Below are 54876 nucleotides of genomic sequence, written 5' to 3'. Positions count from 1 at the left end.
TCCAGAGCATCGTGCCCGTGGGCTATGGCTGCCCGCCGGACGGCCCCACGCAGGCACTGCTGAACCAGCTGGGCCGCCACGGCAACCGCCCGGCCCACATCCACTTCTTCGTGAGTGCCGAAGGCCACCGCAAGCTGACCACGCAGATCAACATCGACGGCGACCCTCTGGTGTTCGATGACTTCGCCTACGCCACGCGCGAAGGCCTGGTGCCGCCGCTGGTCGAGCGCACGGACGCGGCCAGCATCCAGGCCGAAGGCTTGAACGGGCCGTTCGCAGAGATCGTGTTCGACATCCGGCTCAGCGCACTGGTCCAGGGCGTCGACAACCAGATCGTCGACCGCCCCCGCCTGGCCGCCTGAGCGCGGATGTGCTGCGGCGCAGGCCGCCGCAGCGCACGCCAGCCCGCCAACCCCACCTAGGTTCCGAACCGCGACGTGTGTCGTGGGGGAGGACCTCGCCCTCAAGAGACCTCACCATGAACACGACCGCATCACCCGACACCTACGGCGCCGTTGAAAAGCTGCTGGACAGCGCCCTGCAGGACGACAAGGACGCCGGCATCTACCGCTGCCGCCGCGACATCTTCACCGACCCCGCGCTGTTCGAACTGGAGATGAAGCACATCTTCGAAAGCAACTGGGTCTACCTGGCGCACGAGAGCCAGATCCCCGCGATCAACGACTACTTCACCACCACCATCGGCCGCCAGCCCATCGTCATCACACGCGGCAGGGACGGCAAGCTCAACGCCGTCATCAACGCCTGCGCCCACCGCGGCGCCATGCTGTGCCGCAAGAAGCACGGCAACAAGGGCAGCTTCACCTGCCCGTTCCACGGCTGGACTTTCAACAACACCGGCAAGCTGCTCAAGGTCAAGGACGAGAAGACCACCGAGTACCCGGTGCAGTTCAACAAGGAAGGCTCGCACGACCTGAAGAAGGTGGCGCGCTTCGAGAGCTACAAAGGCTTTCTGTTCGGCAGCCTGAACGCCGACGTGCCCTCGCTGGACGAGTACCTGGGCGAGACCCGCGTCATCATCGACCAGATCGTCGACCAGGCGCCCGATGGGCTGGAAGTGCTGCGTGGCAACTCCACCTACACCTACGACGGCAACTGGAAGCTGCAGATGGAAAACGGCAGCGACGGCTACCACGTCAGCTCCGTGCACTGGAACTACGCCGCCACCATGGGCCGCCGCGCTGAGGGCGGGACCAAGGCCGTGGACGCGGCCGGCTGGAGCAAGAGCGTGGGCGGCGTCTATGGTTTCGAGAACGGCCACATCCTGTTGTGGACCAAGACCATGAACCCCGAAGTGCGCCCGGTCTACAGCCGCCGCGACGAACTGAAGCAGCGCCTGGGCGAGAGCAAGGCCGAGTTCATCGTCAGCCAGACGCGCAACCTGTGCCTGTACCCCAACGTGTACCTGATGGACCAGTTCTCCACGCAGATCCGCGTGACGCGCCCCATCAGCGTGGACAAGACCGAGATCACCATCTACTGCTTTGCGCCCAAGGGCGAGAGCGCGGAAGACCGTGCCCTGCGCATCCGCCAGTACGAGGATTTCTTCAACGTGTCCGGCATGGGCACAGCCGATGACCTGGAAGAGTTCCGCTCGTGCCAGACCGGCTACGCCGGCAAGGCAGCACCGTGGAACGACCTCAGCCGCGGCGCGCCGCTGTGGGTCGAGGGCGCAGATGAGAACGCCACCAGGATGGGCATGAAGCCCCTGATCAGCGGGGCGCGCAGCGAAGACGAAGGCCTGTTCGTCTGCCAGCACGACTACTGGGCCAAGGCCATGCGCAGGGCGTTGCAGCAGGAACGCGAAGGAGCGCTGCAAGTGAGCGCGAGGACGAGGGGCCCCGCTTGCGGGGATCGGCCCAGCGAATGCAGCACGGGCGCCGACAGCGCGACGTTCAGTCAGGCACAGCGGATCGGAGGCGCCGCATGAGCGCCGATCTCGCAACCATCAGCGCCTTCCTGTACCGCGAGGCACGCCACCTGGACGACCGCGAGTTCGAGCAATGGCTCCAGCTCTACGCGCCGGATGTCGAGTACTGGATGCCCGCCTGGGACGATGACGACCAGCTCACCGAAGACCCGCACAGCCAGATCTCGCTGATCTTCTACCCCAACCGCAATGGGCTGGAAGACCGGGTGTTCCGCATCAAGACAGAGCGCTCCAGCGCGTCCATGCCCGAGCCGCGCACCAACCACATGCTGACCAATGTGGAGGTGCTGGCCGAGCGGGGCGACCAGGTCGATGTTCGCTACAACTTCCACACGCTCAGCCACCGGTACAAGAAGACCGACCACTACTTCGGCACGATCTTCGCCACGCTGCGCAAGGGCGGCGACGCGGGCTACCTGATTGCGCGCAAGAAGATCGTGCTGAAGGACGACTACATCAGCCAGGTCGTCGACATCTATCACATCTGAAATGCGGGGAGACACACCATGAACAACCACTACCGCATCGCGCTCAATTTCGAGGACGGGGTGACCCGTTTCGTCGAGTGCGGCGCCGACGAGAAGGTGCTGGACGCGGCCTTCCGCAACCGCATCAACCTGCCGATGGATTGCTCCGACGGCGTGTGCGGCACCTGCAAGTGCCGCGCCGAGGCCGGCAGCTACGACATGGGCGACGACTACATCGACGAGGCGCTGACGGCCGACGAGGCAGCCGAAGGGCTGGTGCTGACGTGCCAGATGGTTCCCAAGTCGGACTGCGTCATCTCGGTGCCCGTGCCGTCGACGGCCTGCAAGACCGGCACCGCGCACTTTGGTGCGGCCGTCTGCGAGGTGACGCCGTTCGGCGACGCCGCCTACGAACTGGTGCTGGACATCCCGGCCGAAGCGCCGGTGTTCCTGCCCGGCCAGTACGTGAACATCGACGTGCCGGGCAGTGGGCAGCACCGCTCCTACTCGTTCAGCTCGGCGCCTGGCAACAAGCGCATGACGTTCATGATCAAGCAGGTGCCCGGTGGCCTCATGAGCGGCTGGCTGGGCAGTGCGCAAGCGGGGCAGCCGCTGCAGATCACCGGCCCGCTGGGCAGCTTCTACCTGCGGGCCGTCACGCGGCCGCTGCTGTTCCTGGCGGGCGGCACTGGCTTGGCGCCGTTCCTGTCCATGCTCGAAGTGCTCGCGCAGCAGGACACGAAGCAAGCCGTGCACCTGATCTATGGCGTCACGCGCGACCAGGATCTGGTGATGGTGGACCGGTTGGTCGAGTACGCGCGCCGCATCCCGGGCTTCACGTTCGGCACCTGTGTGGCGGACCCGCAAACGGTGCACGAGCGCCAGGGCTACGTGACGCAGCACATGCCTGCGCAGGCACTGCACGGCGGCAACGTCGACGTGTACCTGTGCGGCCCGCCGCCGATGGTGGACGCCGTACAGAAGTACTTCAAGGCCGAGGGCATTGCGCCCGCCAGCTTCCACTACGAGAAGTTCACGCCCAACCAGACGGCGGTGGCCGTATGAGCGCGCAATCTCGTTTTCAAGGCAAGGTCGTGCTGGTCACAGGCGCGGCCCAGGGCATCGGGCGCGGCGTGGCGCTGCGCATCGCGGCCGAAGGCGGCCAGGTGCTGGCTGTCGACCGCTCGGACATCGTCGACGAGGTGGTGGCGCAGATCCGCGAGGCCTGCGGATCGGCCGCCGCGGCGCAGGCCGACCTCGAAACCTATGCGGGCGCGCAGCATGTGGTCGCGCAATGCCTGGCGCACTTCGGCCGCGTCGACGTGCTGGTCAACAACGTGGGCGGCACGATCTGGGCCAAGCCCTACGAGCACTACGAAGAGCAGCAGATCGAGGCGGAGATCCGCCGCTCGCTGTTCCCCACGCTGTGGTGCTGCCGTGCGGTGCTGCCGCACATGGTGGAGCGCCAGCAGGGCGTGATCGTCAACGTGTCGTCGGTGGCCACGCGGGGCGTGCACCGGGTGCCGTACTCGGCGGCCAAGGGGGGCGTGAACGCGCTGACCGCGTCGCTGGCGATGGAGCACACACGCAATGGCATCCGGATCAACGCCACGGCACCCGGCGGCACCGACGCACCACCGCGCCGCGTGCCGCGCAACCAGGCACCGGCCAGCGCGCTGTCCGCCATCGAGACGCAGTGGTACCAGGGCGTGATCGACCAGACCAAGGAGTCCAGCCTGATGCACCGCTACGGAACGATCGACGAGCAGGTGGCCCCGATCCTGTTCCTCGCGTCCGACGAATCCTCGTACATCACCGGCTCGATCCTCGCCGTCGCTGGCGGCGATCTCGGCTGAGCCGAACGACAACATCAAAGAGACAAATCATGAAACACATCGATCTGCACAAGCTGGCTGACAACGCCAGGTTCAACGGCTTTCACCGGGGCGTGCTGCTCTGGTGCGCCCTCATCATCATCTTCGACGGCTACGACCTGGCCGTCGCGGGCATCGCACTGCCGTCCATCATGAAGGAGATGGGCGTGAGCCCGACCAACGCGGGCTTCATGGTCAGCTCGGCGCTGTTCGGCATGATGTTCGGCGCGATCTTCCTCGGCACCATTGCCGACCGCATCGGCCGCCGCCGCGCCATCGCCATCTGCATCGCGCTGTTCAGCGTGTTCACCGCAGCGGCGGGCTTCACCAGCGACCCGGTCACCTTCAGCGTGATGCGCTTTCTGGCCGGCCTGGGCATCGGCGGCGTGATGCCGAACGTGGTGGCGCAAATGACGGAGTATTCGCCGCGCAAGATCCGCAGCACCATGGTCACGCTGATGTTCAGCGGCTACGCGGTGGGCGGCATGCTGGCCGCCGTGGTGGGCAAGGGGCTGATTGAAAGCTACGGCTGGCAGTCCGTGTTTCTCGCGGCGGGCCTGCCGGTGTTGCTGATCCCGGTGATCCTGAAGTCCATGCCCGAGTCCATGCCCTTTCTCATCAAGACGCGGCAGACCGCGCGCCTGCAGGAGATCGCCGCGCAGCTGGACCCGAGCTACCGGCCGCAGCCAGGCGATTCGTTCGACCTGCCGCAGCAGGACCGCGATGCGAGCGCACCCATCGGCAAGCTGTTCCAGGACGGCCGGGGCTTCAGCACCGCGATGTTCTGGGTCGCGTTCTTCATGTGCCTGTTCATGGTCTATGCGCTCAGCTCGTGGCTGACCAAGCTGATGGCGGGCGCTGGCTACACGCTGGGTTCGGCATTGACCTTCGTGCTGGTGCTGAACTTCGGCGGCATGGTGGGTGCCATTGGCGGCGGGTGGCTGGCGGATCGGTTCCACATCAAGTACGTGCTGGTCGGCATGTATGCGTTGGCGGCGGTGTCCATCAGTTTGCTGGGTTACCCGGTGCCCACGTCGGTTTTGTTCCTGCTCGTCGGCCTGGCGGGTGCCTCCACCATCGGCACGCAGATCGTGACCTACGCCTATGTCGGCCAGTTCTACCCCATGGCGGTGCGCGCAACGGGCATCGGCTGGGCCTCGGGCGTCGGGCGCAGCGGTGCCATCCTGGCGCCCATCGTGATCGGCAGCCTTGTCGCCATGGCACTGCCGCTGGAGCAGAACTTTCTGGCCATCGGCTTGCCAGCGGTGATCGCGGCGGTGGCGGTGTTCTGCATCCAGCACGGCCGGGCCGCGCAGGCGCACAGCGCCGTGGCTCCGGGCAACCCCGCAGTCGCCGCCAAGTGACCCAGCCGCAACGACACCATTTCCTGAAGGACACGTTTCCATGATCAACAAGATCGCCCGCTCGGTCGCCGAGGCCATGGCCGATATCCAGGACGGCGCGACCGTCCTGATCGGCGGCTTCGGCACCGCCGGCATTCCCAACGAACTCATCGACGGCCTGATCGCGCAGGGCGCGAAGGACCTTACCGTCGTCAACAACAACGCCGGCAATGCCGAGGTCGGCCTGGCCGCGCTGCTGCAGGCGGGCCGCGTGCGCAAGATCATCTGCAGCTTCCCGCGCCAGGCGGACAGCCAGGTGTTCGACAGCCTGTACCGGGCAGGAAAGCTGGAGCTCGAACTCGTGCCGCAGGGCAACCTGGCCGAGCGCATCCGGGCGGCGGGTGCCGGCATCGGCGCGTTTTTCTGCCCCACGGGTTTCGGCACCCAGCTCGCGGGCGACCGTGAGACGCGCGAGATCGATGGCAAGCATTACGTGCTGGAGTACCCCATCCACGGCGACGTGGCCCTGATCAAGGCCGAGGCGGGCGACCGCTGGGGCAACCTGGTCTACCGCAAGGCCGCACGCAATTTCGGGCCCGTGATGGCCATGGCCGCGCGGCGCACCATCGCCACGGTGCACGACATCGTGGACCTGGGCGCGCTGGACCCGGAGACCATCGTCACGCCCGGCATCTTCGTCCACAAGATCGTCCAGATCGACCGCGTCGCCACCCAGGCCGGCGGTTTCAAGAAGGCAGCATGAGCATGGCATCCCCCACGTACCAACGTCGCACCAAGGACCAGCTCGCAGCGCGGGTGGCCCGGGACATCTTCGACGGCGCCGTCGTCAACCTGGGCATCGGCCAGCCTACGCTGGTGGCCAACCACTTGCCCGCCGGGGTGGAGGTGGTGCTGCACAGCGAGAACGGCGTGCTGGGCATGGGCCCGGCGCCCGCCGAGGGGCAGGAGGATTACGACCTCATCAACGCCGGCAAGCAGCCGGTGACGCTGCTGGCCGGTGGCGCCTTCTTCCACCATGCCGACAGCTTCGCCATGATGCGCGGCGGCCACCTGGACATCTGTGTGCTGGGCGCCTTTCAGGTCTCGGCCGATGGCGACCTGGCCAACTGGAGCACCGGCGCGCCGGGCGCCATCCCGGCCGTGGGCGGCGCCATGGACCTGGCCATCGGTGCCAAGCAGACCTGGGTGATGATGGACCTGCTCACCAAGCAGAACGAGAGCAAGCTGGTCGAGAAGTGCACCTACCCCTTGACCGGCCTGGGCTGCGTCAAGCGCGTCTACACGGATCTGGCGACGTTCGCGTGCACAGCCCAAGGACTGCAGCTGATCGATGCCGTCGAAGGGCTCAGCCGCGAAGCGCTGGAAGGCATCGTCGGCCTGCCAATCGCTGCGGCCAGCACCGCGCCATGAAACCGCGCCACACGCCAACGAAAGAAAACCCATGACCGAACCCGTGTTCATCTGCGACGCCATTCGCACCCCCTTCGGCAAGTACGGCGGCGCGTTGTCCTCCGTCCGTCCCGACGACCTGGGCGCCGCCGTGCTCAGGGCCCTGACCGAGCGCAATGCCGAGGTGGACTGGAGTGCTGTCGACGACGTGATCTTCGGCTGCGCCAACCAGGCCGGTGAAGACAACCGCAACGTGGCCCGCATGTCGCTGTTGCTGGCCGGCCTGCCCTTGCAGGTGCCCGGCACCACCGTCAACCGCCTGTGCGGCTCCGGCATGGATGCCATTGGCATCGCGGCGCGGGCCATCAAGTCGGGCGAAACCGGCCTGATGATCGCCGGCGGCGTGGAGAGCATGAGCCGCGCGCCGTTTGTCGTACCCAAGGCGGAATCGGCCTTCTCGCGTGTCAACTCCATCCAGGACACGACCATCGGCTGGCGCTTAGTCAATCCGAAAATGAAGGCGCTGCATGGGGTGGACGCCATGCCCGAGACGGCCGAGAACGTGGCCGATGATTTCAAGGTCTCGCGCGCAGACCAGGACCTGTTCGCGTGGCGCAGCCAGGCCAAAGCCGCTGCGGCGCAGAAGGCCGGTCTGTTCGCCGCCGAGATCGTGCCGGTGGCGGTACCCCAGCGCAAGGGTGAGCCGCTGCTTGTCAGCGTGGACGAGCATCCGCGCGAGACCACGCTCGAAGCGCTGGCCAAGCTCAAGCCCGTGGTGCGGCCGGGCGGCACGGTGACGGCTGGCAATGCCAGCGGTGTCAACGACGGTGCCTGCGCCGTGCTGCTGGCCAGCGAGGCAGCAGCCAGGCGGCACGGCCTCACGCCGCGCGCCCGTGTCGTCGGCATGGCCACGGCCGGTGTCGCGCCGCGCGTCATGGGCATCGGCCCCGCGCCCGCCACGCAGAAGCTGCTGGCGCAGACCGGCCTTGCCCTCGCGCAGATGGATGTGATCGAGCTCAACGAGGCTTTTGCCTCGCAGGGCCTGGCCGTGCTTCGCCAACTGGGCCTGGCCGATGACGACGCCCGTGTGAACCCCTATGGCGGCGCCATCGCGCTGGGCCATCCTCTGGGCGCGAGTGGCGCACGCCTGGTCACCACCGCTGTTCAGCAGCTGCACCGCACGGGCGGCCGCTATGCGCTGTGCACCATGTGCATCGGCGTGGGGCAGGGCATCGCGCTGATCATCGAACGCGTTTGAAGGAGATCCACCATGGCGCAACCAATGCATTCACCACCCTTTTCGCTGGAAACCGCGCGCGGCGCGTTCCGCATCACCGTCGACGGCGATGCCGCCGCACCGGCGCTGATCCTGTCCAACTCGCTGGGCACGCTGCTTGAGATGTGGGACCCGCAGGTGGCCGCGTTTTCCGAGCACTACCGCGTGATCCGCTACGACGCACGCGGCCACGGTGGCAGCCCGGTCACGCCCGGCCCCTACAGTTTCGCGGACCTGGGGCAGGACGTGCTGGCCGTGCTGGACGCTCTGGGCATCGAGCGCGCCGCGTTCTGCGGCATCTCGATGGGCGGTCATACCGGCCTGTGGCTGGGCATCCACGCGGGCGCCCGGTTCAACGCCATCGCGGTCTGCAACAGTGCCGCCAAGATCGGCACGTCGCAGGGCTGGAACGAGCGGGCGGCGATGGTCCGCGACGGCGGTCAGGCCGCCATGCAGGCCTTGGCCGAGTCGTCACCGGGCCGGTGGTTCAGCGCCGACTTTGTCAATGCGCATCCGGCCGAAGTGCAACGCGCGCAGGCCTGGATCGCCGGCATCGCGCCGCAAGGCTACGCGGCTTGCTGCGAGGCCCTGGCGACATCGGATCTGCGCGAAGACCTCAGCCGCATCCGCACGCCCACGCTGTTGCTGGCGGGCGCGTCCGACCCGGTCACCACCGTGGCCGACGCCCAGGCCATGCAGGCAGGAATTGGCGGCGCGCAGCTGGCGGTGGTGCCTGCGTCCCATCTTTCCAACCTGGAGGCGCCGCGCGCGTTCGACCAGGCGGTGCTTCACTTTCTCGCAACCCAACAACTCGCTTCCTGACCGACAAGGATTTCCCATGCTGTATCTGGTTCACATGATCGTCAACATTCCGTCCACGCTCGCGCCCGAAGAGGCCGCGCGCATCAAGGCCGAGGAGAAGGCCTATTCGCAGCAGCTGCAGAGCGCAGGCAAGTGGCCCCACCTGTGGCGCGTGGTGGGTGAGTACGCCAACTACAGCGTGTTCGACGTGTCTAGCAACGACGAGCTGCACGACACGCTGAGCAAGTTGCCGCTGTTCCCATTCATGCAGATCACGGTCACGCCGCTGGCCAAGCATCCCTCGTCCATCGTCTAGTCCAAGAACGGCCACACGATCATGAGATGGTGGGCACATCGGGCAGACACCGATCTTGTGGGCGCTGAGGGTGTCAGCGCCGATCGCGCCGCTTGCCGACTTCATTGCCGACCACTGCACCGGCCGCCGCGCCGCCCACGGTGCCCAGCGTGCTGCCAAACACCGCGTTGCCCAGCACGCCACCGGCGACTGCACCCACGCCCGTGCCCACCTGGGCGCTGGAAGGGTTGCTCGCGCACCCCGTCAGGCCGATCACGGCGGCAGTGGTGAGGGTCAGGAGAGTCTTGATCATGTCGTTCACCTTGCATGTTGTGGGAAGCGGGCCAACGCCACCCCCTGTTTTCAATGTAGGGAACGCGAGGGTTGTGGGGTGTAGGCCCGGGCGCCTGCGACCTGTCGGGCGTGGGCGTCCTGTGCCTGTTCATTGGCGGCGCTCCAGCGCGCTCGCGGCCCCCCAACCAAGCTCACACGGTGCGGTTGCGCGCCAGCGGCGGGTTCTTGGCGAAGTAGCTGCGGATGCCGCGCATGATGGCGTCGGCGAGGTCGTCCTGGTAGTCCTCGCTGCGCAGCTTGGCTTCTTCGTCCGGGTTGCTGATGAACGCCGTCTCGATCAGCACACTGGGAATGTCCGGCGCCTTCAACACGGCAAAGCCGGCCTGCTCGACGCGCGGCTTGTGCAGCCGCGCCATGCCGCCAATCTCGCCCAGCACCGCGCTGCCGAGCTTCAGGCTGTCGTTGATCTGCGCCGTGGTGCTCATGTCCAGCAGCATGCGCTGCACGTGCGCGTCCTTGGCCTGGACGTTGACGCCGCCGATCAGGTCGGCCCGGTTTTCCTTGTTGGCCAGCCAGCGTGCGGCGGTGCTGGTGGCGCCGCGCTCGCTCAACGCGAACACGCTGGCGCCGCGCGCCGATGGCGTCGTGAACGCATCGGCGTGGATGCTGATGAACAGGTCGGCCTGCACGCGCTGGGCCTTTTGCACGCGCACCTGCAGCGGCACGAAAAAGTCGGCATCGCGCGTGAGAAAGGCGCGCATCGGGTTGCCGTTGATGCTGGTGCCGTTGATGCGCTCGCGCAGCTTGTGCGCCACGCGCAGCACGATGTCTTTCTCGCGCGTGCCGCGCGGGCCGATGGCGCCGGGGTCTTCGCCGCCGTGGCCTGGATCCAGCGCCACGATGATCAGCCGGTCGGTGCGCTGCGGCGGCTCGGCCGGGCGCCTGGCGGGCGTGCTGGCCTCGGGCGCTGCGCCGGCCAGCGTGCCGTGTGGCAGTGTGGGCGAGGGCGGGCGCACGGTGCTGGTGCTTGGGTCGGGCAGCGGCTTGATCTGGCCGGGCGGTGGCGAGACGCTCAGCCCGGGGCCGCTGTGCCGGGCGATCAGCTCGTCCAGCGGGTCGGCGCCAGCGCCGGATGCGGGCGCGCGCGGCTTTTCGCTCATGCGTTCGGCGATCAAGGCCTCCAGCGGGTCTTCGGCGACCGCCGGGTACAGGTCGAACACCAGCCGGTGCTGGTAGGCGGCCACCGGCGCCAGCGTGAACACCTGGGGCGAGGCCGCGCGCTTCAGGTCGATCACCAGGCGCACCACGCCCGGCGCGTTCTGGCCAACGCGGATGCGCTCGATGTTGGGGTCGCCCGGCTGTACGCGGCCGACCAGTTCGCGCAGGGCCGTGTTGAGCTCGATGCCCTCGATGTCTACCGCCAGCCGTGGCGGGTCGGCCACGAAGGTCTGGTGCGTGACCAGCGGCACATCCGATTCGATGGTGACGCGGGAATAGTCTGGCGCCGGCCACACGCGCACGGCCACGATGCCAGCGCCGCGTGCCACGTGCTGCACGCCCAGCAGCAGCACCAGGGTGCTGTGCTGCAACAGCGCACGGCGCTTCATGTCGGCGCCGGCTGCAGCGCGAGCGCCTGCAGCAGCGTGGTGCCGGCGGCGGTGCCGGCCGTGACGGTGACGTGGCGCGCGCCATCGGTCTGGGTGTCGATCATGATCGTGAGGTCAGCCGCCGGCAGCAGCGCGCCGGCCTTGTCGGGCCACTCGGCCAGCTTCAGGCCGGAGCTGGCGAAGATGTCGCGAAAGCCGGCGTCTTCCCATTCGCGCGGGTCGTTGAAGCGGTAGAAGTCGAAATGCCAGACTGCCAGAGGCGGCTGGCGCGTGTCGATCTGGTGCGGCTCGACCACGGCGTAGGTCGGGCTCTTGATGCGGCCGGTCGCGCCCAGCGCACGCAACAGATGGCGCACCAGTGTGGTCTTGCCGGCACCCAGGTCGCCTTGCAGGGCGATGAAGGCGTTGGCGATGCCGCTGTGGCGCGCGAGCCCTTCGGCAAAGGTCTGCGTGGCGGCCTCGTCGGGCCACACCAGCCGCAGGGGGTTGGGGCTGGTTTCTACAATCGGCGGGTGACGGCTGCTGTGGTTCAGATCGATGCTCTCGAGTTGGTGGCCCGTATCAGGGAGTGGGCCGGCGCGCTCGGATTCTCCCAAATCGGCGTGGCGCCGGTCGATTTGACGTCTGCCGAGCCGGGTCTTGCCGCATGGCTGGCCCAGGGATTTCATGGCGAGATGGGTTACATGGCCGCCCACGGCATGAAGCGCGCACGCCCGGCCGAGCTGGTGCCGGGCACCGTCAGCGTGCTCACAGCGCGCATGGACTACCTGCCGCAGGACACACCGGCCGAGTGGCAGGCCGTTGAGTTTGCCCGCCTGCAGCGGCCGGCCGAAGGCATCGTCTCGCTGTATGCGCGAGGCCGTGACTACCACAAGGTGTTGCGCGCGCGGCTGCACAAGCTGGCCGAGCAGATCGCCGGCGCGGTGGGGCCGCTGGGCTTTCGCGTGTTCACCGATTCGGCGCCGGTGCTGGAGGCCGAGCTGGCCGTGCGCAGCGGCCAGGGCTGGCGTGGCAAGCACACGCTGGTGCTGCACCGCGAGGGCGGCTCGATGTTCTTTCTCGGCGAGATCTACCTCGATCTGGCGCTGCCCGAGAGCGCGCCCGTCTCGCCGCATTGCGGCCAATGCCAGGCCTGCATCGACGTGTGCCCCACCGGCGCCATCGTCGCGCCACACCGTGTGGACGCACGCCGTTGCATCTCTTACCTGACGATCGAGCACGCGGGCGCGATCCCTGTGGAGTTGCGCCCGCTGATGGCCAACCGCATCTACGGCTGCGACGACTGCCAACTGGCCTGCCCCTGGAACAAGTTCGCAGCGCGCGCGCCGCTGGCCGATTTCGATGCGCGTGAGGGCCTGGCCGGCGCGCAGCTGGTCACGCTGTTCGGTTGGAGCGAGGCAGAGTTTCTGCGCCGCACCGAGGGCAGCGCGATTCGCCGCATCGGCCACGCGCGCTGGCTGCGCAATATCGCCGTGGCGCTGGGCAATGCCTTGCGCAGTGCCGATGCGCACACGCGCCCCGCGCTGCAGCAGGCCCTTCAATCGCGCGCTGAAGACGGCAGTGCGCTGGTGCGCGAGCACGTGGCCTGGGCGTTGGCGCAAGCCGCCTAAAGCAGCGCCTGCAGCACGCCCAGCGCAAACGGCAAACTGGCCATGCCCAGCAGCGTGGACAGCGTCACCAACCCCGCCACATACGGCCCGTTGTAGCCCATGCGCGCGGCCAGCACATAGCAGCTAGAGGCAGTCGGCAGGCCCGAGAAGATCAGCAGCACCGTGCTCTGCATGCGCGTCAGGCCCAGTGCCCACGACAGGCCCAGCGCCACCAGCGGCAGCGCGAAATGGCGAATTCCCAGCAGGCCGATGCCCAGCACCTTGGCCCGCGCCAAGGGCCCGAACTGCATGCCGGCGCCCGCTGCCATCAGGCCCAGCGCCAGCGAAGCGGCGCCGATGCGCGAGGTGGTCGGCTCCAGCCACAGGGGGATGGCCAGGCCCGCCAGGTTTGCGGCCAGGCCCGAGACGGTGGCGATGATCAGCGGGTTGCGCACCAGTTCGCGCAGCAGGCCGCTTTGCGCATGCCGCGCCATGGGCCAGACGGCGGCCACATTCAACAGCGGCACGCACACGCCGATCAGCACGGCGATCATCTGCAGCGCCTGCGCGCCGCCCAGGCGCTCGGCCAGTGCCAGCGCAATGAACGAGTTGAAGCGGAACGCCACCTGCGCAGCGCCTGCATGTTCGCGCCGGTCGATATGGCGGCCCAGCCCCGGCCAGTGCGGCAGGCTGTAGGCCAGCGCAATGCCCACCAGGCTCATGCCAACGCCGGCCAGCATCAGTCCCGAGGTGGCGGCCAGGTCGATGCGCGTCTTCAGCACCGACTGGAACAGCAGCACCGGGAACAAGAAGAAGTAGACCAACCGCTCCACCGGCACCCACACGTCGCGGCCCAGCGGTGAGTAGCGGCACAGCAGAAAGCCGATCAGGATCAGCGAGAAATCGGGCAGCAGCAGTTGCGCGTAGTTCACGGTGGGCAAGGGCGGGGGCAGGGCGCGGCGGGCCGGGGGGCGCCGGCTGAGAATACCAGTGCAAACCCTGTGCAATCAGGGCTGGCGGCGGCGGGTGGATTTTTATAATCGCGCCGCCTCAGCCCCGCAGCCACACCTGTCGCGCAAGGCTTTTCGATCCACCTTTTCCCCGGAGATTTCCACGATGCAACGTCGGACCGTTTTCACCCTCGCGCTGCTGGCCGCTGCAGGCCCCGCCCTGGCGCAGTCTTACCCGACCAAGCCGATCCGGTTGGTGGTGCCCTTTGCCCCTGGCGGCACCACCGACATCGTGGCCCGCGTGATCGCTGACCCGCTGGGCAAGGTGCTGGGCCAGCCGGTCGTGGTGGAAAACAAGGGAGGTGGCGGCGGCATCATCGGCGCTGCGGAAACAGCGCGCTCGCAGCCCGACGGCTATTCGCTGGGCATGGCCACCGTGTCCACCACGGCGGCCAACCCGGCCATCAACCCCAAGGTGCCCTACAACCCGCTGACCGACTTCACGCCCATCGTGAACGTGGCGGCCACGCCGAACATCATCGCCGTGCACCCTTCGTTCCCCGCCAAGGACTACAAAACCTTCGTGGCCGAAGTGAAGAAGGCGCCAGGCAAGTACGCGTTCGCCTCGTCTGGCACGGGTGGCATCGGCCATCTGCAGATGGAGCTGTACAAGAGCATGGCAGGCCTGTTCGTCACGCACATCGCCTACCGCGGCGCCGGCCCGGCGCTCAACGACACGGTGGCCGGCCAGGTCAACATGATTTTTGACAACCTGCCCTCGGCCCTGCCGTTCGTGCAGTCCAACCGCCTGGTGCCCATCATCGTCGCCGCCCCGCAGCGCCTGGCCGTGCTGCCCAACGTGCCGACCTTCAAGGAAGTGGGCCTGGAGCCGGTGAACCGCATGGCCTACTACGGCATCCTCGGCCCCAAGGGCATGCCCAAGGATGTCGTGGACAAGATCAACGCCGGCGTACGCAAGGTGCTGGAAGACCCGGCCGTGCGCAAGCGCATCGAAGAGACCGGCTCGCTGGTGATCGGCAATTCGCCCGATGAGTTCTCGGCCCAGATCAAGGCCGAGTTCGAGGTCTACAAGAAGGTTGTCGAGACTGCCAAGCTGAAGCTCGATTGATGCGCGCCGCCGCCACCGGGTGCGCGGCATGACGGAGGCGCTGCTGGCCGCCAGCCAGGCCGGCATCGACGCATTTGTCGATGCGCTGTGGCTGGAGCAGGGCCTGTCGCGCAACACACTGGCGGCGTATCGGCGTGATCTGTCCTTGTACGCGCAATGGCTGGCCACCGAGGGCCGCATACTGGATGCCACGCGCGAGGCCGATCTGCACGGCTACTTCGCGGCCCGCCACGCCGTCACCAAGGCCAGCACGGCCAACCGCCGGCTGACAGTGTTCAAGCGTTACTTCCGATGGGCGCTGCGGGAAAGCCTCGTCACCACCGACCCCAGCCTGCGCCTGCAGCCCGCGCGCCAGGCCCTGCGCGTGCCCAAGACGCTGAGCGAGGCGCAGGTGGAGGCACTGCTGGCCGCGCCCGACGTCAACACGCCGCTGGGCCTGCGCGACCGCACCATGCTGGAGCTGATCTACGCCAGCGGCCTGCGCGTGAGCGAACTCGTCACGCTCAAGACGTTTCAGCTGAGCCTGAACGATGGCGTGGTGCGCGTGACGGGCAAGGGCGGCAAGGAGCGGCTGGTGCCCTTTGGCGACGAGGCTGCCGGCTGGCTGGATCAATACCTGAACGGCACGCGCTTCACGCTGTTGGATGGGCGGCAGAGTGAAGACCTGTTCGTCAGCTCACGCGGGCTGACGCCCGGCCAGGCGATGACGCGCATGATGTTCTGGACGCTGGTGCGCAAGTACGCGGTGGCCGCTGGCATTCAGGTCGCGCTGTCGCCGCACACGCTGCGCCATGCATTTGCGACGCATCTGCTGAACCACGGCGCTGATCTGCGCGCGGTGCAGATGCTGCTGGGGCATGCGGATATTTCGACGACGACGATCTACACGCATGTGGCGAGGGAGCGGTTGCATGCGCTGCATGGCAAGCACCATCCGCGGGGATAGGTGAAGGCGGTGGCGGGTGGGCCGACCCATACGCCCCGACCATCGACAGCGAATTCAACGTCAGCTGTCACGGTCAGCGTTGTGCGCTTGACCATAATGGCGCGCAACCTGAAGGCTGCTGTCCTTCTCGCGCATCTGCCAGGCTTCAGGCCAACGGCGATCGTTGGACAACAAGCCGCCGGCCGTTTGCCTCCGAACGATCACTTCACTCCAACCGTGGTGCGCTCGATATGTACTGGCAATTGCATGTGGCTCGGCTTGCCGTGCTCAAACGTTTACCTTTTCAAGATGAGCTGCGGCGCCTCAAGCGCCGTTTCATGGGGTATGAGCCAGACCCCGGAAATATCCGCGGTACGGTCTACGACTTCAACGATATGGAAGCCGAACTGCGCAAGACTGGACGCAGCTTCGCCGGCAGCACCGTTCTGGAAATTGGCACTGGGTGGTTTCCGACGATCCCGATCACGCTGTGCATGCGCGGCGCCCGCCATGTCTTCATGACAGATCTGAACCCTCATCTCGATGAAGTGACTTTCGCGTCGACCTTGGCGTTCCTCAGGCGCGAAGGCGGGGATTTTTCCAAGCTCCCCGAAAGAAGCACACTGGCCGATTTCCCACTTACCTACCTGGCGCCCTTCAACGTCGACGAAGTAGCCCCTGGCAGCATCGATGTGGTCATCTCGCGTGCAGTGCTGGAGCACATTCCCGAACATCAGATCGCGGCTCTGTTCAGATCACTGCGCCCCAAGCTGGCCGCGAACGGCGTGATGGTTCACTGTGTGGACCACAGCGACCATCTCGAGCATCGCGACAAGTCTCTGTCGAAGGTCAACTTTCTGACGTGGGGCGATCGCAGGCACGCATGGGTCAATCACCTCACCGGGGAAGGCGAAAATCGTCTTCGCCATTCGGACTATGTACGCTTGCTGGAGCGAGCCGGATACCGAGTCTTGTTGGAGAAGGGGAACGCGCATCCCGAGACAGAGCTCCGACTGAAGCACTTGACGCTGTCGGAGCGATTTCAAGGACGCCCGCACCCCGAGCTTGCCACGCTGAGGTCGGTCTACATCGCGACGCCTGCAGATGTCTGACCACTTGCCTGGCTTGGGTGAAGAACTGAAGCCCGAACCGCTTGCCCCAAGCCTTCCATTGTTCTAACCCTGTACCAGTCCCCCATGATCACCCGCTACGCCCTGTTCGAAGGCCATGTTCACGATGGCATGACCGAAGCCTTTCGCGCCGCCGTTCTGGCGGATGTCCTGCCGCACTGGACGGCGTTTCCAGGCGTGCTCGCCGTCCGGGTGTGCTTTGCCGACGAGCGCGACGAGGGGGCGCCGGAGCTACCCCTGATCCTGGCGATCAGCTACGCCGACCGGGCCGCCGTGGACACGGCCCTGGCCAGCGCTGCGCGGGCTGCGGCCAAGGCGGCGACGGAGGCGATCCTGGCGCGCTACTTCCATGGGCGCATCCACCACCACATCACGCAGGCGCACGACCATGTGGTTGACGGCCCGGGTCAGGCATTGCCCACTGATTGATTGGAAACGCGGGCGCCACCCACGGTGGCGCACTGGATACGGCACACGGGCAAACAGGGCTGCGTTGCGCAGCCCCAGCCGCCGCTGCTATGCCTCGACCGATTCCGCCCAGGCCAGCGCCTGCAGATGGGCCCAGTTGACCTGCCGGTTCGACAGCTGCAGCGAATTGGCGACACGGGCGAACACCTCGTCGTTGCCGCTCTCGCAGGCCTCCGCAAGCTCCAGAAACGGCGCGAACACGCCCGTGCGGTGCAGCAGGGCATCGACCACGGGTTGCGGCAGCGCCAGGGACTCGATGGCCTTGTCCAGCGGGACGCCCAGCATGGTGTCCAGCAGCGAGAACACGCCGACGACGAAGGCGTTGTCGCATTCTTCGGGCGCCAGCAGCTCGGCGGTCAGCAGCTCCATCAGCCGGCCGCGCACGACAGCGGTTTGGCCCACGGCCGGTGGCGCGCCGCCGCTGCGCGAGGTCGTCATCAGCAACGCGGCCCAGCGGAACAGCTTTTTCAGGCCCAGGATCATCACCGCGTGGCGGAACGAGGTGATCTCGCACGACAGCCCGAAGCCGGATGAGTTGATGAAGCGCAGCAGGTTGAAGGACAGCGTCGGGTCCTTCTTCAGCAGTTGCTCGATCTCGGCGGTGGTGGCCTGCCGGCGCACCAGGTTGATCAGCTGGATGATGGTGGCCTGCGAGGGCCGGATGGCCTGGGCCTTGACCATGGCCGGCTTGGCGAACCAGTAGCCCTGGAACAGCTTGACGCCGTAACCCAGCAGCGTCTTGTGCTGCTCGGCCGTCTCGACCTTTTCGGCGATCAGCTGGGCGGTGGTGTTGGCCTGTGCGAAGCGCACGAAGGCTTCGACCTTGCCGGGCGACAGGGCCATCAGGTCGAGCTTGATGAACGAGGCCAGCGCGCGCCACGGGGCATAGCCGCGCGTCAACACCGTGTGGTTGAAAGCGAAGCGAAAGCCGCGCTTGCGCAAGTCCTGCAGCACCGACAGACGGCTTTCGATCTCTTCGGGCGCGTTGCCCAGGATGGGTGGCACTTCCAGCACGACCTTGTCCGGGTGGATCAACTCCAGGTGGCCACCGGCCAGGCTGTCGTGCGTGCAGTTGATGAAGACCAGCTTCTTGCTGACCAGCGCTTCGGTGTCGGCAAAGGACAGGGCGTTGAAGAGCAGGGCAGCGTCGCTCTCGGCCGTATGCTGCTCGGGCGACATGGACCGGTCGAACAGCTCGTAGCCGAACACCGCCCGCGACTCATCCACGATGGCCTGGCGGGCCATGACGAGTTGGCTGTCCGCACTGCCGGCGGGCGGCCCCTTCATCGACAGCAGTTCGTCGGGGATGGTAGACATGGCGGTGGGTGCGGGTCGGGCGATTGTAGGGAGGTGGTCTGTGACGAAATGTGCTGTTCGCATGCCGGTCACTGCGCCACCTGATCGGCCCAGGCCAATGCGTCCAGGTGGGCAAGGTTGATCTGGCGGTCAGACAAACCCAGCGCCTGGGCCGCGCGCCCGTAGCCGTGATCGTCCCCCGATTCGCAGGCTTTGGCCAGCAACAGCAGGTCGGCATAGGGGCCGCTGCCATGGGCGAGTGCGTCGGCCACCGGCGCGGACAGGGAGAGCAGTTCCAACGCCCGGTCCAGCGGCACGCCGAGCATCACGTCGAGCAGCGAGAACACGCCCACGACGAAGGCGCCATCGCATTCCTCGGGCGACATGGACTCGGCTGCCAGCAGCTCCATGAGCCGCCCGCGCACCACGGCGGTGCTGCCGACCACGGGCGGTGCGCCGCCCTCGCGCGCGGCCGTCAGCAACAGGGCGGCCCAGCGGAACAGCTTCTTCAGACCGAGCAGCATGACGGCTTGGCGGAACGAAGTGATCTCGCGGTCCAGGCCGAACCCGGACGAGTTGATCAGCCGCATCAGGTTGAAGCCCAGCATCGCGTCCTTCTTCAGGACTTCCTCGATCGCGTCGGTGCTGGCCTGGGTGCGCACCAGGTTGATGAGCTGGATCACGTTGGCCTGCGACGGCGCGAGCACGCGGGTCTGGATCAGGTCAGGTTTGGCAAACCAGTAGCCCTGGAACAGGTCAACGCCGTAGCCGGCCAGCTGCTCGTACTGCGCGGCGGACTCGGTCTTTTCGGCGATCACCCGCGCACTGGTGCGCGCCCTGGCAGCCTGCAGCAGCTGCGGGATCTGCATCATGTCGACGGCCGAGAGGTTCAGCTTGATGAAGTTGGCCAGCCCCTGCCAGGTGGCATACGCGGGCCTCAGCACGGTCTGGTTGAACGCCAGCCGAAAGCCGCGCTTGCGCAGGCCCTGCAGCGCGTGCGAACGCGCTTCGATTTCTTCTTCGTCGTCGTTGTCGACCGGGGCGATCTCCAGCACCAGCCGATCAGGCTGCACCAGGTCCAGATGCCCGCCGGCCAGGCCGTTGCGCGTGGTGTTGACGAAGATGGCGAATTGGCCCATCAGCACTTCGCTGCCGGCGTGGGCCAGCGCGTGGAAAACCAAGGCCACATCGGACGCCGCCGATTGGTCCTGCGGGTTCTGCGACCTGTCGAACAATTCGTAACCAAAAACCACCCGGCGGGCATCCACGATGGGCTGTCGGCCAATCAATACAGGAGCTTCGGGTTCAAAGAGCATTGGCAACGCGGTCGTCAGGTGAAACAGGGCGATTGGATTCTAGGCCCCACCCTTTCATTCGCGCAGACTTCGCCTCTAATTGCAATTTGAATTCGATGCAAACTTCGTGCTATGAAATTTCTTCGTCCTGCCGCATTGGCGGCGCTGCGGGAGGCCACGCCGGCCACCAAGGCTGAGATGGCGCGCGCACTCGCGGACGACCTGCCCGTAGGTGCCACGCTGCAGTTGGCCACGCCGCCCGGCATTCCAGGGCGGCCAGCGCAGCCGGTGCTGGTGCCGCACCAGCAACTCAAGCCGCGGCCCGTGCACACGCTGGAGGGCCGGGCCACGCTGCTGCATGCGCTGGCCCATATCGAGCTGAACGCGATCGATCTGGCCTGCGACATCTTGTGGCGCTTTGCCGACCTGCCTGACGCGTTCTACCGCGACTGGGCGCGTGTGGCGCGCGAAGAGGCGCTGCACTTTCTGCTGCTGAGCGCGCACTTGCAGTCGCTGGGGTTCGCGTACGGCATGTTCCCCGCGCACAACGCCCTGTGGGAGATGGCCGAGAAGACGCAGGACGACCTGCTGGCGCGCCTGGCGCTGGTGCCACGCACGCTGGAGGCGCGCGGGCTGGACGCGGCGCCGCCGATCCGTGACAAGCTGGTGAAGGCGGGCGACCTGCGCGCCGGCGAGATTCTGGATGTGATCCTGGCCGACGAGATCGGCCACGTGGCCGTAGGCAACCACTGGTACGCCTGGCTGTGCGAGCGGCGTGGGCTCGATCCGGTGGCCACCTACGCGTCGCTGGCCCAGGCTTACCAGGCGCCCCGGCTGCGGGGGCCATTCAATCTGCAGGCGCGCCGCGCGGCAGGCTTCAGCGACGTGGAGCTGGCCGCGCTGCAGCACGTGGCGGCGGGCTGATCGATGGGCTGATCGATGCGGTCGCTCCCTACAATTGCCACCTCCACGAACCACGGGAACCCGCATGGCCTTGTACGCATTGGATGATCTTTTGCCCCAGGTGGCGCCCACGGCCTGGGTGGCCGACAACGCGCAGGTGGTGGGCGATGTGACGCTGGCGGCCGACGCCAGCGTGTGGTTCGGTGTGGTGGCGCGCGGCGACAGCGCGCCCATCACCGTAGGCGAGGGTTCCAACATTCAGGACAACACCGTGCTGCATGCCGATGCGGGTGTGCCGCTGGTCATCGGCCGCCATGTGACGGTAGGCCACCAGGTCATGCTGCATGGCTGCACGATCGGCGACGAGACGCTGATCGGCATCGGCGCCATCGTGCTCAACAACGCGAAGATCGGCCGCAACTGCCTGGTCGGCGCGGGCGCGCTGGTGACCGAGGGCAAGGAGTTCCCTGACGGCTCGATGATCATCGGCAGCCCGGCCAAGGCCGTGCGCCAGTTGACGGCGGAGCAGATCGACGGGCTGCGCCGCAGCGCCCAGCATTACATGGCCAACGCGCGGCGGTTCAGCGCCGGCCTGAAGAAGATCGGCTGAGCGCGCATGTCCGAACTGCGCAAGTTTCTGTTCGATGGCCTGCCGGTGCGTGGCGCCGTCGTGCGGCTGACCGATGCCTGGCAGGAGCTGCTGCAACGCCGCGCATCCAACCCCGCCGGCGCCTACCCGGCGCCGGTGCAGGCCCTGCTGGGCGAGATGACGGCGGCCGCCGTGCTGATGCAGGCAGGTATCCAGTTCGATGGCGCGCTGGTGTTGCAGATCTTCGGCGATGGCCCGGTCAAGGTGGCCGTGGTCGAGGTGCATGCGGACCTGCGCTTGCGGGCCACTTGCTCGGTGGTCGGCGCGGTGGCCGACGACGCCACGCTGGGCGAGATGGTCAACCAGACCGGCGCCGGCCGTTGCGCCATCACGCTGGACCCGGCCCATAAGCTGCCGGGCCAGCAGCCCTACCAGGGCGTGGTGGCGCTGACCAGCGACGACGAGCAGAGCTTCGGCAGCGTGGCCGAGGTGCTGCGGCACTACATGCTGCGCTCTGAGCAGCTGGACACGCTGCTGGTGCTGGCGGCCAACGATGAGGTGGCCGCCGGCCTGCTGATCCAGCGCCTGCCGGTCAAGGGCGACGCCAACCTGCAAGGGCAGGCCGCGCGTGGCGAGGCCGAGGTCGCCGTGGGCGACGACGCCGACACGCAGGGCCACAACGAGCACTTCAACCGCATCGCGCACCTGGCCTCGACGCTGACCCGCGACGAGCTGCTGGGCTTGGACATCGACACCGTGTTGCGCCGCCTGTTCTGGGAAGAGCAAGTGATGAGCTTTGCGCCGCAGAAGGGCGAGGGCGGGCCGCGCTTTGCCTGCACCTGCAGCCGCGAGCGTGTGGGCAACATGATCCGCAGCCTGGGCCAGCCGGAGGTGGAGGGCATCCTGGCCGAGCGTGGCGAGGTGGAGGTGGCCTGCGAGTTCTGCGGCCAGCACTATCGGTTCGACGCGGTCGATGCAGCGCAGATCTTCGCGCCGCCGGGTGCGGTGACGCCGGGCAGCCGTTCGGTGCAGTAGCCGCCCCGGTGCTGGTCCGGCGGGCGGCGGCCTTTCGTCGGCGCTCAGCTCGGCGTCGAGAGCTTCAAGCGTTGGAACAAGCGGTGTTCGCAGTCGGCATCGCCGCAGGCCTCGCATTGCCAGCGTACTGCGCTTGACGTTGCAGGTGATGTGGCCGACGCATCCGGTGCAGATGGCGTGAGCCTGTCGCCCAGCAAGGCGCCGAGCTGCGGATGCCCCCGCAAGGCTCGCTCGGCGTGCGCCAGCCGCTGCGGGCCGCGGCCATACACCAGCTGGTAGGGCAGCGGCACGCTGTCCAACGCGGCACGCAGCCGGGCGTCCACCGGCGCACGCACATGCGGGCCGTCGCGCTGCAGGCCGTCGGCCACCCAGGGCAAATCCAGTCCCATCACCAGCGTGACGGCATCGCCGCGCTGGTGTGCCAGCGCGAAGGCGTAGAGCGAGCGGTCGGCAAACAGCAGGTCGCTGTAGACGGCGATCATCAGCGGGGAGGTGTCGGTGACCAGGATCGATATGGCGGCAGGGTGATCGGCCGCCAGCACGGCGGCGGCCCGGTCAGCGCGCGCGGCCTGCTCGCGCGCGATGTCCATCTGCTCGTGCGCCCCTGGCGTGCGGCCCTGGTGCGCGCACCATGCGCGCAACACTTCGGGAACCACGGCCACGGCAACCCCGCGTGCGCGCCATGCATCGGCCAGCGACTGTGACAGTGCGGTTTTGCCCGTGCTCTCCGCCCCGAGCAGGGCGACGCGCAAAACTGTCATGTGGCCCCCACGCTCCCCGCTGCGCGAGGTTCGCTGCCCCCCGAGGGGGCGCGAGCTTGCTTGGGGCGACCCGGCGCTGCGAATGTAGCCCTCACGCTCCCCGCTGCGCGAGGTTCGCTGCCCCCCGAGGGGACGCGAGCTTGCTTGGGGCGGCCCGGCGCTGCGAATGCAGCCCCCACGCTCCCCGCTGCGCGAGGTTCGCTGCCCCCCGAGGGGACGCGAGCTTGCTTGGGGCGGCCCGGAGCTGCGCTCACGACACTGCTGCCACGTGGGGCAGGCGGCGCTTCCAGGCCTGCCAGCCCACCACACTGAGCGCGATGAACAAGGTGTAGAGCAGGGTGGTGAGCCACAGGCCCTTGTAGGCGAACAGGCCCACGCTCACGGTGTTGACGGCCATCCACGCGAGCCAGTTCTCGATGTACTTGCGGCCCAGCAGGTACTGGCCGACCAAGCTGACGGCGGTGGGGAAGGCGTCCCACCACGGCACGTCGGAATCTGTGTAGTAGCGCAGGAACAATGCGATGGCCGGCCACAGCACGGCGCAGGCGATCACGGCGGCCCAGGCGCCACGCGCCGTGAGCCGCGCGACGCGCAGCGCCGAGCCATCGGCGCGGTGGCCGCGCAGCCACTGCAGCCAACCCCAGAACGCCACGATGGCAAAGAAGATCTGCAACGCAGCATCGCCATACAGCCGGCTGCGCGAAAACACGCCCACATACAGCAGCGAGCTGACGATGGCCAGCGGCCAGCCCCAGTGCCGCTCACGGATGTTGAAGCCCACCATGGCGAGCGCCAGCACCACCGCAATGAGTTCGAGCCAGGAGGTAGGTGCACCCCAGGCCGAAAAAGCCGGAGACAGCAGCCACTGCCACAGCGCAATCAGGAAATCGGGCATGCCCAAGGGTCGTGCTGGCGCTAGCGCACCCACTGCACGAACACCTCGTTGGGCTTGACCATGCCCAGCTCGGTACGCGCCTTTTCTTCGACCATCTCCAGGCCTTCCTTCAGGTCGCGCACCTCAGCGGTCAGACGGTCGTTGACCAGCCGCGCCTTGTCGTTCTCGGCGTTCTGCGCCTCCAGCCGCTGCTGCAGCTGGCCGACGTTGGAGATGCTGCCGCGCCCGAACCACAGCTGCGCGTGCACGATGACGAGCAGCACCAGCAGCACGGCCGGAACGAAGCGCGAACCCATGGCAAGACCCGGTGGTGTGGCGGTGGTCAGCGCAGCGTGTTGAACGCGCGGCGGCCCGGGTAGGTGGCGACGTCGCCGAGGTCTTCTTCGATGCGCAGCAGCTGGTTGTACTTGGCCATGCGGTCCGAGCGCGAGAGCGATCCGGTCTTGATCTGGCCGGCGTTGGTGCCGACGGCGATGTCCGCAATGGTGGAGTCTTCGGTCTCGCCCGAGCGGTGGCTGATGACCGAGGTGTAGCCCGAGCGCTTGGCCAGCTCGATGGCGGCGAAGGTCTCGGTCAGCGTGCCGATCTGGTTGATCTTGATCAGGATGGAGTTGGCCACGCCACGCTCGATGCCTTGCTGCAGGATCTTGGTGTTGGTGACGAACAGGTCATCGCCGACCAGCTGCACGCGCTTGCCCAGCACGTCGGTCTGGTGTTTCCAGCCGTCCCAGTCGCCTTCGGCCATGCCGTCTTCGATGCTGATGATGGGGTACTTGTCGCACCAGCCAGACAGCATGTTGGTCCACTCCTCGCCGGTCAACGACAGGCCTTCGCCTTCGAGTACGTAGCGGCCGTCCTTGTAGAACTCGGACGCGGCGCAGTCCAGGCCCAGGGCGATCTGCTCGCCGGGCCTGTAGCCGGCGGCCTCGATGGCCTGGATGATCATCTGGATCGCAGCCTCATGGCTGGGCACGCTGGGTGCGAAGCCACCTTCGTCGCCGACGGCCGTGCTGATGCCCTTGTCATGCAGGATCTTCTTCAACGCGTGGAACACCTCGGCGCCGTAGCGCAGCGACTCGCGGAAGCTGGGTGCGCCGACCGGGATGATCATCAGCTCTTGCAGATCGAGCGAGTTGTTGGCGTGTGCGCCGCCGTTGATCACGTTCATCATCGGCACCGGCAACTGCATACCGCCCATGCCGCCGAAATAGCGGTACAGCGGCAGGCCCGACTCTTCGGCTGCGGCGCGGGCCACGGCCATCGAGACGGCCAGCATGGCATTGGCGCCCAGGCGCGACTTGTTCTCGGTGCCGTCCAGGTCGATCATGGTCTTGTCCAGGAACGCCTGCTCGGAGGCGTCCAGGCCCAGCACCGATTCGCTGATCTCTGTGTTGATGTGCTCGACGGCCTTCAGTACGCCCTTGCCCAGGTAGCGACTCTTGTCGCCGTCACGCAGTTCGATGGCTTCGCGCGAGCCGGTGGAGGCGCCGGACGGCACGGCCGCACGGCCCATGGTGCCGGATTCCAGCAACACGTCGCATTCCACGGTCGGGTTGCCGCGGCTGTCCAGGATCTCGCGACCCACGATGTCTACGATGGCACTCATTGGAGCTTCTCTTTCTTTGGGTAAAAAACGGTGCGGAAAAGTCAGACGCCTTCGACCACAACCATGCGCATGATGGCGGCGCCCTGGCGTGCGGTGCGGGCCTTGTCATATTCAGGCGAGGCGTTGAAATTCTTGGCCGCCTGGACGCTGGGGAACTTCAGCAGGACCACGCGGGTAGGGCTCCACTCGCCCTCGAGTACCTCGACCTTGCCGCCGCGCACGCAGACTTCGGCGCCGTGCGCCAGTATGGCTGCGCTGGACCACTGCTTGTAGTCCTCGTACTGCGCGGCGTTGGTCACGGTGACGTCGGCAATGATGTAGGCGCTGGGCATGGCGTCAGGCTTCGAAATCGTTTTCGAGGTAGCCGTTCTTCTTGGTCACGGCGTCGAGTTCGCGCAGCGTCTCCAGCAGCGCGGGCATGTGCTTGAGCGGCACGGCGTTGGGGCCGTCGGACATGGCCTTGGCCGGGTCCGGGTGCGTCTCCATGAACAGCCCGGCCACGCCGACGGCAACGGCCGCGCGGGCCAGCACCGGCACCATCTCGCGCTGGCCGCCCGAACTGGTGCCCTGGCCGCCCGGCAGCTGCACCGAATGGGTGGCGTCGAACACCACTGGCGCGCCGGTCTCGCGCATGATGGCCAGGCTGCGCATGTCCGAGACCAGGTTGTTGTAGCCGAAGCTGGCACCGCGTTCGCAGGCCATGAACAGGTCTTCGTCCAGGCCCTTCTCGCGCGCAGCGGCGCGGGCCTTGTCGATCACGTTCTTCATGTCGTGCGGCGCGAGGAACTGGCCCTTCTTGATGTTGACCGGCAGGCCCGACTGCGCCACAGCGCGGATGAAGTCTGTCTGGCGGCACAGGAAGGCCGGCGTCTGCAGCACGTCGACCACCTTCGCGGCGGCCGCAATGTCCTCCTCGGTGTGCACGTCGGTCAGCACCGGGATGCCCAACTCGCGCCGGACCTTGGCCAGAATCTCCAACCCCTTCTCACGGCCCGGGCCGCGGAAGGTGGTGCCCGAGGAGCGGTTGGCCTTGTCGAAGCTGCTCTTGAAGATGAAGGGAATGCCGAGCGCCGAGGTGATCTCCTTCAGGCGACCGGCCGTGTCCATCTGCAACTGCTCGGACTCGATCACGCAGGGGCCGGCGATCAAGAAGAAGGGCTGCTGCAGCCCGATGTCGAAACCGCAGAGCTTCATGCCGTGGCCACTTCTTCGATGGGGGTTTTCTGATGGTCCAGCGCGGCCTTGACGAAGGCGTTGAACAGCGGGTGGCCGTCCCAGGGCGTGGACTTGAATTCAGGGTGGAACTGCACGCCGATGAACCAGGGGTGCAGGCTCTGCGGCAGCTCAACGATCTCCGTCAGGTGCTCGCGCTGCGTCAGCGCCGAGATCACCAGCCCGGCCGCGCGCAGCTTGTCCAGGTACTTGACGTTGGCCTCGTAGCGGTGGCGGTGGCGCTCGGTCACCACCTCGCCGTAGATCTGGTGCGCCAGCGTGCCGCGCGTGACGTCAGAGCTCTGCGCGCCCAGGCGCATGGTGCCGCCCAGGTCCGAGTTGGCGTTGCGGGTCTTGATGCTGCCGTCGGCGTCTTGCCACTCGGTGATGAGCGCGATGACGGGGTGCGGCGAAGCCGGCTCGAACTCGGTGCTGTTGGCGTTGGCCAGGCCGGCGACGTGGCGCGCGAATTCGATGGTGGCCACCTGCATGCCCAGGCAGATGCCCAGGTAGGGCACGCGGTTCTCACGCGCGAAGCGGGCCGCGCAGATCTTGCCCTCGATGCCGCGCTTGCCGAAGCCGCCGGGCACCAGCACGGCGTCGAACGCGGACAGCTGCGCCACGTTCTCGGGCGAGATGTTCTCGGAATCGAGGTACGTGATCTTCACGCGTGTGTGGTTGCGCATGCCCGCGTGGCGCAGCGCCTCGTTCAGCGATTTGTAGCTGTCGGACAGGTCGACGTACTTGCCGACCATGGCGACGTTGACCTCGTGCTGAGGATGCGCGGTCTCATACACCAGGTCGTCCCAGCGCTTGAGGTTGGCCGGTGGCGTGTTCAGGCGCAGCTTGTCGCAGATCAGGCCATCGAGGCCTTGCTCGTGCAGCATGCGCGGCACCTTGTAGATCGTGTCCACGTCCCACATCGAGATCACGCCCCAGCGTGCGACGTTGGTGAAGAGCGAGATCTTCTCGGCCTCTTCCTCGGGGATGCGGCGGTCGGCACGGCACAGCAATGCATCGGCCTGGATGCCGATCTCGCGCAGCTTCTGCACGGTGTGCTGCGTGGGCTTGGTCTTGAGCTCGCCGGCGGCTGCGATCCACGGCACATAGGTCAGGTGCACGAAGGCGGCCTGGTTCGGGCCCAGGCGCAGGCTCATCTGGCGCGCCGCTTCGAGGAAGGGCAGGGACTCGATGTCGCCCACGGTGCCGCCGATCTCGACGATGGCCACTTCGACGGCCTCGGGCGTGCCGAAGCCGGCGCCTCGCTTGATGTATTCCTGGATCTCGTTGGTGACGTGCGGGATCACCTGCACCGTCTTGCCCAGGTAGTCGCCGCGGCGTTCCTTCTCGAGCACGGACTGGTAGATGCGGCCCGTGGTGAAGTTGTTGGCGCGCCGCATGCGCGTTTCGATGAAGCGTTCGTAGTGGCCCAGGTCCAGGTCGGTTTCGGCGCCATCGTCGGTCACGAACACTTCACCGTGCTGGAAAGGCGACATCGTGCCGGGGTCGACATTGATGTAGGGGTCGAGCTTGATGAGGGTGACCTTCAAGCCGCGCGATTCCAGGATCGCAGCAAGGGAGGCTGAGGCGATTCCCTTGCCGAGGGAGGACACCACACCGCCGGTGACGAAGACGAATTTGGTCATGTCAGGGGTCGGGAATGCGTTCCCGGGGAGGTGGTAAAGCGAGATTATAGGTGTCTGCTACATTGCGCCCGGACGCTCTCGAGGACTCAAATGGACACATCTGCGCAGGCAGGCAGCGGCGCGCAAGCCGATCTCGCCGGGCGCCACATCGTGCTCGGCATGACCGGTGGCATCGCCTGCTACAAGTCGGCCGAACTGTGCCGGTTGCTGGTCAAACAAGGTGCCACCGTGCAGGTGGTGATGACCGAGGCGGCCGAGCGTTTCATCACACCGGTGACCATGCAGGCGCTGTCGAATCGGCCCGTGCATGGCTCCCAGTGGGATGCGCGCGAGCCCAACAACATGCCGCACATCAACTTGTCGCGCGAGGCCGATGCGATCCTGATCGCGCCGTGCAGCGCCGACTTCATCGCGCGCCTGGTGCAGGGCCGCTCGGACGAGTTGCTGAGCCTGCTGTGCCTGGCGCGCCCGGCGCAGCGTGTGCCCTTGCTGATCGCGCCGGCCATGAACCGCGAGATGTGGCTGCACCCGGCCACCCAGCGCAACATGGCGCAGCTGGCTGCCGACGGTGCCGTGCTGCTCGGCGTCGGTACCGGCGCGCAGGCTTGCGGCGAAACCGGCGACGGCCGCATGCTGGAGCCGGCTGAACTGGTCGAAGACCTGATCGCTCACCTCGCGCCCAAGACGCTGCAGGGCCAGCATGTGCTGGTGACGGCCGGGCCGACATTCGAGGCGATCGACCCGGTGCGCGGCATCACCAACCTGTCCAGCGGCAAGATGGGCTTTGCGATTGCACGCGCCGCGCGCGAAGCCGGTGCGCAGGTCACGCTGGTGGCCGGGCCGGTGCATCTGGCGACGCCGCGTGGCGTCGTTCGCGTGGATGTGCGCTCGGCCTGCGACCTGCTGCAGGCGGTCGAGCAGCACGTGGATGCGGCGACCGTGTTCATCGCCACTGCGGCGGTGGCCGACTGGCGGCCCGCTGCTGCTGCGCTGCAGAAAATCAAGAAGGACGGCTCGGGCCAACTGCCGCAACTGGCGTTCATCGAGAACCCCGATGTGCTGGCGCGCGTCGCGCAGTCCGAACGTGCGCGCAGCGGTGCGCTGTATTGCGTCGGCTTTGCCGCCGAGAGCGAAGACCTGATCCGCCACGCCCAGGCCAAACGTGCGCGCAAGGGCGTTCCGCTGCTGGTCGGCAACATCGGGCCGGCGACCTTCGGCCATGACGACAACCAGCTGGTGCTGGTCGATGCCGAAGGCGTGCGGGAGCTGCCCAGGGCCTCCAAGCAGGCGCTGGCCCGCCAGCTGATCGACGACATCCAGTCGCGTCTGCGCACCCGCTGATGCCCCCCTCGGTCTACGACACCCCGCCCGATGGCGACTTCGCACGCTATGTGGAGGAGCTGGGCCGCGAGGCGACCCTGCGCTTGCTGCACAAGACCACGGCGGGCGGGCAGGAAGCAGCGATCCCGACATCGACATCGACCCCGACGCGGCCACGTCGTGGCGATCTGCCCCGTCCTGTCGCTGGCGCGCCCCAGGAGGCCCCGGCATTGGGCGCGCTCGTCAAGGCGCGGCTGGTGCAGCTGTTCCAGTGGGGCTTTGCAGCGTTCGTGTTGTTCTTGATGGCCTCGGCCGCGTACCCACCGTTGGCGCTGGCAGCGGTGCCGCTGATGCTGGCATTCGGCGCCCTGGCCTGGGTGCGCCTGCGGGGGTTGCCGTGGCCCGAACTCATCGCCCAAGCCCGCCAGCGAGCGGGCGTTCCCTCCACCGATCCTGGCGCCCGCGACAGCGCGCGCCACCCCAAGTGACATGCACATCGACGTCAAGATTCTCGACCCCCGCATGGCAGAGCAGCTGCCTGCCTACGCCACCCCCGGCAGCGCCGGGCTGGACCTGCGGGCCTGCCTGCACGAGCCTTTGTTGCTGGCGCCCGGCGCCTGGCAGCTGGTGCCAACGGGCATTGCCATCCACCTGGAAGATCCGTCCTATGCGGCGCTGATCCTGCCGCGCTCGGGCCTGGGCCACAAGCACGGCATCGTGCTGGGCAACCTGGTGGGGTTGATCGACAGCGATTACCAGGGCCAGCTGATGGTCAGCGCCTGGAACCGCAGCACCACTGCCTACACCGTGCAACCAATGGAGCGCATTGCGCAGCTCGTCGTGGTGCCCGTGGTGCAGGCACGCTTCAACGTGGTGAACGAGTTTCCCGCCTCGTCGCGCGGCGCGGCGGGTTACGGCTCGACCGGGACGGCCTGAGCCTCAGCGTCAGCGCTTCAGTGCAGCGACGAGCCGCCAGGCGCGGCGGACTGCACCTTGAAAAAACCGGTGCCTGCCGAGCCGCGGCCGATCTCGTCTTCGTCGGCGTCGCGCACGGCATTGACCGTGAGCGTCAGGCGCAGGGCAATGCCAGCCAACGGGTGGTTGCCGTCCAGCACGACGTGCTCGGGATAGATCTCGGTCACGGTGTACATGCGGTCCCGCGGGATCTCCGTGTTCATGCCTTCGGGCAGCGCGAGCCCGTCGAAGCTCATGCCCTCTTCCAGCACGTCGGGGAACAGGGCGCGCGGCTCCAGGAAGATCAGCTCTTCGTTGAAGTCGCCGAATGCGTCCTCCGGCTCCAGCTGCAGGCGCAGGGTGTCACCGGCCTCGTGGCCTTGCAGTGCTTCCTCGATCTTGGCCAGCAGGTCGCCGCCTCCGACGAGAAATTCCACCGGTTCACTGAGAACGTCCAGGTCTTCGCCGAGGGTGTCCTGCAGCTTCCAGGTCAGGGCCACGACGCATTGTTGGGTGATTTCCATGGAAGAATTGTCGCAGCTTCGCCGGGCGCCCCTGTCTGGCCCGTGCCAGTCGCGCACGAAGGAAATGATGGACACCACCACTCCCTTGCCGCTGTTGGGCGGCCTCAGCCCCGAGCGGTTCATGCAGCGCCACTGGCAGAAAAAGCCGTTGCTGGTGCGCGGCGCCGTGCCCGGCTTCTGCGCGCCGCTCGCGCGTGCCGAGTTGTTTCGGCTGGCCGAGCAGGAGGACGTCGAGTCGCGCCTGGTCGTGCACGGCGCGGGCGGCTGGACGATGCGCCACGGCCCGCTGGCCCGGCGTGCGCTGCCGCCCCTCGGCCAGCGGGCATGGTCGCTGCTGGTACAGGGTGTCGATCTGCACCACGACGCCGTGCACGCGCTGTTGCAGCAGTTTCGTTTCGTGCCCGAGGCGCGGCTGGACGACGTGATGGTCAGCTACGCGACAGATGGCGGCGGCGTGGGCCCGCACTTCGACAGCTACGACGTGTTTCTGCTGCAGGCCCATGGGCGGCGGCGGTGGCGCATCGGCCGCCAGCGCGATCTGCAACTGCAAGAGGGCGTGCCGTTGAAGATCCTCGCGAACTTCGAGCCCGAAGACGAATTCGTGCTGGAGCCCGGCGACATGCTGTACCTGCCGCCGCGCTATGCCCACGACGGCGAGGCAATCGGCGAATGCATGACCTGCTCGATCGGCTTTCGCGCGCCGGACCGCGCCGGCATCGCACGCGACCTGCTGCAGCGGATGGCCGAGACGGCCGACGATGCGCTTGGCCCTGCGCTGTACCGCGACCCTGGGCAAGCGGCTACGGCCGAGCCGGCGCTGATGCCCCAGGCGCTGCGCAGCTTTGCGCAGGAAGCCCTGTCCGCCTTGTTGGCCGACCCCGATGCGCTGGACTGCGCGCTGGGCGAGATCCTGAGCGAGCCCAAGCCCCAGGTGTGGTTCGCGTCGGGCGAGGCCGACGCGCCGGACCTGCAGCACGGCGTGGCGTTGGACCGGCGCAGCCGCATGCTCTATGACGGCCGTCACGTCTATCTGAACGGTGAAGGCTACCGCGCCGGCGGTCGCGATGCACGGTTGATGCGGCGTCTGGCAGACACGCGGCAGTTGAACGCGCGCGAGCTTGCGACGGCCAGCGCCGGCGCACGCGAACTGTTGGCGCGCTGGTGTGCCGACGGCTGGTTGCGGCCGTTGGCGCCGGGCTGAATGTCGTGGGGCAGCCCATGCAAGAGCCTGCCGATCAAGTGCCAAAGCCTTTGCCGGTGTCCTTGCCGCAAGGCCGCTTCGAGGGCCGCGTGCAGTTCCAGCAATGGCTGCGCGATGCGCTGCACGTCGCCGCGCGTGACGGCTGGCAGGAGATCGTCATGTGCGATGACACCTTCGAGGACTGGCCGCTGGGTGAGCGCGCGGTGTGTGAGGACCTGCAGGCCTGGGCGCGCACCGGGCGCCGTTGTGTGTTGCTGGCGCGGCACTACGACGAGGTGGTGCGGCGCCACGCGCGCTTCGTGGCGTGGCGCAGCCGCTGGTCGCACCTGATCGACAGCCACGCCTGCCGCAGCGCCGACCCGCTGGCGCTGCCCAGCCTGATGGTCAGCCCGCAATGGGCACTGCACCGTTTGGACACCGACCGCTGCACAGGCGTGGCGGGCACCGAGCCAGTGCGCCGCGTGCAGTTGCGCGAGACCTTGGCGCCGTGGTTGCGCAAGAGCACACCCGCGTTCGCGGCCTCGGTGCTCGGACTGTGACGAGTCGTTACGATTGGGGTTAACGCTAGTTCTGGGGGTGTGGCTGGCTATAATCGCCGGCTGAGTTGAAAGCGATCGGGTGCTTTCACCTCGGTTGCTGCAGCCTCAGGAGAGGGCTGCACTCCTCCAGAATTTCACTCGCACACAAGGAATACCAAATGAACAAGACTCTCGTACTGGCTGCATTGATGGCCTCCGTTGCTCTGGCTGCTTGCGGCAAGAAGGAAGAGCCGATGCCCGCGCCTGCGCCCGCACCAGCGGTCGTCGTGCCAGCACCTGAGCCCGCACCGGCTCCTGCCATGGCGCCTGCTGCCGACGCTGCTGCGTCCGCCGCTTCTGCCGTGTCCGACGCTGCCAACAGCGCGGCCGCCGCTGCGCAAGGCGCTGCTGCCACCGCAGCCGACGCTGCCGCCTCGGGTGTTGCTGCAGCGTCCGACGCTGCCAAGGCTGCTGCGGACGCCGTCAAGTCCGCTGCAGACGCTGCCAAGAAGTAAAAGCCAGGCGCGTTCGCGCGCTCAAGCCCAAGGCCACCGCAAGGTGGCCTTTTGCTTTTGGGGCCTTAAACGCTGATCCAGGGCGTGCCCAGCAGCGCGTCGGCCACGCTGCGTTCCAGCGCGTCGCAGCCGACCGCGCCTGCCAGGGCAGCCAGCGCCAGGTCGGGCCGGTTGTTCTGGCGGCTCAGATGCGCGCCGACCACACGCTGCAGGCCATGCGGCGCGAGCGCGGAAGCGATGCCCGCAGCCCGATGGTTGGCCAGGTGGCCGTGCGATCCGCCCACGCGCCGCTTCAGAAACAGCGGGTAGGGCGAGTCGGCCAGCAAATCCGGATCGTGGTTGCACTCCAGCAACATGGTGCTGCAGCCGGCCAGCTGGTCCAGCACATGCGTCGTGGCGTGGCCCAGGTCCGTCAGGATGCCCAGGCAAGTGGCGCCGTCGCTCAGGCGCAGCTGCAGGGGCTCGCGTGCGTCATGCGGCACGGTGAAGGGCCGCAGCTGCAGGGCGTCGAGGGCGATGGCTTCACTGTCACGTGCGATGCGCAGCAGGCCGTCGAGCTCTGGCGTGCCGATGGCCGCATAGGTGCCGTAGCTCATCCACAGGGGAATGCGGTGGCGCAGCGCGATCCTGCAGGCGCTGCCGATGTGGTCGCTGTGCTCGTGCGTGACGAAGATGGCGTCCAGGTCCGTCAGGGCCAGGCCAGCTTCTCCCAACCGCGTCGCCAGCGTGCGCGGCCCCAATCCGCAATCGACCAGCAGGCGGGTGGGGCGGCCGTCTTGCGTCGCCTCCACCACCGTGGCGTTGCCTGAGCTGCCGCTGCCCAGGTTCTTGAAACGCAGCACGCCCTGAGGCTAGCGCAAGTCGTCGGCGATGACCTTGACGATGCGCTGCGCGTTGGCCGAGGCTTCGGGCGCGCCCTCGGCGTTCAGCACCGAAACCGTGGTGGCGGCGCCCTGGCTGCGCACGGCAATGCGGTACTTCAGCGGCGCCACGGCAGGCGAGCTGCCGAAGTTCAGCAGCTTGCTGAAGAAGCCGGGCTCCTTCCTGTCGGCCGTTGGTTCGACGTAGCGCACGAAATACATGCCTTGGCTGCGGTCGCGGTCTTCGACCGTGAAGCCGGTGCGGTCCAGCGCCAGGCCGACGCGGCGCCAGGCCAGGTCGAACCCTTCGTCCATCTGCACCACCGGCGAGTTGTTGACGGTGGCAATGCGCGAGGTCGGACGGGCTGCGGCTTCGGCCGCGACGGCCGTGCGCACCTGCTCGGTCGTGGCGCCGAGCTTGACCATCAGGCGGCGCAGGAACTCGGCCTCGAGCTCAGGGTCGACGGCACGCGGCTGCCACACGGTGCGCTCGCGCGTCTGGTTGTCGGGGTAGACCTCGACCATGCCGCGGTGGCTGATGAAAATCTCGGTGCCGTTGGGGGTGCGCTCCAGGCGCGTGCGGAACTTGTCGCGCTCGCCGGTGGAGTAGACCGAATCGAGCACCTTGCCCAGCGTGCTGCGGATGAAGTCCTGCGGCAGCTTGGCGCGGTTCTCGGCCCAGTCGGTTTCCATGATGCCCAGGTTGGCCTGATCGAGCGTCAGCAGGAAACCGTTCTCCTGCCAGAACTCGCGCACAGGTTCCCACAGCTTGTCGGGTGCGCGGCCGACCACCAGCCAGCGCTGGTTGCCGGTGCGTTCGATGCGCACGTCGCCCAGATTGGATGCGGCGACCGGCACGCCGGCCTGCGGCTGCGCGGTCTGGTAGGCGCTGGCGGTGACGGCGCTGCCGGGCACCACGTAGCGGCTGTCCCGGCTGAGCTGCGTCAGATCGGGCGGCACCTGCAGCGAGGGGGCCTTGCCGGCGCTCTTGTAGTCGATCTTGTCGCCATCGAACACCGAGCAGGCGCCCAGCGAAAGGGCCAGCGCCAGCAGCGCGATTCTTGCGGATTGGTTCACGTACGAAATTCCTGTTGAATAACCGGCGCTGCGTTCAGAGCAGGCCACTGGCGCGCAGGGCGCCTTCCACCACGGGATGGTGGGCGACTGACAGTGGTGTCATGGGCAAGCGCATGGTCTCCCCGCACAAGCCCATGCGCGCCATCGCCCACTTCAGCGGAATCGGGTTGGCCTCGACGAACAAGTGCTTGTGCACCGGCAGCAGCCGGCGCTGGATCTCCATCGCGCTCTGTGCGTTGCCAGCGATGGCGGCCAAGCACAGTTCGTGCATCAGCCGCGGAGCGATGTTGGCGGTGACGCTGACATTGCCCTGGCCGCCGCACAACATCAGCGCCACCGCCGTCGGGTCATCACCGGAATAAACGGCAAAACCGGGGGGCACATCGCGGATCAACCACTGAGCGCGTTCGATGTTGCCGGTCGCCTCCTTGATGCCGACGATGCCGGGCACCTGGGCCAGGCGCAGCACGGTGTCATGCAGCAGATCGGCCACGGTGCGGCCGGGCACGTTGTAGAGCACCATGGGCAGATCGCCGACCGCCTCGGCAATGGCCTTGAAATGCTGGTACTGGCCCTCTTGCGTGGGCTTGTTGTAGTAGGGCACGACCTGCAACTGGCAATCGGCGCCGACCTTCTTGGCAAAGCGTGTGAGCTCGATCGCCTCGGCCGTCGAATTGGCGCCGCAGCCCGCCATGATGGGCACGCGGCCCTTGGCCTGTTCGACCGAGACGCGGATGATCTCGCAGTGTTCTTCGACGTTGACCGTGGGCGATTCGCCCGTCGTGCCGACCACGCCGATGCAATCCGTCCCCTCGGCGATGTGCCAATCGATCAGCTTGCGCAGCGTGGGGTAGTCCACGCTGCCGTCCTCGAACATCGGTGTGACGAGCGCCACGATGCTGCCGGTAATGGGTGTCATGTCCGCAGTCTGAAACGGAAAAACGAGCATTCTACCCAGCGCACTTCGCTGGGCCGAAGGGTCAGAGCCGGTGCCTCGCGGGGAGTTCCGGGCGTGTGTCGGCAAGCTCGCGGACCGCGGCGATGCGCTGCACGAAACGTGGTGGCGCGTCTTCGAAACCGTCCTCGAACGCCACCACGCGCAGGCTTGTGCATGCGCGCAGCAGTTCGGCGGGTGCCAGCAGGAAATCCGCGCGCGAAGGCTTGCCGACCGTCTCGTTCCCCTGGGCGAAGGTCTCGTACAGCAGCACACCGCCAGGCGCGACGGCCTCGATGATCTGGGGCAGCAAAGGGCGCCACAGATAGTTGGTCACCACGACCGCATCGAACCGGCGGCCCGCGAACGGCCAGTGCCCGGTCTCGATGTCGGCCTGCACGACCTCGGCGCCTGCCGCCACCAGCGGGGCCAGGCTGGCGATGGCTTCGGGGGAGCGGTCGACCGCGGTCAGCCGGCAGCCTCGGTCATGCAGCCAGTATGCATGCCGGCCCGGGCCGCAGGCCACGTCGAGCGCACTGCCGCCATTCGGCACCAGGTGGGCCCAGCGCAGCACCCAGCTGGAGGGTGGGTGCAGCGGCTGCATCGGCTGCACGGGCACCGCAACCATCAGAAGCAGGCCCAGACCTGGTTCGACAGATCGACCAGGAACTCGGGCCGCAGGTACATGGCGAACACGCCTGCCAGCGCCGCTGCGGCGGCCACGGCCAGGGTGATCTTGCCGGCGGTGCGCATGGTCTTCAAGCCGGCTTCAGCGTAGGCCGCTGAATCGCCGCTTCCTTGACCGGCAGGTTCACCAACCCCGCGAACACGCCAAGCGCGATGGTGATGCCCCACACCACGTCGTAGCTGCCGGTGCGGTCGTACAGCACACCGCCCAGCCAGACGCCCAGGAACGAGCCGATCTGGTGCGAGAAGAACACGAAGCCGCCCAGCATCGACAAATGCTGCACACCGAAGATCGACGCCACCGCTGCCGTGGTGGGCGGCACCGTCGACAGCCACAGCAGCCCCATGCTGGCCGCGAACAGGTAGACGCTCAGAGCATTCAGTGGCGCCAGCAAGAACAGGCTGATCACCACGGCGCGCGCGAAGTAGATGAACGAGAGGATGTTCTTCTTGGGCATGCGCTGGCCCAGGCTGCCGGCGATGTAGGTGCCGAACACATTGAACAGCCCGACCAGCGCCAGCGCGTAGCTGGCGACTTCAGGCGTCAGGCCTTTGTCTTTCAAGTAGCTCGGCAGGTGCACGCCGATGAACACGACCTGAAAGCCGCAGACGAAGTAGCCCGCCATCAGCAGCTGGAAGCTGGGGTACTTGAACGCCTCGACCAATGCCTGGACGATGCTTTGCTCGCGCCGTGCTGCGCTGTTGCCTGAGAAGCCTGGCTCGCGCAGCGCGAAGGCCAGCGGCATGATCAACAGCACTGCCACGCCCAGAATCACCAGGGCCTCCTGCCAGCCGAAGCGCGCGATCAAAAAGCCCTCAACCGGCACCATCAGGAACTGGCCGAACGATCCCGCCGCAGCGGCCACGCCCATGGCCCAGCTGCGCCGTTCGGGCGACACATTGCGGCCGATCACACCGAAGATCACGGCATACGTGGTGCCGGCCTGGGCCATCCCCAGCATGATGCCGGCGCTGAGCGAGAACATCAGCGGCGTGCTGGAGTGCGCCATGCCGATCAACCCCACGGCGTACAGCGCTGCCCCGATCAGCAGCACGCGGAGAGCGCCGAAGCGGTCGGCCGCCATGCCGGCGAAGATGCCTGCCACGCCCCAGGACAGGTTCTGCACCGCAATGGCCAGCGCGAAGGTCTGGCGCGTCCAATCCTGTGCCTGCGTGATGGGTTGCAACCACAGGCCGAAACCGTGGCGGATGCCCATGGACAGCGTGACGATCAGTCCACCGCAGATCAAGATGCGCGCCAATGGCAGGGTTGCCCTTGTTGTGTTTGTCATCGCGCGACTGTAGTGAATTTGGTGGACGTTTGCCTGGCGGAAGACGTTCGCATGGCGCACGAATCTGTGGTTTCATACAGTTTGTAGGTCGGCGCGCGCCTACAATCCCGCGCCATGGCAAGCAATCCCCCCGCAAAGGCGCAACCGCAGTACGGCGAGGCGTCCATCCGAGTGCTGAAGGGCCTGGAGCCGGTCAAGCAGCGACCGGGCATGTACACGCGCACCGACAACCCGCTGCACGTCATCCAGGAAGTCATCGACAACGCGGCCGACGAGGCGCTGGCCGGCCACGGCAAGAAGATCCGCGTCACGCTGTTCGCCGATGGGTCCATCGGCGTCGAAGACGAAGGCCGCGGCATCCCGTTCGGCATGCATCCTGAGGAAGGTGCCCCAGTCATCGAACTCGTCTTCACCCGCCTGCACGCGGGCGGCAAATTCGACAAGGGCAAGGGCGGCGCCTACAGCTTCTCGGGCGGCCTGCATGGCGTGGGCGTGTCGGTCACCAATGCGCTGGCCAAACGGCTGGAAGTGACTTCCTACCGCGACGGCTCGGCTGCGCACCTGGTGTTTGCCCACGGCGATGTGGTGGAGCCGCTGGTCGTGCGCAAGGCCGGCGAAGGCGACCGCCGCACCGGCACTTCGGTGCGTGTCTGGCCTGAGGCCAAGTACTTCGACAGCGAAGTGCTGCCCATGGCCGAACTGGCCCACCTGCTGCGCAGCAAGGCCGTGCTGATGCCCGGCGTGACCGTCTCGCTGACGGTGGAGAAGTCGCGCGACACGCAGACCTGGCAGTTCAAGGGTGGCCTGCGCGACTACCTGACGCAGACGCTGACGGCCGACCCGTTCATTCCGCTGTTCGAGGGCGAGGGCTACGCCGACAACCACGAGACCTTTGCCGAGGGTGAGGGCGCGCAGTGGTGCGTGGCCTTTACCGAAGAGGGCCAGGTGGTGCGCGAGAGCTATGTCAACCTGATCCCCACCAGCGCTGGCGGCACGCACGAGGCCGGTCTGCGCGAAGGCCTGTTCACGGCCGTCAAGAGCTTCATCGAACTGCATTCGCTGCTGCCCAAGGGCGTGAAGCTGCTGCCCGAGGACGTGTTCGCGCGCGCCAGCTACGTGCTGTCGGCCAAAGTGCTGGACCCGCAGTTCCAGGGCCAGATCAAGGAGCGGCTGAACTCGCGTGACGCCGTGCGGCTGGTCGCAAGCTTCGTGCGCCCGGCGCTCGAGTTGTGGCTGAACCAGCATGTGGACTACGGCAAGAAGCTGGCCGAACTCGCCATCCGGGCCGCGCAGTCGCGCCAGCGCGCCGGCCAGAAGGTCGAGAAGCGCAAGGGCTCGGGCGTGGCCGTGCTACCCGGCAAGCTGACCGACTGCGAAAGCCGCGACATCACGCACAACGAAGTCTTCCTGGTCGAAGGCGACTCGGCTGGCGGCAGTGCCAAGATGGGCCGCGACAAGGAATGCCAGGCCGTGCTGCCGTTGCGCGGCAAGGTGCTCAACACCTGGGAGGTCGAGCGCGACCGGCTGTTCGCCAACAACGAGATCCATGACATCTCGGTGGCCATCGGCGTGGACCCGCACGGCCCGAACGACACGCCCGACATGACCGGCCTGCGCTACGGCAAGGTTTGCATCCTGGCCGATGCCGATGTCGACGGCTCGCACATCCAGGTGCTGCTGCTCACGCTCTTCTTCCGGCATTTCCCCAAGCTGATCGAGGCCGGCCACGTGTTCGTGGCGCGCCCGCCGCTGTTTCGCATCGACGCGCCCGCCCGTGGAAAAAAGCCGGCGTCCAAAGCTTACGCACTTGACACTGGCGAATTGACGGCGATCCTCGATAAACTGCGCAAAGAGGGCGTGCGGGAAGGCAGTTGGGCGATCAGCCGCTTCAAGGGGCTGGGCGAAATGAGTGCCGAACAGTTGTGGGACACCACGCTGAACCCTGATACCCGCCGCCTGCTGCCGGTGCAGCTCGGCCACACGGATTTCACCGGGACCGAGCAGCTGATCACCAAACTCATGGGCAAGGGCGAAGCCGCATCCCGTCGGGAATTGATGGAATTGCATGGCGACGCAGTCGAGGTAGATATTTGATGTTTGCAGCGTTCAAGGTCAAGACAGCCGCGTGCCTGCTGACGGTGCTGGCCGCTGCCATGCCGCTGGCTGCACTGGCCGACGTGTGGGGCTACATCGACCCGCGCGGTGTGGCGCACTTCGCGCACGAGCAGGTGGACGAGCGCTACACGCTGTTCTACAAGGGCGACGACAGCTTCGACACGCGCGATGGCGAGGGCGCCATCAACCCCGCACTCACATCGGACGTGCAGCCCTTGCCGGCCAAGCTGGTCAACTTCTTCGAGGTCTCGCCGACCTACAAGCTGCTCAAGCCGCACCTGCGCGAGGCCTCTGCCAAGCACAAGGTCGACTACGAGTTGCTGCAGGCGCTGATCGTGGCCGAATCCGGCTTCGACCGCGCCGCCGTGTCGCCCAAGGGCGCGGTCGGGCTGATGCAGATCATGCCGGCCACGGCCGAGCGCTTCGGCCTGGCGGGCGATGCCAAGGCGCCGATCGAGGTCAAGCTGACCGACCCCAAGACCAACATCGGCATCGGCACACGCTACCTGCGCCTGTTGATCGACATGTTCCCGGGGCAGCTGGAGCTGGCGCTGGCCTCCTACAACGCCGGCGAAGGTGCTGTGCAGCGGGCCGGCAACCGCATTCCCAATTACAAGGAAACACAGGCCTACGTGCAGACCGTCATGCGGCTGTACCAGGGCCTGAAACCGCCGCCCGTCATCGAGCAGCGCCGCTCGCCGCTGCGCGTGCGCATGGAGCTGCGCGGCGGCGCCGCCGGTCGCGGCAACCTGCCGGACGTGCCGCCCGCTGCCACGCGGGTCGCCCAGCAGCCCTGAGCCGCTGACGCCGGCGCCGCCTCTGGCCCACGCCGTCCGCGGCACCCCTGTCCCTTCTCTGCATGGCCGCCGCCGGCGCGCCGCTTTCCGCATTTTCTGACGCACATGATTGACGACGCTTCCACCCTGGACTTTTCCGACGTGCCGCCGCAAGGCCCCGGTACCGGGGGCCCGGCCGACGGCGAGGGCGACGATTCGCTCGACCTGGGCCGCTACGCCCAGCGCGCCTACCTCGAATACGCGATGAGCGTGGTCAAGGGCCGCGCGCTGCCCGATGTCTGCGACGGCCAGAAGCCGGTGCAGCGGCGCATCCTGTACTCGATGGCGCGCATGGGCCTGTCGTTCGGTGGCGCCAATGGCACGGTCGGCGCCAAGCCCGTCAAGAGCGCGCGCGTGGTCGGCGATGTGCTGGGCCGCTTCCACCCGCACGGCGACCAGGCCGCCTACGACGCGCTGGTGCGCATGGCGCAGGATTTCAGCCAGCGCTACCCCTTGATCGACGGCCAGGGCAACTTCGGCAGCCGCGACGGCGACGGTGCCGCAGCCATGCGCTACACCGAGGCGCGGCTGGCCCGCATCACGCGCCTGCTGATGGACGAGATCGACGAAGGCACGGTGGATTTCATCCCCAACTACGACGGGTCGACGGAGGAGCCCCGCCAGCTACCAGCGCGTCTGCCGTTCACGCTGCTCAACGGCGCGAGCGGCATCGCAGTCGGCCTGGCCACCGAAATCCCCAGCCACAACCTGAGGGAAGTCGCCGACGCCTGCATCGCGCTGATCAAGACGCCCAAGCTCACCGACGAGGAACTGCTGCAGATCATCCCCGGCCCCGACTACGCAGGCGGCGGCCAGATCATCAGCAGCCCGGCCGAGATTGCCGAGGCCTATCGCACGGGCCGTGGCTCGCTCAAGGTGCGCGCCCGTTGGAAGATCGAAGAACTGGCGCGCGGGCAGTGGCAACTGGTCGTCAACGAGCTGCCGCCCGGCGTCAGCAACCAGCGTGTGCTCGAGGAGATTGAGGCGCTGACCAACCCCCAGGTCAAGGCCGGCAAGAAGACGCTGAGCCAGGACCAGATGCAACTCAAGGCCGCGATCCTGGCCGTGCTCGACGTGGTGCGCGACGAGTCCAGCAAGGACGCCGCGGTGCGCCTGGTGTTCGAGCCCAAAACCAGCCGTATTTCCCAGCAGGAACTGACGACGGCGCTCCTGGCCCACACCAGCCTGGAAACGACGTCGCCGATCAACCTCACGGGCGTGGGTCTGGATGGCCGGCCGACGCAGAAGTCGATGCGCGAGCTGCTGGCCGAATGGCTGGAGTTCCGCCAGACCACGGTGCAGCGCCGCACGCGGCACCGGCTGGACAAGGTGCTGGACCGCATCCACATCCTCGAAGGGCGGCAGATCGTGCTGCTGAACATCGACGAGGTGATCGCCATCATCCGCCAGTCGGACGAGCCCAAGTCGGCGCTGATCGCCCGCTTCAGCTTGAGCGACCGCCAGGCCGAAGACATCCTCGAAATCCGCCTGCGCCAACTGGCGCGGCTGGAAGCCATCAAGATCGAGCAGGAGCTGAGCGAGTTGCGCGCGGAGCAGGGCCGCCTCGAAGACGTGCTCAACAACCCCGCTTCGCTGCGCCGTCTGATGGTCAAGGAGATCGAGGCCGATGCCAAGACCTTTGCCGATGCGCGCCGCACGCTGATCCAGGCCGACAAGCGCGCCGTGGCCGAGGTGCGCGTCGTCGACGAGCCGGTCACCGTCGTCGTGTCCGAGAAGGGCTGGGTCCGCGCGCAGAAGGGCTGGGCCAAAGACCGCGCGGTGCCGGCCGACTACAGCTTCAAATCGGGCGACGCGCTGTACGCCGCGTTCGAGTGCCGCAGCGTGGACACGCTGCTGGTCTTCGGCACGGCCAAGGACAAGGTGGGCCGTGTCTACACCGTGCCGGTGGCCGCGCTACCCGGCGCGCGGGGCGATGGGCAGCCGGTCAGCTCGCTGATCGAGCTGGAGAGCGGCACGCAACTGGCGCACTTCTTCGCCGGCCCGGCCCACGCCACGCTGCTGCTGTGCAGCTCGGGCGGCTACGGCTTTCTGGCGACGGTGGAGAACATGCTGTCGCGCCAGCGCGGCGGCAAGGCCTTCATCAGCCTGGGCGAGGGCGAGACCATCTGCCGGCCCTCGCACGTGTCTGGCGTGGCGCAAGGCCTGACGTTGGCGGACGCCACGCACGTGGTGTGCGCGTCGACAGCCGGGCGCCGCATCCTGGGCTTTGCGATCAGCGAACTCAAGCTCATGGAGAAGGGCGGTCGGGGCCTGATGCTGATGGATTTGGAACCCAAGGACACCCTGGCCGGCGCGGCTGCCTACACCCGCAGCGTGCGCATCGAGGGCGTGGGCCGTGGCGGCAAGGCGCGCGAAGAGACGCTGGAAATCCGCTCGCTGAACAACGCGCTGGCCGGGCGCGGGCGCAAGGGCAAGGCCACCGAGCTGGGCTTCACGCCGGCGGCGGTGATCCGGGTCGAGTAGGCGCGCTTCAACCCACGCTCAACCGCAGTGCCAGGGCCGACAGCGTCACCAGCAGCACGGGCAAGGTCAGCACGATGCCGACCTTGAAGTAGTAGCCCCAGGCGATGGTCGTGCCCTTCTTCTGCAGCACATGCAGCCAAAGCAGGGTGGCCAGGCTGCCGATTGGCGTGATCTTGGGCCCCAGGTCGCAGCCGATGACGTTGGCATAGACCATCGCCTCCTTGATGACGCCGCTGGCCTGCGACGCATCGATGGACAGCGCGCCGATCAACACAGTGGGCATGTTGTTCATGACCGAGGACAGCAGCGCGGTGAGCACGCCTGTGCCCAGCGCGGCGCCCCAGATGCCGCCCTGCGCGAAGACGTCCAGCAGCGTGGCGATGCGGTCGGTCAGCCCGGCATTGCGCAGGCCGTAGACCACCAGGTACATGCCCAGCGAGAACACCACGATCTGCCACGGCGCCCCGTGCAGCACCTTGCGCGTGCTGATGACCGAGCCCTTGCCCGCCACCGCCAGCAGCACCACGGCACCCACGGCCGCAACAGCGCTGACCGGCACGCCCAGCGGTTCCAGCCCGAAAAAGCCGACCAGCAGCAGCACCAGCACCACCCAGCCGGCGCGGAACGTGGCCGCGTCGCGGATGGCCTGTGACGGTGCCTTCAGCTGCGCCATGTCGTAGGTGGCGGGAATGCTTCGGCGAAAGTACAGCATCAGCACCAGCAGGCTCGCCAGCACGGCGGCGATGTTCACCGGCACCATGACCGCCGCGTACTGGTTGAAGCCGATGTCGAAGAAATCGGCCGACACGATGTTGACCAGGTTGGAGACGATCAGCGGCAGGCTGGCGGTGTCGGCAATGAAGCCGGCCGCCATCACGAAGGCCAGCGTGGCGGCCGGTGAGAAGCCCAGTGCCACCAGCATCGCCATGACGATGGGCGTCAGGATCAGCGCCGCGCCGTCGTTGGCGAACAGCGCCGCCACGGCCGCGCCCAGCAGCACGATGAAGGCGAACAGGCGCGGCCCGCGCCCACCGCCCCAGCGCGCCACGTGCAGGGCGGCCCATTCGAAGAAGCCGGCTTCGTCCAGCAGCAAGCTGATGATGATGACGGCCACGAACGTGGCCGTGGCGTTCCAGACGATCTGCCAGACCACTGGAATGTCCGACAGCTGAACGACGCCGAACAGCAGGGCGAGCACGGCACCGAGCGAGGCGCTCCAGCCGATGCCCAGGCCGCGGGGCTGCCAGATGACGAGCACCAGCGTGAAGATGAAGATGAGGATGGCGGTCAGCATGCGTGCGTCTTGGCGTGAAGGGCGTGGAAGATCCGCCGTAGCGCTGCTGCGGCAAGACCCGGAAGAGTCGGGGAGCTCAGAGCCGCTGCAGCGCGGCGCTCAGCTGCGCATCGTCCAGCGTGTCGAACGGCACCTGGGCCAGCAGCCGCATGCGCTCCCCGATGGCCTGGCGGGTGGCCTCGAAAGCAGCGCGCTTTTCGTCCACGTTGCTGCCGGCGTTCGATGGATCGGGGTAGCCCCAGTGCAGCGTGATGGGCGAGCCGGGCCAGTAGGGGCAGGTCTCCGCTGCGGCGCTGTCGCAGACCGTGATGACGACCCGCATCTGCGGTGCGTCCGGGCCGGTGAATTCGTCCCAGCTCTTGCTGCGGTAGGCCGATGTGTCGATGCCGGCCGCCTGCAACACCTCGATGGCCAGCGGGTTGACGCGGCCACTGGGCGCACTGCCTGCGCTGTAGGCCCGCAGGTCAGCGCCTTGGGTGGCAGCCCAGTGGTTCAGCATGCCTTCGGACAGCACGCTGCGCGCTGAGTTGTGGGTGCACAGGATCAGGATGTTGGTGGGCATGTCAGTGGCCCCCGGCCGCGCGAAGCCGCTGACGCGCCCCCTCGGGGGGCAGCGGACCTCGCGAAGCGGGGTAGCGTGGGGGTTGTTTCATCTCAGCGGGTCCCGATGTCGCGCATTTCGTGCTGGATGGCCAGGCGCTCCAGCTTGGTGAGCGGCAGCGCCAGCAGGAATTCGATGCGGCGCTTGAGCGTGACGGCCGTGTCCATGAAGGCCCGCAGCTTGGTCTCTTCAGTACCCTCGACCGCGGCAGGGTCCGGCACGCCCCAGTGCGCCGTGATGGGTTGGCCCGGCCAGATCGGGCAGGCCTCGCCGGCCGCCTGGTCGCACACGGTGATCACGAAATCCATGCGCGGTGCGTCCGGCTCGGCAAAGACGCCCCAGCTCTTGCTGCTGAATCCGGTGTCGTCGAAATGCAGGTGCTTGAGCGTCTGCAGGGCCAGCGGGTGGACCTGCCCTTTAGGCTGACTGCCGGCCGAGAAGGCACCGAAGCGGCCTTGGCCGAGCTTCTTCAGCATCGCTTCGGCCAGGATGGAGCGGGCGGAGTTTCCGGTGCAGATGAACAGCACGTTGGAGGTGGGTGATGTCATGGTGATGCGGTCAGGTGGTGAACGATGGGTGTGGACGATGGGAAAGCGGCGTGGGTCATGCGGGGCGGCAAATGGAGACATCGGCGGTGATGCAGGCTTCTCCGTTGCAACAGTTCTCCGTCAGATAGCCCACCAGGTCATTCATCGCGTCAAACGAGGCGCGGTAGATCAGGTTGCGGCCGTGGCGCTCCTGCGTCACCAGGCCGGCGTGCGTCAGCTCCTTGAGGTGGAACGACAGCGTGTTGGGCGCGACCTCCAGCTGCTCGGCCAAAGCGGTGGGAATCACGCCATCCGGTCCCGCCACCACCAGCGCGCGGAACACCCGCAAGCGCATGGCATGGGCCAATGCGCCAAGTGCTTGAACAGCCGTTGTGTCGTCCATAAATCTATAATACAACAACTATTGAAGTGTTAGGCGAGAGGTTGCAAGATGCTGGCGCTGAGGCTCAGCCCACAGCCGCCGGCCGACTGAGCATGCCCGGCTCGGCTGCGTCCAGCGTGGGCACACCGGCCAGCTGCATCGCCAGCCGCAGCTCTGCCAGCAGGATGGCAATGGCCCGGTGTGCCCCGGCCTCGCCGCCAGCGCAGACGCCGAACATTGCGGCCCGGCCGATGGCCACGGCCTGCGCGCCCAGCATGCGGGCCTTCAGCGCGTCCACGCCACGGCGCACGCCCGAATCGACCAACAGCGCCACGCGGCCCTGGGTGGCGGCGGCCACCAGCGCCAGCGCATCGGCCGAGGCCAATGCGCCGTCGAGCTGGCGCCCGCCATGGTTGGAGACCCAGATGCCGTCCACGCCCAGCGCGGCCAGCCGGGCCGCATCGGCCGGGTGCTCCACCCCCTTGACCAACAGCTTGCCGCGCCAGCTGTCGCGCAGCGCGGCCAGATCGCTCCACGCGTAGGCGGCGTCCAGGTTCTGGCCGACCCGGGCCGCGATGGTCAGGCCCGCGCTCTGGTCGCCCATCAGGCCCTGCACGTTCTCGAACTGCAAGGGGCCGGCGCGCAGCGTGCGCCACGACCAGCCCGGGTGCGTGATGCCGTCCCACACCATGCGCGGCGTCACGCGCAGCGGGACCGAGACGCCGTTGCGCAGATCACGCTCGCGCTTGCCGCCGGCCGGCAGGTCGAGCGTGACCACCAGCGTGCCGTAGCCTGAAGCCTGCGCGCGCTGCACCAGCTTGTGGTTGAACGCGCGGTCGCGCAGCACATAGAGCTGGAACCACAGCGCGCCCTGCACCGCGTCGGCCATGCGCTCGATGCTGGTGGTCGACATGGTCGACAGCGTGTAGGGAATGCCATGCGCTGCCGCCGCCCGCGCAATCGCCAGATCGGCCTGCGGCCAGCCCAGCGCGCACGAGCCCATGGGCGCCACCACGAACGGCGCGGCCGAGGGCGTGCCGGCGATGTCGGTTGCCATCTGCGGGGCCGACACATCCACCAGCACGCGCGGCACGATGCGCAGGCGTTCGAAAGCGGCGCGGTTGTCGGCCAGCGTCAACTCGTCCTCGGCCCCGCCATCGATGAACTCGAACACCGCGCGCGGCAGCCGGCGCCGGGCCATGGTGCGCAGGTCGGCGATCGACAGCGCGGAATCCAGCGCCGTGGTCATGCCTGTACCGCCAGACTGCGGCCTGCGGCGTGCACGCGCATCGGGTGGACCGGCGCCGAGCGCATCGGCGTCCATCGGCTGCAGGTTTGCGTGGGGCCCTCAGCTGCCAGCCGACTGGGCACCGCCGCACAGCACCACTGCATCACCGTCGGCGCGAGGCGGCCGTCATGTAGCTGTCGAACGGGCCTTCGCAGAACTGCTGCCACAGCACCTGTTCGTCACGGAACTTGAGCCAGGGCGTGAAGATCTTCTTGAACGCCGGGCTCTTGCCGGCCAGCTCGTCGTACAGCGCTGTCGTGGCCTTGTAGCCGGCGTCCAGCACCGGCCGCGGGAAGGCGCGCAGCACAGCGCCGCCGGCCACCAGTCGCGCCAGGGCACGCGGGTTCTCGACGTCGTACTTGGCCGTGCACCACTGGTTGGCCTCGGCAGCGGCGGTGCGCAGTGCGATCTGGTAGTGCGCCGGCAGCGCAGCCCAGGCCTTGGGGTTGACGAATAGCGACAACGTGGCCGAGCCTTCTCACCAGCCCGGGTAGTAGTAGTACTTGGCGACCTTGTGCAGGCCCAGCTTCTCGTCGTCGTATGGGCCGACGAACTCGGCCGCGTCCAGCACGCCCTTTTCCAGTGCCACGTACAGATCGCCTGCGGCCAGCTGCTGGGCGACCACGCCGAGCTTGGCCAGCGCCATGCCGGCCAGTCCGCCGACGCGGAACTTCAGCCCCTTCAGGTCTTCCGGGGTCTTGATCTCCTTGCGGTACCAGCCGGCCATCTGCGCGCCGGTATTGCCCACCGGCATCACCATCACACCCTGGCTGGCATAGAACTCGTCGAGCAGCGCTTGCCCGCCGCCTTCGTACAGCCAGGCGTTCTGGCCGCGCGCGTTCAGGCCGAAGGGCAGGGCGGTGCCGAAGCCGAAGGCCGGGTCTTTGCCGATGTAGAAGTAGCTGGCCGAATGCCCGGCCTCGACCGAGCCGGACTGTGTGGCGTCCAGCACCTGCAGCGGCGGCACCAGTTCGCCGGCCGGGTGCAGGCTGATGTTGAATCGGCCCTCGGTCAGCTCGCCGACGCGCTTGACCGCCATGTCCATGGCGCCGTAGATGGTGGCCAGCGATCGCGGGTAACTGGACGCCAGGCGCCAGCGCACTTGCGGGTTGTTGCCTTGTGCCAGCGCGGGCGCGGCCAGGCCAGCGGCCAGGGTGCCGGCGGCCGTGCTGCGGGCCAGGAATCGTCTGCGTTGCATGGTGGCGTGTCTCCGTCGTTGTCGGAGCGCCATAGTACGCAGTGAACCCGGCCTTCAGGACGCACGGCGCGCGCCATCGCGTGTAGCTGTCGCAGCGGCGACTGGCGCGGTGACCGTCGCAGGGACTGGTTGAGCAACTGGTCAAGGGACCGCTTGGGTGGACTGCCTCGGTCGACCGCCCTCGGCTTTGCCCCGTACCACTCGCTTCGGCCGCCGGGCGAGGCTCAGGCGCCGATCACGCCCCCGTCCACCCGCCGGATCACCACCGTCGCCGAGCGCGGGCGGTTGGCGCCCTTGTCGGGCCAGTTGGAAAAGCGTGTGGGTGCAGCCGGGTCACTGCGCTCACTGGGGCTTTCGCCTGGGTGCTGGATGTTCACGAACATCGTGCGGCCGTCCGGCGTGCTGGTGGCGCCGGTGACCTCGCAGCCGGCCGGGCCGGTCAGGAAGCGGCGAACCTCGCCGGTGGCCGGGTCAGCCGCCAGCATCATGTTGTGCGCCAGCCCCGCGAGTTCGCCCTTGCCCATGGCCGAGGTCGACATGTCGGTCTGGATCCACATCACGCCGCGCGCGTCCACCCACAGGCCGTCCGGGCAGGCGAACGCGTCACCTTTGACATTGCCCTTGGCCTCGGCGCGCTCGTTCAACGCCTCGCCAGCCAGCACGAAGTGGTTCCACTGGAACGCCAGGCCGTCGTGGTCGCCGTCTTCTTTCCACCGGATGATGTGGCCCATGCTGTTGTTGGCGCGCGGGTTGGCAGCGTCGATGCCCGGATGGTCTTTGCCACCACGGTTGCTGTTGTTGGTCAGCGTGCAGTAGACCCAGCCTTGCCGGTCCACCGCGATCCACTCGGGCCGGTCCATCTTGGTGGCGCCCAGGCGGTCGCTGGCCTGGCGGCTCTTGATCAACACCTCGCCCTGGTCGGCGAAACCGTTGGCCGCCGTCAAAGGGCCCTCGCCATGCGCCAGCGCCAGCCAGCGGCCACGGCCGTCGGCGTCGAAGCGCGCCACGTACAGCGTGCCGTGGTCCAGCAGCGTGGCGTTGGCTGCTGCCCCGCCGCTCTGGATGCGATCGCGGCTGACGAACTTGTAGATGTATTCGAAGCGGGCGTCTTCGCCGCTGTAGACCACGGCGCGGCCGTCGCGCGTCGTGGCCACGGTGGCGCCTTCGTGCGCCGCGCGCCCCAGGGCTGTGCGTTTGACGGGCGTGCTGCTGGGGTTGTTCGGGTCGATTTCCACCACCCAGCCGAAGCGGTTCAGCTCGTTGGGGTGCTTGCTGGCGTCGAAGCGCTCGTCGTGTTCGTGCCAGCGGTAGCCCACCGGGTCGCCCTTGCGCAGGCCCCAGCGGGCCTGGTGCGCGTCGGGTTGGTCGGGGCCCTTGAAGTAGAAGGCGAAGTTCTCTTCACACGTCAGGAACGTACCCCAGGGCGTCATGCCGGTGCCGCAGTTGTTCAGCGTGCCGAGCACGCGGCGGCCGGCCGGGTCGGCCGCGGTGCGCATCAGCGCGTGGCCGGCGGCCGGGCCGCCGATGGCCATGGGTGTGCGCGCCGTGATGCGGCGCGCCCAGGGCGAGGGGCGCACCACATCCCAGCGGCCGTTCGTCAGCGCCACTTCGCAGACGCTGACGCCATGCGCGGCCTGGGCCTTGCGCACCTTCTCGGCGCTCCAGTTGGCCAGGCCGTCCCGGTGCAGCAAGCCGTCGTCCACGTACTCGTGGTTCATCACCAGCAGGCCCGACTGGGCACCCTTTGCGTAGAAGTGGATGCCGTCGTGGTGCATGCCGAACTGGGCTTCCTGCTCGGCTGCGGTGTTGCTGGCGTCGCGCTTGAAAGCCGGGGTGTCGCCCGACAGGCCGACCGGGTCGCCCCAGGGGGCGATCACCTGGGCGGTGTAGCCCTCAGGCACGGTGATGTTGTCGGCGTTGGAGATCGGCACGCTCTTGAAGCCCAGCGACGTGCCCATGGCAGACAAGCCGCCGGTCGCGCAGCCGGCCAGGCCCAGGCCCGCCAGCGGCGCGAGGAAGGCCGACGCCGCTGCGCCACGCAACAGAGTGCGGCGCGAGGGCTGGCTGATGTCGTGGATGCTGGGATTGGGACAGCGGTTGCTGTCCTCCATCGTGGAGAAGTCTTTTGGCATGGTGCTCTGGAGTCATGGGAAACCACCGAACACTGCATCGGTTCGGTGAAGCCTGTGTGACAGTCACCCCGGTCGCCACGTCGCGCCGCCGGTGCTCCCGCGCTGGCGCCGCCCCTGTTGATGCGCCCCCGGGCGGCCCGGCCCCACCCGTTACCCGATTTCGGCGATGAGCTCGATCTCCACGCAGGCGCCCATGGGGTTCTGCGCGACGCCGAAGGCGCTGCGTGCATGCGCGCCGGCTGCGCCGAACCACTCGCCGAACAGCTCGCTGGCGCCGTTGGTCACCAGGTGCTGCTCGGTGAAGTCAGGCGTGGAGTTGACCAGGCTCATCAGCTTGACGATGCGCTTGATCTTGTTCAGATCGCCCACGGCGGCGTGCAGCGTGCCCAGCAGGTCGATGGCGACAGCGCGGGCCGCGGCCTTGCCGTCTTCGGTGGCCAGGTTCTTGCCCAGCTGGCCGACCCAGACCTTGCCGTCCTTCTTGGCGATGTGGCCGGACAGGAACACCAGGTTGCCGGTCTGCACGAAGGGCACATAAGCGGCGGCGGGCGTGGCAACGGGCGGCAGCGTGATGCCTTGTTCCTTCAGCTTGTCGTAGATGTTCATGGGCGTGGCTCCTGTGTCTGGGTTGGGGTCTGGCTCTGGCTCTGGCTTTGGCTTTGGCTTTGGCTTTGGCTGTGTGCCTGGCTCTGGCCCTGGCCGACGACCCCCTGGGTTTCAGCGAGTGGCGCCACCGTCACGCCGACGCGCAAGGTGTGGCTGGCACCGCCATGGATGACGCCGCGCATCGGCGAGACGTCGGAAAAATCGCGGCCGACGGCCAGCGTCACATAGTCTTCGCCAGGCACGCGGTCGTTGGTGGGGTCGAAGTCGAACCAGCCGTCGTGGCCCGGCACCTCCGGCACGTAGACCGAGACCCAGGCGTGCGAAGCGTCGGCACCGACCAGCCGCGGCTTGCCCGGTGGCGGCTGCGTCAGCAGGTAGCCGCTGACGTAGCGCGCGGGCAGGCCCATCATGCGCCAGCAGGCCACCATGATGTGGGCGAAATCCTGGCACACGCCCTTGCGCAGCGCCAGCGCTTCGACTGCGGGGGTGTTGATCTCGGTGCTGTTGGTCGAGTATTCGAAGTCGCGGTAGATGCGCCGTGTCAGGTCGCGCGCAGCGGCCAGCAGCGCGACGCCGGTGCCGAAGCTGGGCCGGGCGTAGGCGGTGAAATCGGCGTGGCGCGGCACGTAGGGCGATGCGAACAGGAACTCGGCCGCCGCGTCATACGAGCCGCCCGCGCGGTAGCGGAAGCGGTCACGCACCTGCTCCCAGGTCGTGGCGCTGTCCGGCAGACGCTGGGGCAGCGTCTCGACCACGCTGTCGGACACCACGGCCAGCTCATCGTGCCCGACCTGCAGCGCAAAAAATGCGCGCGTGTTGCCGAACACGTCGTCCGAAAAGCGCAGTTCGCCAGGCAAGGGCTCGATGCGCAGATGGTGGTCCAGCAGGCGCTGGCCGGCCGTGTTGCGCGGGCGCAGGTGCGCCACGTGCTGGGCTGTTTCGACCGAAGGCGAGTAGCGGTAGCGGGTTTCGTGCGTGACGCGCAGCTTCATTTCAAACCTCGATTCCGCGGCGCGCCGCACGCAGCCTATGGACCCGCACGCCGAACGCATGACCTGCCAGGGCACCCGCGGAACTGGCTCTGCCAGGCCGCTGGGTGCGCCCCAATCGCGGAGCAGAGGGGGGAGCGGCGAAGCCGCCTGGGGGGTGCTTCATGTCACGCGCCAACGCTCTTCTTGGCGTCGCGCGAGTGCGTGAAATAGATGGCGCCAATGGCGTCGGACACATCGAAGGCGCATTGCGTGCAGCGCTCCAGGTGTTCCTGCAGCGTGGCGTAGCTTTGGTCGTCGCCCGGGCTGCACAGCGCTTCCAGATCCCAGGTGATCGGGCGCACCACATCGCGGGCCAGGGGCGTCGTGTCGGCGGGCGCATCACCGGCCAGCTTGGCGACCCGGCCACGCAGCGTCTGCGCCACCCAGCCCAGCGAGCGCGGGTTGTCGCGGTCCAGCACCAGCAGGTCCAGCAGCGCGGCGAGGTCGCGGCTCTGCTGGTATTGCGAGTGGAAGGTGATGGTGCTGTCGAACAACGCCAGCATGGCCTCGAACCCGCCGTTGCTGGCCACCGATCCGGTTCTGATGCCGCGGGCCAGCGCCGAGGACAGGAAGCTCAGCCGCTCGACATGGCGGCCGATGCTGAGCAGCCGCCAACCGTCGTCACGCGTCATGCGGTCGGTCTGCGCGCCGGTCATGGCGGCGGTGGCGGTGCTGGTGGATTCGAGCAGCCGCAACGCCTCTACGGCCGAGAAGTCGCCGTTGCGGGTGTGTTCGGCGCAGCGCGCCAGAAACCCTTCTTCGGCCCGCACGATCACGTTCCAGTGCTCCTGCGACAGCCGCTCGCGGATGGCCGATGCGGCAAAGCGGGTCGAGCGCAGGTTGTAGCCCACGCTGTGCACCTTGTCGGTGTCGCCCAGGCCGGCGATGAGCGAACGCTCGAACACGCGCCGCGCCTGCGCCGGCGAGGGCACGGCCGGCAGCACCAGTGCGAAGGTCACGGCCATCTCGTACAGCCAGGCCAACAGCGGTGGAGAGGATTGCTCCTCGCCGTTCAGCATGTTCAGCGTCACGCGCGCCAGGCGCAGCGTGTTCTCGGTGCGTTCGGCGTAGCGGCCCAGCCAGAACAGGTTCTCGGCGGCGCGGCTGGTGACCATGCGTTTTCTGTGGACCACGGCGGCGGGTGACAGGTGGGATTGCAGGAGCGTGGTGCGGTCGACTTCGCCCGGCGTGCGCACCCAGACGTCGGCACTGCTGCCACCACGCTGCATCGAGGCGATGCTGTGCTGCACGCTGACCATGCGGGCCAGGCCACCGGGCAGCACGCGCCAGGAGCGCGGGCCGTCGGACACCGCGAACACGCGCAGCATCACCGAGCGCGGTGCGATGCGCGGGGGGTGGCCGGCGCCGCTGTTCCAGGTGGGCATCTGCGACAGCGGCATGTAGGTCTGCACGGTGTGCTCGTCGCCCTGGCGCACGATGCGGCCGGCCCATTCGTCCAGCTCGCGGCGCGACAGGCTGCCGCCCAGACGCGCTTCGAAGGTGGCGCCACCGTGTTCGCCATAGGTCGGCTTGATGACGCAGCTGGGCAAGTCGGGCAGGGCAGCTTCCATGGCCGCGCGTTCTCCGCACCACCAGGTGGGCAGGGCCGGCAGTTTCAGCTCTTCCTGCAGCAGATGGCGGGCCAGTGCCGGCAGAAAGCCCAGCAGGGCCGGTGATTCGAGGAAGGCCGAGCCCGGCGCATTGGCGATCAGCACATTGCCGGCGCGGATGGCCTGCAGCAGACCGGGCACGC

56 protein-coding genes and 2 pseudogenes (2 of these 58 running past the window's edge) are annotated in these 54876 nt (G+C 67.6%); 28 read left to right on the top strand and 30 right to left on the bottom strand.

The window, feature by feature from the left end; genetic code table 11:
* The 11 genes and pseudogenes from catA to catC form a co-directional block, all read left to right on the top strand.
* Positions 1 to 362, top strand: partial view of a catechol 1,2-dioxygenase gene (gene catA / locus AC099J_RS25570; RefSeq protein WP_479618110.1) — the 3' end only. The gene continues 574 nt to the left of window position 1, outside the view; the window shows 362 of its 936 coding nt (coding positions 575-936); its start codon lies off the left edge, out of view; its stop codon occupies positions 360 to 362.
* 116 nt (positions 363 to 478) lie between these two features.
* Positions 479 to 1837: pseudogene (locus tag AC099J_RS25565) on the top strand (Rieske 2Fe-2S domain-containing protein); the annotation flags it as partial.
* Between the two features lie 110 nt (positions 1838 to 1947).
* Entirely contained in the window at positions 1948 to 2439 is a 492-nt protein-coding gene (gene benB / locus AC099J_RS25560; RefSeq protein ID WP_479618109.1) for a benzoate 1,2-dioxygenase small subunit, read from the top strand.
* A gap of 18 nt (positions 2440 to 2457) precedes the next feature.
* Positions 2458 to 3483 carry a benzoate 1,2-dioxygenase electron transfer component BenC gene (gene benC, locus AC099J_RS25555; RefSeq protein ID WP_479618108.1) on the top strand — a complete coding sequence of 342 codons (1026 nt, stop codon included), beginning with the start codon at positions 2458 to 2460 and terminating at the stop codon, positions 3481 to 3483.
* Positions 3480 to 4274, top strand: a complete 795-nt coding sequence (gene benD / locus AC099J_RS25550) for a benzoate diol dehydrogenase BenD (RefSeq protein WP_479618107.1) — start codon at positions 3480 to 3482, stop codon at positions 4272 to 4274. The genes benC and benD overlap by 4 nt, the downstream gene beginning before the upstream one ends.
* A 29-nt stretch (positions 4275 to 4303) precedes the next feature.
* Entirely contained in the window at positions 4304 to 5656 is a 1353-nt protein-coding gene (locus AC099J_RS25545; RefSeq protein WP_479618106.1) for an MFS transporter, read from the top strand.
* 40 nt (positions 5657 to 5696) lie between these two features.
* On the top strand, positions 5697 to 6398 hold the full coding sequence (locus AC099J_RS25540) for a 3-oxoacid CoA-transferase subunit A (RefSeq protein WP_479618105.1): 702 nt from the start codon (positions 5697 to 5699) through the stop codon (positions 6396 to 6398).
* Between the two features lie 2 nt (positions 6399 to 6400).
* The gene (locus AC099J_RS25535; RefSeq protein ID WP_479618104.1) at positions 6401 to 7066 is read left to right on the top strand and encodes a 3-oxoacid CoA-transferase subunit B; all 666 of its coding nucleotides are present in this window, start codon (positions 6401 to 6403) and stop codon (positions 7064 to 7066) included.
* A gap of 31 nt (positions 7067 to 7097) precedes the next feature.
* Positions 7098 to 8303 carry a 3-oxoadipyl-CoA thiolase gene (pcaF, locus tag AC099J_RS25530; protein ID WP_479618103.1) on the top strand — a complete coding sequence of 402 codons (1206 nt, stop codon included), beginning with the start codon at positions 7098 to 7100 and terminating at the stop codon, positions 8301 to 8303.
* Positions 8304 to 8315: 12 nt separating this feature from the next.
* Positions 8316 to 9143, top strand: coding sequence for a 3-oxoadipate enol-lactonase (gene pcaD, locus AC099J_RS25525; protein WP_479618102.1), 828 nt, complete (start codon positions 8316 to 8318; stop codon positions 9141 to 9143).
* A gap of 16 nt (positions 9144 to 9159) precedes the next feature.
* Positions 9160 to 9438, top strand: coding sequence for a muconolactone Delta-isomerase (gene catC, locus AC099J_RS25520; protein WP_479618101.1), 279 nt, complete (start codon positions 9160 to 9162; stop codon positions 9436 to 9438).
* Positions 9439 to 9511: 73 nt separating this feature from the next.
* Here the strand turns inward: catC and AC099J_RS25515 are convergent, their stop codons facing one another.
* From AC099J_RS25515 to tsaE, 3 genes are all read right to left on the bottom strand, one after another.
* Positions 9512 to 9730: a glycine zipper 2TM domain-containing protein gene (locus AC099J_RS25515; protein ID WP_479618100.1), complete on the bottom strand. Its 219-nt coding sequence runs from the start codon at positions 9728 to 9730 to the stop codon at positions 9512 to 9514.
* Between the two features lie 172 nt (positions 9731 to 9902).
* The gene (locus AC099J_RS25510; protein WP_479618099.1) at positions 9903 to 11318 is read right to left on the bottom strand and encodes an N-acetylmuramoyl-L-alanine amidase; all 1416 of its coding nucleotides are present in this window, start codon (positions 11316 to 11318) and stop codon (positions 9903 to 9905) included.
* Positions 11315 to 11851, bottom strand: coding sequence for a tRNA (adenosine(37)-N6)-threonylcarbamoyltransferase complex ATPase subunit type 1 TsaE (tsaE, locus tag AC099J_RS25505; RefSeq protein ID WP_479618204.1), 537 nt, complete (start codon positions 11849 to 11851; stop codon positions 11315 to 11317). Before tsaE ends, AC099J_RS25510 begins: the two co-directional genes overlap by 4 nt.
* Before the next feature lie 27 nt (positions 11852 to 11878).
* On the opposite strand from tsaE, the gene queG reads away from it, so the two are divergent.
* The gene (gene queG / locus AC099J_RS25500) at positions 11879 to 12928 is read left to right on the top strand and encodes a tRNA epoxyqueuosine(34) reductase QueG (RefSeq protein ID WP_479618203.1); all 1050 of its coding nucleotides are present in this window, start codon (positions 11879 to 11881) and stop codon (positions 12926 to 12928) included.
* Here the strand turns inward: queG and AC099J_RS25495 are convergent.
* Complete coding sequence (locus tag AC099J_RS25495) at positions 12925 to 13839, bottom strand: AEC family transporter (RefSeq protein WP_479618098.1); 915 nt, start codon at positions 13837 to 13839, stop codon at positions 12925 to 12927. The two genes, queG and AC099J_RS25495, sit on opposite strands and share 4 nt — an antisense overlap.
* A 184-nt stretch (positions 13840 to 14023) precedes the next feature.
* On the opposite strand from AC099J_RS25495, the gene AC099J_RS25490 reads away from it, so the two are divergent.
* The 4 genes from AC099J_RS25490 (at position 14024) to AC099J_RS25475 (ending at position 17470) form a co-directional block, all read left to right on the top strand.
* Positions 14024 to 14986 carry a tripartite tricarboxylate transporter substrate binding protein BugE gene (locus tag AC099J_RS25490; RefSeq protein WP_479618097.1) on the top strand — a complete coding sequence of 321 codons (963 nt, stop codon included), beginning with the start codon at positions 14024 to 14026 and terminating at the stop codon, positions 14984 to 14986.
* Between the two features lie 40 nt (positions 14987 to 15026).
* Complete coding sequence (gene xerD / locus AC099J_RS25485) at positions 15027 to 15932, top strand: site-specific tyrosine recombinase XerD (protein ID WP_479618202.1); 906 nt, start codon at positions 15027 to 15029, stop codon at positions 15930 to 15932.
* 230 nt (positions 15933 to 16162) lie between these two features.
* Entirely contained in the window at positions 16163 to 17023 is an 861-nt protein-coding gene (locus AC099J_RS25480; RefSeq protein WP_479618096.1) for a methyltransferase domain-containing protein, read from the top strand.
* A gap of 84 nt (positions 17024 to 17107) precedes the next feature.
* On the top strand, positions 17108 to 17470 hold the full coding sequence (locus AC099J_RS25475; protein WP_479618095.1) for a hypothetical protein: 363 nt from the start codon (positions 17108 to 17110) through the stop codon (positions 17468 to 17470).
* A gap of 87 nt (positions 17471 to 17557) precedes the next feature.
* Here AC099J_RS25475 and AC099J_RS25470 read toward each other — a convergent pair whose 3' ends face one another.
* Together AC099J_RS25470 and AC099J_RS25465 are read right to left on the bottom strand one after the other, a co-directional pair.
* Positions 17558 to 18826 (bottom strand): EAL and HDOD domain-containing protein, encoded by a 1269-nt coding sequence (locus AC099J_RS25470; protein WP_479618094.1) that lies wholly within the window; start codon positions 18824 to 18826, stop codon positions 17558 to 17560.
* A gap of 68 nt (positions 18827 to 18894) precedes the next feature.
* Positions 18895 to 20121 (bottom strand): EAL and HDOD domain-containing protein, encoded by a 1227-nt coding sequence (locus AC099J_RS25465; protein ID WP_479618093.1) that lies wholly within the window; start codon positions 20119 to 20121, stop codon positions 18895 to 18897.
* 111 nt (positions 20122 to 20232) lie between these two features.
* Here AC099J_RS25465 and AC099J_RS25460 point away from each other — a divergent pair, with 111 nt between their 5' ends.
* From AC099J_RS25460 to hslO, 3 genes are all read left to right on the top strand, one after another.
* Entirely contained in the window at positions 20233 to 21024 is a 792-nt protein-coding gene (locus AC099J_RS25460; protein WP_479618092.1) for a ferritin-like domain-containing protein, read from the top strand.
* Between the two features lie 64 nt (positions 21025 to 21088).
* Positions 21089 to 21613, top strand: a complete 525-nt coding sequence (locus AC099J_RS25455; protein ID WP_479618091.1) for a gamma carbonic anhydrase family protein — start codon at positions 21089 to 21091, stop codon at positions 21611 to 21613.
* 6 nt (positions 21614 to 21619) lie between these two features.
* A complete protein-coding gene (gene hslO / locus AC099J_RS25450; RefSeq protein WP_479618090.1) occupies positions 21620 to 22627 on the top strand; it encodes an Hsp33 family molecular chaperone HslO in 1008 nt (335 codons plus the stop codon).
* A 44-nt stretch (positions 22628 to 22671) separates the two neighbouring features.
* Here hslO and AC099J_RS25445 read toward each other — a convergent pair whose 3' ends face one another.
* The 7 genes from AC099J_RS25445 to AC099J_RS25415 all read right to left on the bottom strand — a co-directional run bounded on the left by AC099J_RS25445 (position 22672) and on the right by AC099J_RS25415 (position 28747).
* The gene (locus tag AC099J_RS25445; RefSeq protein ID WP_479618089.1) at positions 22672 to 23388 is read right to left on the bottom strand and encodes an AAA family ATPase; all 717 of its coding nucleotides are present in this window, start codon (positions 23386 to 23388) and stop codon (positions 22672 to 22674) included.
* 250 nt (positions 23389 to 23638) lie between these two features.
* Positions 23639 to 24283 (bottom strand): nicotinamide riboside transporter PnuC, encoded by a 645-nt coding sequence (pnuC, locus tag AC099J_RS25440; protein ID WP_479618088.1) that lies wholly within the window; start codon positions 24281 to 24283, stop codon positions 23639 to 23641.
* Between the two features lie 20 nt (positions 24284 to 24303).
* Positions 24304 to 24579, bottom strand: coding sequence for a septum formation initiator family protein (locus tag AC099J_RS25435; protein ID WP_479618087.1), 276 nt, complete (start codon positions 24577 to 24579; stop codon positions 24304 to 24306).
* A 26-nt stretch (positions 24580 to 24605) separates the two neighbouring features.
* A complete protein-coding gene (gene eno, locus AC099J_RS25430) occupies positions 24606 to 25889 on the bottom strand; it encodes a phosphopyruvate hydratase (RefSeq protein ID WP_479618086.1) in 1284 nt (427 codons plus the stop codon).
* 41 nt (positions 25890 to 25930) lie between these two features.
* Positions 25931 to 26221, bottom strand: a complete 291-nt coding sequence (locus AC099J_RS25425; protein WP_479618085.1) for a DUF1330 domain-containing protein — start codon at positions 26219 to 26221, stop codon at positions 25931 to 25933.
* A 4-nt stretch (positions 26222 to 26225) separates the two neighbouring features.
* Entirely contained in the window at positions 26226 to 27083 is an 858-nt protein-coding gene (kdsA, locus tag AC099J_RS25420; protein WP_479618084.1) for a 3-deoxy-8-phosphooctulonate synthase, read from the bottom strand.
* Positions 27080 to 28747: a CTP synthase gene (locus tag AC099J_RS25415; protein WP_479618083.1), complete on the bottom strand. Its 1668-nt coding sequence runs from the start codon at positions 28745 to 28747 to the stop codon at positions 27080 to 27082. Before AC099J_RS25415 ends, kdsA begins: the two co-directional genes overlap by 4 nt.
* A 90-nt stretch (positions 28748 to 28837) precedes the next feature.
* Here AC099J_RS25415 and coaBC point away from each other — a divergent pair, with 90 nt between their 5' ends.
* From coaBC to dut, 3 genes are read left to right on the top strand one after another with little or no spacing between them, the layout of a single operon-like run.
* Complete coding sequence (gene coaBC, locus AC099J_RS25410; protein ID WP_479618082.1) at positions 28838 to 30088, top strand: bifunctional phosphopantothenoylcysteine decarboxylase/phosphopantothenate--cysteine ligase CoaBC; 1251 nt, start codon at positions 28838 to 28840, stop codon at positions 30086 to 30088.
* Positions 30088 to 30555 carry a hypothetical protein gene (locus tag AC099J_RS25405; protein ID WP_479618081.1) on the top strand — a complete coding sequence of 156 codons (468 nt, stop codon included), beginning with the start codon at positions 30088 to 30090 and terminating at the stop codon, positions 30553 to 30555. The genes coaBC and AC099J_RS25405 overlap by 1 nt, the downstream gene beginning before the upstream one ends.
* Position 30556: 1 nt before the next feature.
* Entirely contained in the window at positions 30557 to 31003 is a 447-nt protein-coding gene (gene dut / locus AC099J_RS25400) for a dUTP diphosphatase (RefSeq protein WP_479618080.1), read from the top strand.
* Positions 31004 to 31020: 17 nt separating this feature from the next.
* Here dut and AC099J_RS25395 read toward each other — a convergent pair whose 3' ends face one another.
* Positions 31021 to 31545, bottom strand: a complete 525-nt coding sequence (locus AC099J_RS25395) for an FKBP-type peptidyl-prolyl cis-trans isomerase (RefSeq protein WP_479618079.1) — start codon at positions 31543 to 31545, stop codon at positions 31021 to 31023.
* Positions 31546 to 31612: 67 nt separating this feature from the next.
* On the opposite strand from AC099J_RS25395, the gene AC099J_RS25390 reads away from it, so the two are divergent.
* From AC099J_RS25390 to AC099J_RS25380, 3 genes are all read left to right on the top strand, one after another.
* Positions 31613 to 32746: a JmjC domain-containing protein gene (locus tag AC099J_RS25390; RefSeq protein WP_479618078.1), complete on the top strand. Its 1134-nt coding sequence runs from the start codon at positions 31613 to 31615 to the stop codon at positions 32744 to 32746.
* A 17-nt stretch (positions 32747 to 32763) separates the two neighbouring features.
* The gene (locus tag AC099J_RS25385) at positions 32764 to 33285 is read left to right on the top strand and encodes a hypothetical protein (RefSeq protein WP_479618077.1); all 522 of its coding nucleotides are present in this window, start codon (positions 32764 to 32766) and stop codon (positions 33283 to 33285) included.
* 158 nt (positions 33286 to 33443) lie between these two features.
* Positions 33444 to 33779 (top strand): hypothetical protein, encoded by a 336-nt coding sequence (locus AC099J_RS25380; protein WP_479618076.1) that lies wholly within the window; start codon positions 33444 to 33446, stop codon positions 33777 to 33779.
* A 65-nt stretch (positions 33780 to 33844) separates the two neighbouring features.
* Here AC099J_RS25380 and AC099J_RS25375 read toward each other — a convergent pair whose 3' ends face one another.
* The 6 genes from AC099J_RS25375 to AC099J_RS25350 form a co-directional block, all read right to left on the bottom strand.
* The gene (locus AC099J_RS25375) at positions 33845 to 34621 is read right to left on the bottom strand and encodes an MBL fold metallo-hydrolase (RefSeq protein WP_479618075.1); all 777 of its coding nucleotides are present in this window, start codon (positions 34619 to 34621) and stop codon (positions 33845 to 33847) included.
* A 9-nt stretch (positions 34622 to 34630) separates the two neighbouring features.
* On the bottom strand, positions 34631 to 35716 hold the full coding sequence (gene bamC / locus AC099J_RS25370; RefSeq protein ID WP_479618074.1) for an outer membrane protein assembly factor BamC: 1086 nt from the start codon (positions 35714 to 35716) through the stop codon (positions 34631 to 34633).
* A 34-nt stretch (positions 35717 to 35750) separates the two neighbouring features.
* Positions 35751 to 36635 carry a 4-hydroxy-tetrahydrodipicolinate synthase gene (gene dapA, locus AC099J_RS25365; protein WP_479618073.1) on the bottom strand — a complete coding sequence of 295 codons (885 nt, stop codon included), beginning with the start codon at positions 36633 to 36635 and terminating at the stop codon, positions 35751 to 35753.
* A 61-nt stretch (positions 36636 to 36696) separates the two neighbouring features.
* Positions 36697 to 37254 carry a class I SAM-dependent methyltransferase gene (locus tag AC099J_RS25360; protein WP_479618072.1) on the bottom strand — a complete coding sequence of 186 codons (558 nt, stop codon included), beginning with the start codon at positions 37252 to 37254 and terminating at the stop codon, positions 36697 to 36699.
* 23 nt (positions 37255 to 37277) lie between these two features.
* Positions 37278 to 37412, bottom strand: a complete 135-nt coding sequence (locus AC099J_RS25355) for a hypothetical protein (RefSeq protein ID WP_479618212.1) — start codon at positions 37410 to 37412, stop codon at positions 37278 to 37280.
* Positions 37409 to 38629, bottom strand: coding sequence for an MFS transporter (locus tag AC099J_RS25350; protein WP_479618071.1), 1221 nt, complete (start codon positions 38627 to 38629; stop codon positions 37409 to 37411). Before AC099J_RS25350 ends, AC099J_RS25355 begins: the two co-directional genes overlap by 4 nt.
* Positions 38630 to 38743: 114 nt before the next feature.
* On the opposite strand from AC099J_RS25350, the gene AC099J_RS25345 reads away from it, so the two are divergent.
* The 3 genes from AC099J_RS25345 to parC all read left to right on the top strand — a co-directional run bounded on the left by AC099J_RS25345 (position 38744) and on the right by parC (position 44064).
* Entirely contained in the window at positions 38744 to 40723 is a 1980-nt protein-coding gene (locus AC099J_RS25345; RefSeq protein WP_479618070.1) for a DNA topoisomerase IV subunit B, read from the top strand.
* Positions 40723 to 41541: a lytic transglycosylase domain-containing protein gene (locus AC099J_RS25340; protein ID WP_479618069.1), complete on the top strand. Its 819-nt coding sequence runs from the start codon at positions 40723 to 40725 to the stop codon at positions 41539 to 41541. The genes AC099J_RS25345 and AC099J_RS25340 overlap by 1 nt, the downstream gene beginning before the upstream one ends.
* A gap of 108 nt (positions 41542 to 41649) precedes the next feature.
* Positions 41650 to 44064, top strand: coding sequence for a DNA topoisomerase IV subunit A (gene parC, locus AC099J_RS25335; RefSeq protein ID WP_479618201.1), 2415 nt, complete (start codon positions 41650 to 41652; stop codon positions 44062 to 44064).
* A gap of 7 nt (positions 44065 to 44071) precedes the next feature.
* Here parC and AC099J_RS25330 read toward each other — a convergent pair whose 3' ends face one another.
* The 10 genes and pseudogenes from AC099J_RS25330 to AC099J_RS25285 all read right to left on the bottom strand — a co-directional run.
* Positions 44072 to 45358: an arsenic transporter gene (locus tag AC099J_RS25330; protein ID WP_479618068.1), complete on the bottom strand. Its 1287-nt coding sequence runs from the start codon at positions 45356 to 45358 to the stop codon at positions 44072 to 44074.
* A gap of 76 nt (positions 45359 to 45434) precedes the next feature.
* Positions 45435 to 45920 (bottom strand): arsenate reductase ArsC, encoded by a 486-nt coding sequence (locus tag AC099J_RS25325; RefSeq protein WP_479618067.1) that lies wholly within the window; start codon positions 45918 to 45920, stop codon positions 45435 to 45437.
* A 92-nt stretch (positions 45921 to 46012) separates the two neighbouring features.
* Positions 46013 to 46507, bottom strand: a complete 495-nt coding sequence (locus tag AC099J_RS25320) for an arsenate reductase ArsC (RefSeq protein ID WP_479618066.1) — start codon at positions 46505 to 46507, stop codon at positions 46013 to 46015.
* A 55-nt stretch (positions 46508 to 46562) separates the two neighbouring features.
* Positions 46563 to 46889, bottom strand: a complete 327-nt coding sequence (locus AC099J_RS25315; protein ID WP_479618065.1) for an ArsR/SmtB family transcription factor — start codon at positions 46887 to 46889, stop codon at positions 46563 to 46565.
* Between the two features lie 64 nt (positions 46890 to 46953).
* Positions 46954 to 48117: an alpha-hydroxy acid oxidase gene (locus AC099J_RS25310; RefSeq protein ID WP_479618064.1), complete on the bottom strand. Its 1164-nt coding sequence runs from the start codon at positions 48115 to 48117 to the stop codon at positions 46954 to 46956.
* A 142-nt stretch (positions 48118 to 48259) separates the two neighbouring features.
* Positions 48260 to 49354: pseudogene (locus AC099J_RS25305) on the bottom strand (TRAP transporter substrate-binding protein).
* Between the two features lie 224 nt (positions 49355 to 49578).
* Positions 49579 to 51486 (bottom strand): PhoX family protein, encoded by a 1908-nt coding sequence (locus AC099J_RS25300; RefSeq protein WP_479618063.1) that lies wholly within the window; start codon positions 51484 to 51486, stop codon positions 49579 to 49581.
* 150 nt (positions 51487 to 51636) lie between these two features.
* A complete protein-coding gene (locus AC099J_RS25295; RefSeq protein ID WP_479618062.1) occupies positions 51637 to 52092 on the bottom strand; it encodes a RidA family protein in 456 nt (151 codons plus the stop codon).
* Positions 52089 to 53084, bottom strand: coding sequence for a transglutaminase family protein (locus AC099J_RS25290; protein WP_479618061.1), 996 nt, complete (start codon positions 53082 to 53084; stop codon positions 52089 to 52091). Before AC099J_RS25290 ends, AC099J_RS25295 begins: the two co-directional genes overlap by 4 nt.
* A 164-nt stretch (positions 53085 to 53248) precedes the next feature.
* A protein-coding gene (locus AC099J_RS25285) for a circularly permuted type 2 ATP-grasp protein (protein WP_479618060.1) crosses the window boundary here: on the bottom strand, positions 53249 to 54876 show its 3' portion. 991 nt of this gene lie beyond the right edge of the window; only the last 1628 of its 2619 coding nucleotides appear in the window; its start codon lies beyond the right edge, outside the window — the gene reads right to left on this strand; it ends in the stop codon at positions 53249 to 53251.

It is taken from the genome of Rhodoferax sp. RT4P68 (genome assembly GCF_056521305.1).
The sequence above is the reverse complement of the archived record's forward strand: the minus strand, read 5'-3'. Positions and strand labels throughout refer to the sequence as shown.

What these genes read in the sequence shown, in the direction of transcription:
- benB (WP_479618109.1), top strand. Translation starts at nt 1,948, where the DNA reads ATGAGCGCCGATCTCGCAACCATCAGCGCCTTCCTGTACCGCGAGGCA.
- benC (WP_479618108.1), top strand. Translation starts at nt 2,458, where the DNA reads ATGAACAACCACTACCGCATCGCGCTCAATTTCGAGGACGGGGTGACC.
- benD (WP_479618107.1), top strand. Translation starts at nt 3,480, where the DNA reads ATGAGCGCGCAATCTCGTTTTCAAGGCAAGGTCGTGCTGGTCACAGGC.
- AC099J_RS25545 (WP_479618106.1), top strand. Translation starts at nt 4,304, where the DNA reads ATGAAACACATCGATCTGCACAAGCTGGCTGACAACGCCAGGTTCAAC.
- AC099J_RS25540 (WP_479618105.1), top strand. Translation starts at nt 5,697, where the DNA reads ATGATCAACAAGATCGCCCGCTCGGTCGCCGAGGCCATGGCCGATATC.
- AC099J_RS25535 (WP_479618104.1), top strand. Translation starts at nt 6,401, where the DNA reads ATGGCATCCCCCACGTACCAACGTCGCACCAAGGACCAGCTCGCAGCG.
- pcaF (WP_479618103.1), top strand. Translation starts at nt 7,098, where the DNA reads ATGACCGAACCCGTGTTCATCTGCGACGCCATTCGCACCCCCTTCGGC.
- pcaD (WP_479618102.1), top strand. Translation starts at nt 8,316, where the DNA reads ATGGCGCAACCAATGCATTCACCACCCTTTTCGCTGGAAACCGCGCGC.
- catC (WP_479618101.1), top strand. Translation starts at nt 9,160, where the DNA reads ATGCTGTATCTGGTTCACATGATCGTCAACATTCCGTCCACGCTCGCG.
- AC099J_RS25515 (WP_479618100.1), bottom strand. Translation starts at nt 9,730, where the DNA reads ATGATCAAGACTCTCCTGACCCTCACCACTGCCGCCGTGATCGGCCTG.
- AC099J_RS25510 (WP_479618099.1), bottom strand. Translation starts at nt 11,318, where the DNA reads ATGAAGCGCCGTGCGCTGTTGCAGCACAGCACCCTGGTGCTGCTGCTG.
- AC099J_RS25490 (WP_479618097.1), top strand. Translation starts at nt 14,024, where the DNA reads ATGCAACGTCGGACCGTTTTCACCCTCGCGCTGCTGGCCGCTGCAGGC.
- AC099J_RS25480 (WP_479618096.1), top strand. Translation starts at nt 16,163, where the DNA reads ATGTACTGGCAATTGCATGTGGCTCGGCTTGCCGTGCTCAAACGTTTA.
- AC099J_RS25475 (WP_479618095.1), top strand. Translation starts at nt 17,108, where the DNA reads ATGATCACCCGCTACGCCCTGTTCGAAGGCCATGTTCACGATGGCATG.
- AC099J_RS25470 (WP_479618094.1), bottom strand. Translation starts at nt 18,826, where the DNA reads ATGTCTACCATCCCCGACGAACTGCTGTCGATGAAGGGGCCGCCCGCC.
- AC099J_RS25465 (WP_479618093.1), bottom strand. Translation starts at nt 20,121, where the DNA reads ATGCTCTTTGAACCCGAAGCTCCTGTATTGATTGGCCGACAGCCCATC.
- AC099J_RS25460 (WP_479618092.1), top strand. Translation starts at nt 20,233, where the DNA reads ATGAAATTTCTTCGTCCTGCCGCATTGGCGGCGCTGCGGGAGGCCACG.
- AC099J_RS25455 (WP_479618091.1), top strand. Translation starts at nt 21,089, where the DNA reads ATGGCCTTGTACGCATTGGATGATCTTTTGCCCCAGGTGGCGCCCACG.
- hslO (WP_479618090.1), top strand. Translation starts at nt 21,620, where the DNA reads ATGTCCGAACTGCGCAAGTTTCTGTTCGATGGCCTGCCGGTGCGTGGC.
- AC099J_RS25445 (WP_479618089.1), bottom strand. Translation starts at nt 23,388, where the DNA reads ATGACAGTTTTGCGCGTCGCCCTGCTCGGGGCGGAGAGCACGGGCAAA.
- pnuC (WP_479618088.1), bottom strand. Translation starts at nt 24,283, where the DNA reads ATGCCCGATTTCCTGATTGCGCTGTGGCAGTGGCTGCTGTCTCCGGCT.
- AC099J_RS25435 (WP_479618087.1), bottom strand. Translation starts at nt 24,579, where the DNA reads ATGGGTTCGCGCTTCGTTCCGGCCGTGCTGCTGGTGCTGCTCGTCATC.
- eno (WP_479618086.1), bottom strand. Translation starts at nt 25,889, where the DNA reads ATGAGTGCCATCGTAGACATCGTGGGTCGCGAGATCCTGGACAGCCGC.
- AC099J_RS25425 (WP_479618085.1), bottom strand. Translation starts at nt 26,221, where the DNA reads ATGCCCAGCGCCTACATCATTGCCGACGTCACCGTGACCAACGCCGCG.
- kdsA (WP_479618084.1), bottom strand. Translation starts at nt 27,083, where the DNA reads ATGAAGCTCTGCGGTTTCGACATCGGGCTGCAGCAGCCCTTCTTCTTG.
- AC099J_RS25415 (WP_479618083.1), bottom strand. Translation starts at nt 28,747, where the DNA reads ATGACCAAATTCGTCTTCGTCACCGGCGGTGTGGTGTCCTCCCTCGGC.
- coaBC (WP_479618082.1), top strand. Translation starts at nt 28,838, where the DNA reads ATGGACACATCTGCGCAGGCAGGCAGCGGCGCGCAAGCCGATCTCGCC.
- AC099J_RS25405 (WP_479618081.1), top strand. Translation starts at nt 30,088, where the DNA reads ATGCCCCCCTCGGTCTACGACACCCCGCCCGATGGCGACTTCGCACGC.
- dut (WP_479618080.1), top strand. Translation starts at nt 30,557, where the DNA reads ATGCACATCGACGTCAAGATTCTCGACCCCCGCATGGCAGAGCAGCTG.
- AC099J_RS25395 (WP_479618079.1), bottom strand. Translation starts at nt 31,545, where the DNA reads ATGGAAATCACCCAACAATGCGTCGTGGCCCTGACCTGGAAGCTGCAG.
- AC099J_RS25390 (WP_479618078.1), top strand. Translation starts at nt 31,613, where the DNA reads ATGGACACCACCACTCCCTTGCCGCTGTTGGGCGGCCTCAGCCCCGAG.
- AC099J_RS25385 (WP_479618077.1), top strand. Translation starts at nt 32,764, where the DNA reads ATGCAAGAGCCTGCCGATCAAGTGCCAAAGCCTTTGCCGGTGTCCTTG.
- AC099J_RS25380 (WP_479618076.1), top strand. Translation starts at nt 33,444, where the DNA reads ATGAACAAGACTCTCGTACTGGCTGCATTGATGGCCTCCGTTGCTCTG.
- dapA (WP_479618073.1), bottom strand. Translation starts at nt 36,635, where the DNA reads ATGACACCCATTACCGGCAGCATCGTGGCGCTCGTCACACCGATGTTC.
- AC099J_RS25360 (WP_479618072.1), bottom strand. Translation starts at nt 37,254, where the DNA reads ATGCAGCCGCTGCACCCACCCTCCAGCTGGGTGCTGCGCTGGGCCCAC.
- AC099J_RS25350 (WP_479618071.1), bottom strand. Translation starts at nt 38,629, where the DNA reads ATGACAAACACAACAAGGGCAACCCTGCCATTGGCGCGCATCTTGATC.
- AC099J_RS25345 (WP_479618070.1), top strand. Translation starts at nt 38,744, where the DNA reads ATGGCAAGCAATCCCCCCGCAAAGGCGCAACCGCAGTACGGCGAGGCG.
- AC099J_RS25340 (WP_479618069.1), top strand. Translation starts at nt 40,723, where the DNA reads ATGTTTGCAGCGTTCAAGGTCAAGACAGCCGCGTGCCTGCTGACGGTG.
- AC099J_RS25330 (WP_479618068.1), bottom strand. Translation starts at nt 45,358, where the DNA reads ATGCTGACCGCCATCCTCATCTTCATCTTCACGCTGGTGCTCGTCATC.
- AC099J_RS25325 (WP_479618067.1), bottom strand. Translation starts at nt 45,920, where the DNA reads ATGCCCACCAACATCCTGATCCTGTGCACCCACAACTCAGCGCGCAGC.
- AC099J_RS25320 (WP_479618066.1), bottom strand. Translation starts at nt 46,507, where the DNA reads ATGACATCACCCACCTCCAACGTGCTGTTCATCTGCACCGGAAACTCC.
- AC099J_RS25315 (WP_479618065.1), bottom strand. Translation starts at nt 46,889, where the DNA reads ATGGACGACACAACGGCTGTTCAAGCACTTGGCGCATTGGCCCATGCC.
- AC099J_RS25310 (WP_479618064.1), bottom strand. Translation starts at nt 48,117, where the DNA reads ATGACCACGGCGCTGGATTCCGCGCTGTCGATCGCCGACCTGCGCACC.
- AC099J_RS25300 (WP_479618063.1), bottom strand. Translation starts at nt 51,486, where the DNA reads ATGCCAAAAGACTTCTCCACGATGGAGGACAGCAACCGCTGTCCCAAT.
- AC099J_RS25295 (WP_479618062.1), bottom strand. Translation starts at nt 52,092, where the DNA reads ATGAACATCTACGACAAGCTGAAGGAACAAGGCATCACGCTGCCGCCC.
- AC099J_RS25290 (WP_479618061.1), bottom strand. Translation starts at nt 53,084, where the DNA reads ATGAAGCTGCGCGTCACGCACGAAACCCGCTACCGCTACTCGCCTTCG.